This window comes from Kribbella sp. NPDC059898 (genome assembly GCF_042730855.1).
Lineage (GTDB): Bacteria > Actinomycetota > Actinomycetes > Propionibacteriales > Kribbellaceae > Kribbella.
In genome coordinates, this window is record NZ_JBHWKR010000003.1 from 1 (window position 1) to 57,671 (window position 57,671).

The following is a 57,671-nucleotide window of genomic DNA, read 5'->3' on the forward strand; positions in this document are numbered from 1 at the left end:
GGCGAAGCTGATCTTCAGGCAGCGCATCCCCTCCTGGCTGGCCTCGAGCGCGGAGTCGACCTTGTCCGCGCTGTCGTGCGAGTGCGGGACAAAGACCTCCTTCGCCTTGCTCAGGAAACCGTGGCTGTGCCCATGACCGTGACCATGCCCATGGCCGTGTCCCGCGGCGCTCATCGGCTCTCCCCGGTGTCCACGTGGGCCACCGCACCCGCGGCACGGTGATGCTCCGGAAAGCGCCCGCTGGAGTGCTCGGCGTGGTAGATGGCGTCCTCGACCAGCTGGCTGGCGTGCGAGTTCTCGATCCGGTAGAAGACCTGGTTCGCCTGCTTCCGGGTCCGCACCAGCCGCGCCATCCGCAGCTTCGCCAGATGCTGCGACACCCCGGCCGGCGACTTGCCGACCGCGTCGGCCAGCTCATTGACCGGCTTCTCGCCGTCGAGCAGGGCCCAGAGCAGCCGCACCCGAGTGGCATCCGACAGCATCCGGAACACCTCGACCGCGAGCGCCACGTGCTCTTCGTCCGGATCTCTTCGCGGTTGCTTAGTATCTGCGCGCATACGCAGATACTAACCGCTGACGGTCAGCTTCGCGTCAGCGCGAGCACCGGGATGGTGCGGATGCCGGCGGTCTTGACCTCGTACTCGGCGAAGCCCGGGTAGCGCTTGGCCTGTTCGGCGTAGATGCGGTCGCGGTCCGCGCCCTTCACCTCGTGCACCGTGACACCGTGCGTCTCGGTGCCGACCTCCACCGTCGCACTGCCGCCGTCGGCGAGGTTGGTGTACCAGTCCGGGTTGGTCGGCGCACCACCCTTGCTGGCGAAGACGTAGACGGTCTTCGGGTCGGTCTCGTCCGCGAGATACATCATCGGGGCCACATACTCCTTGCCGCTCTTCCGCCCGTGGTGGTGCAGAAGGAGCAGCGGCGCACCCTCGAACGGGCCGCCTACCTGGCCCTCGTTGGCGCGAAACTCGTCGATGGTCTGCTGGTTCCAGTCGCTCATAGTCGGTCCAACGCGGGCGTCCGGTGCGATATTTCATCCGCTGGTCCGAACCGCGGCAGCCGATTTGGGGTACGACGACAAGACGGCGGCGCGGTCGCCGCTGGATGCTGGTGCGGACGTAGTCGACGGGGAGGTACTGGTGCTGGTTGCGGACATCGAGCGGCTGGTGCGGTGTGAGTCGCCGTCCGCGGACCTGGCGGCGGTCGCGCGGAGTGCCGCGGTGGTCGCCGAGCTCGGCGCGGAGCGGCTGGGCGCGAAGGCGGAGACGATCGAGCTGGACGGGCGGACGCACGTCCGGTGGCGGTTCGGGGAACGGCCGCGGGTGTTGCTGCTCGGGCATCACGACACCGTGTGGCCGCTCCGGTCGCTGGAGACGCATCCGTTCGCGGTGCGGAACGGCGTACTGACCGGGCCCGGGTGTTACGACATGAAGGCCGGGGTCGCGATGATCTTCCACGCGCTGGCGGCGCTGGACGATCTGGACGGCGTCACCGTGCTGATCACCGGCGACGAGGAGCTCGGGTCGCCGTCGTCGCGGGCGTTGATCGAGGACGAGGCCCGCGGGTGTGCGGCGGCGCTGGTCCTGGAGGCGTCCGGCCCGGGCGGCGCGCTGAAGACCGCGCGGAAAGGCGTCTCCCGGTACGACGTACAGATCCGCGGCCGGGCCGCCCACGCCGGGCTCGAGCCGGAGCGCGGGGTGAACGCCACGATCGAGGCCGCCCACCAGGTGCGGGCCGTCGCGGCGCTCGCTGCCGGCGGTACGACGGTGACGCCGACCCGGCTCGAATCCGGGACAACTGTCAACACCGTCCCCGCGGCAGCACACTTCGAGGTCGACGTACGCGTGTGGGACGCCGCCGAGCAGGACCGCATCGACCGCGCGATGCGGTCGTTGCCACCGCACCTACAGGGCGCCGAGGTCACGGTAGCGGGCGGCCCGAACCGGCCGCCCCTCCCGCACACCGCCTCGAAGGTCCTGTACGAACGTGCCTGCCGCCTCGCCGAGCACCTCGGCCTGACTCCACCCGGTGAGCTGGCGGTCGGCGGTGCCTCGGACGGAAACTTCACGGCCGGCGTCGGTACGCCGACCCTCGACGGGCTCGGCGCCGTCGGCGGTGGTGCGCACGCCGACGACGAGCACGTGCTCGTGTCCGAGCTGCCCGGGCGTACTCGGTTGCTCACGGCACTCATCTCGGACCTGCGGGCATCGACGTGACGGACCTGCTGCGTGATCCGGCGATTGCCGCGGGCGTGACGGTTCGCAGCCTGGACACGTTGCCGGAGTTGGACGCCGCGTGTGCGCTGTTCGGGCGGATCTGGCGGACCGGAGAGTTCAGCCCGCCGGTACCGGCCGATCTGTTGCGGGCGTTGAGCAAGGCGGGCGGCTATGTGCACGGCGCGTTCGCGGGCGATGTGATGGTCGGGGCGTGTGTCGGGTTCTTCGGTGCGCCGGGGCGCGGGTCGTTGCACAGCCACATCACCGGCGTGCTGCCGCAGCGGCGTGGAGTCGGGTACGCGTTGAAGCTGCACCAGCGCGAGTGGGCGCTGGCGCAGGGTGCGCGGGAGATCTCGTGGACGTTCGATCCGCTGATCCGGCGGAACGCGTACTTCAACCTGGGCAAGCTGGCGGCGGACGCGGTCGAGTACCTGCCGAACTTCTACGGTCGGATCGACGACGCGATCAACGCGTCCGACGACACGGATCGGCTGCTCGCGCGGTGGCGGCTGACCGATCCGGCGGTTGTTGCTGCGTGCAACGGGCAGCCCCGGGTGCTGGACGCCGGTCCGAGCGTTGCGCTGGGGATCACCGCATTGGGCAGACCCGCCGCCGGACGGGTGGACGGCCGCGTGGTGCGGGTCGCCGTACCGCCGGACATCGAGGCGCTCCGGAGCACCGATCCGGAGGCGGCCGCGGAGTGGCGGGCCGCGGTGCGGGACGTGCTCGGCGGGCTGCTCGCCGACGGGGCGCGGATCCGCGGGTTCGATCGCAGTGGCTGGTACGTCGTCGACAGGGAGGCCGTGTTGTGAAGCTCGTCGGGGTTGAGCTCCGGACCATCGAGATGCCGTTGGTGACGCCGTTCCGGACCTCGTTCGGGACCGAGACCGTGCGGGAGGCCCTGCTCGTCCGCGCGGTCACCGACGAGGGCGAGGGCTGGGGCGAGTCGGGGACCAGCAAGGAGCCGTTCTACTCCTCGGAGTACACGCAGGGCGCGGCCGACGTACTGCGGAGCTACCTGATCCCGGCGGTGGCCGGCGTGACCAGCGCGCAGCAGGTCGCGCCCGCGACGGCCCAGGTCAAGGGGCACCGGATGGCGAAGGCTGCGTTGGAGACTGCGGTGCTGGACGCGGAACTGCGGGCCGGCGGGATGTCGTTCGGGCAGTACCTCGGCGCGGTCCGGGACGAGGTGGAGTGCGGGGTGTCGGTCGGGATCACCGAGTCGATCCCGGCGCTGCTCGACGCGGTGGCGGCGTACCTGGACCAGGGGTATCTGCGGATCAAGCTGAAGATCGAGCCGGGCTGGGACGTCGAACCGGTGCGCGCGGTCCGGGAACGGTTCGGCGACGTCCCGTTGCAGGTCGACGCGAACACGGCGTACCGGCTGAGCGACGCCCGCCTGCTCGCGCGGCTGGACGAGTTCGACTTGCTGCTGCTCGAACAGCCGCTGCCCGAGGACGACCTGCGCGGTCATGCCGAGCTGGCGCGGCTGATCCGGACGCCGATCTGCCTGGACGAGTCGATCGTCTCGGCGCGGGCCGCGGCCGACGCGATCGCGCTCGGTGCGTGCCGGATCGTGAACATCAAGCCCGGGCGGGTCGGCGGGTACCTGGAGGCGCGTCGGATCCACGACGTCTGTACGGCGAACGGCGTACCGGTGTGGTGTGGCGGGATGCTCGAGACCGGCCTCGGCCGGGCCGCCAACCTGGCGCTGGCGGCGCTGCCCGGGTTCGCGTTCCCGGGCGACACGTCGGCGTCGGCGCGGTACTACCGGACCGACATCACGCCGCCGTTCGAGCTCGTCGACGGGCGCCTCGCGGTGCCGACCGGCCCGGGGCTCGGGGTCGCGCCGATTCCGGACGTGCTGGCCGCGGTGACCGTGCGTACCGAGTGGATCGATCTTGTTGAATCGGACGGATCGTCGGCATAATTTCGTCCTGTGCGACAACCTCCGGCCGGGTACGGCGGGACTAGCGTCGAGGACATGCTCGTCCCGACCGCCGGCCCCGTGCGGGCCGGCCTGGAAGGTGTCCTCGACGACATCGGTACGACGCTGCTCGACGTGGTGTGCGGCGATCCGGCCCGCGCCGACGATCTCGGCGGCGTGGTCATTCACGACCCGCTCGACGACCAGGTGCTGCCGCGGCAGGCGTTGGTCCTCGGCGTCGGGCTGCACGACCCCGGGGATCTGGTCCGGGTGGTGACCGAGGTCGGTCGGCACGGGGCGGCGGCGCTGGTCGTGCGGGCGCCCGTCGTACCTGACGAGGAGTTGGCGGCGGCGGCCGAGGCGACCGGGGTCGTCGTACTGGCGCTGGCGCGCGGGGCGTCGTGGACGCAGTTGACGTCGATGGTGCGATCGCTGATCGCCGGGGGAGACGCGGGTGCCGTGGAGGCGCTCGGGGGGATCCCGGCCGGCGACCTGTTCGCGCTGGCGAACGCGATCGCGGCGCTCCTGGACGCGCCGATCACGATCGAGGATCCGAGTACGCGCGTGCTCGCGTTCTCCGGGCGGCAGGAGTCGGCGGATCCGTCGCGGGTGCAGACGATCCTGTCCCGGCAAGTGCCGCGGGAGTACACGCGGATCCTTCGTGAGCGTGGTGTCTTCCAGGAGATCTTCCGGACGGATCAGCCGGTGTTCGTGGCGCCGCTGCCGGAGTCGGGGGAGCTGCCGCGGGTGGCGATCGCGGTGCGGGCGGGCGACGAGATCCTCGGTACGATCTGGGCCGCGGTGACCGAGCCGCTGCCGCCGGACCGCGGCCAGGCGCTGTGCGACGCCGCGAAGCAGGTCGCCCTCTACATGATCCGCCAACGCGCGGGCGCCGACGTCGAACGGCGCCTGCGCGCCGACCTGCTCCGGACGGCATTGGAGAGCGGCCCCGGCGCAGGCGAGGCAATCCGCCGCCTGGGCCTCGCCGACGAGCCGGCCGTGGTCCTCGCCGTCAGCCTGCTGGAGAGTGCCTCGAATGGGAGCGCTGCTGAGGTTGTTGCTGAGCGGAAGCGGTTGGCGGATGCGTTTGCGATGCATCTGGCTGCGGTGCATCCGCGGTCCGCGGCCGGGCTGATCGGGGACATTGCCTACGGTGTGGTCCCGTTGCCGCGTGGCCGGGAGCACGACGGTGAGGATCGGGCCGTGCGGATCGCGACCGACTTCCTCGGGCGGATCGGGCTTCGGGTGCGTCCGCTGGTCGGGATCGGATCGCCGGCGGCCGACGGCTCGGCGCTGTCGCGCTCTCGCACCGGCGCCGACCGCGCGCTGCGTGTCCTCAAGTCCCGCGGCTCCACCCAGCAGGTCGCCCGAGTAGCAGACGTGTACGTCGAGGCGCTCCTCCTCGAGCTGGCCGACCTCGTCCCGCGCGACGAGCTGTCGTCCGGCCCAGTCGCCCGGCTCGCGGCGTACGACGTGAAGCACCGCAGCCTGCTGGTCGACACCTTGAGGGCCTGGCTCGACGCCTTCGGCGACATCGCGGTCGCGTCCGCGGCGATGTACGTGCACACGAACACCTTCCGCTACCGCCTCCGCCGCGTCGCCGAGGTCGGCGGGATCGACCTCGAAGACCCCGACGTACGTTTCGCGATGATGCTCCAGCTCCGCCTGATGACGCTGACCTCACGCTAGCCCGAGGCTCCCGAGCAGGAACGCGAGCCATTCCGCGTCCTGCGTCAACGCAACCTCCTCGCTGGTCGCCGCCCCATGCCCCGCGTCGTCGTACACATGCACCAGGATCGGCAACTCACCCCGCTGCGCCGCCTGCAACCGCGCCGCGAACTTCCGCGCATGCCACGGCCGGCACCGCGGATCGGCCGCCCCCGCCTGCAGATAGACCGCAGGGAAGACGTCCGGCGCGATCAGCTGGTACGGCGACAACCCGAGCAGCCGGCGGATCTCCGCGGGGTCATCGGGATCGCCCCACGCCTTACGGATCACGAAGTCGAGGTACGGGTCACGAAGGCCGCCGATCAGATCCAGCAACGGCGCTCGCGGCAGCACCGCCCGCCAAAGGTCCGGCCGCTTCGTCACAGCGACCCCACACATCAGCCCACCGTCCGAACCACCGGTCAGCGCGAGCCGCTCCGGCGTCGTCACCCCGGTGGCTATCAAATGCTCGGCGACCGCCACCAGATCCGAGTCCCGCACCTGCCGCCGCTCCCGATGCGCCGCCAGGTACCAGTCCCGCCCGTACTCCCCACCACCCCGCAGATGCGCCTGCACGAACACCCCACCCGCCGACAGGAACGCGGCCATATCGCTTTGATACGAAGGCAAGTACGGCACATTCGCCGCCCCGTACGCCGAGATCAGTACCGGTCCACCCGCCGTACGCCGTACCAGCCGGAACGGGATCCGCACACCGTCCGGTGCGGCCGCGAAGTGGTCCTCGATCACCGCGTCCAGCCGCACCGCCGGCGCGACCAGCTCCTCGATCTCGTCCGCACCGGGCCGATGCCGGTAGACACCCCACGAACTGGTCAACGTCGAGAACGCGAACACGAACTCGTCCGGCCGGTTCCCTGCGGCCAAGCTCATCAACGGGAAGAACGGCACCGCCACGGCTCCACGCCCCGGCAGCGGTACGTCACCGACAAACCCACCGGCGTGGTCGACCACCCGGACCCGCGCATAGGTATCGGAGAACTCACTGAGATAGAGGTACGACCCGACCGGCTGCACCGATCGGATCACTGTGGGCCCCTCCGGCACCAACTCGATCCACTGGCCCGGATCGTCCGGTGCAGCAGCATCCAGCGGGATCGCCACCAGCCGTCCTCGCGCCGCCCCGACGTCTGTCACCGCGACGTACCGATCACCGACCACATGCCCCGCGACCATCCCGTCGCACGAAGTCATGAACGGCCGCCACCCGTCGTCCGAGGTCAGGTCGCGGACGGCGATCGGGACGGGACTGCCCAGCCGGTGACTGGCGACCGCCCACCGCCCGTCCGGCGAGAACTGGATCACCGTGTGCTCGCGCGACCCCGCCCAGATCGGCACCGGCTCCACCGACGTCTCGCCGCCCAGCAGGTGCCGGAACACCGCCCGTTCAAAGGACTGCACGCTGCCCGTCAACGCCGAGAAGAAGAACCCGGTGCTGTCCGGAAACCACGCCGCACCACCGGTCCACGCATCGTGCAGCAGTTGCGTCGGCGCCCCGCTCAGCAACTCCCCGGAGGCGGCAGACATCAATCGGATCGTGTTGTTCTCGCTGCCGTCGGTGCACACCCCGATCGCCAGCACCCGCCCGTCCGGTGACGGCGACAGCCACGACAGTACGGCGCCTTCCTCGAGCCGGTGCAGCACCCGCCCCTCGCCGTACGGCGTGTCGGCAACGACGAGCTCCGTCGTACCGCGGAACCACCGGCCGGCGGCGTACTTCGGCATCGGCGGCCGGGCGCCGGCGTCGTACGTCTCGATCAGCTTCCGCGCCACCGCGGGGTCCTGCCCTTGATAGCAGACAGTCGTCGCCAATGTCGCCTGCGCACGTTGCCATGAACGGACCTCCTCGGTGTCGTCCTCGAGCCAGCGGTACGGATCCGGACTGCCGGCCACCTCCTCGACGGCATCGACGGTGCGGCTCGGGGGATAGCTGATCATGCCGGCTCCGGTGCGAACTCGGCCCGGAGCCGCTCGAAGGCGCCGGGGATGCGATGGACCTCGCGGAAGTGGATCAGCGCGTCGTACGCCGCCGCGCAGTCGGTCGGCACGAACTCGCCGTTCGACAGCATGCCCTCGGCAACCATGTCGTCAGGCTCCACGAGCGCGATCGGATGCCCGAGCCGATCGAGCTGCGCCTCGATGCTGTTCGCCGCCGGCACCCGTTGCTCGAGCGTCACGTCGCAGTCGAACGGTCGCGCGCTCCGTTCGGTGAACCGGACCTCCGGACCGGTGCCGTAGGTCGTACCAATGACCACCAGGTTCTCCTCGGCGAGCATGCCGCCGACCGTGGTCCGCCCGAGGAACGGCGTGCGCTGGACGTGGGCGTTGTGCGCGCTGACCACGATGCGCTGCTCGCGCTCCGCGATCCACCGCACGGTGCCGGCCATGAAGACGACCCGGGGATACGGACCGCTCACCGGCCCGGCCAGCTCCTCGACGAACGCGTGCAACGAGGCGGCGCACCTGATCGCGATCTCGTCGCCCAGCACGGTGGCGCGATCCTCCAGCCGCGCGAGCCCGTCGAGCAGTTGGAACCGTTCGGCCGCCGGCATCCGGTCCAGCCGGATTGCGGCCTCGGTCCGCCCGCCGAGCTCGCTCAACCGCAGCAGTTCCTCGTCACCGGGGTGCCGCGGCATCCGCGCCAGACACGCCCGTACGGCGGGCCCGGGCGAGGTGGACGAACCGGGCAGGTCCATCCCGTAGAACCGGACCCGGCCGTTCTGCCGGCGCATCCACTCCAGCTGCCGGTGCATCGGCGCGCACTCCCCGAACCGGTAGGTGATGCCGTCGCGTGCGATCGCGTCGACCGGCCCGCTGCCGCCGCGGACCCAGTCCGCCACCGTCAGCCCCTCGGCGTACCCGGACTCCATCACGAATGCGGTGAACCCCAGCTCCTGGACCAGGAACCGGAAGATCCGGTCCTTGATCCGGTAGAACTCGGTGACGTTGTGGGCACCTTCGCCCAGGGCGACGATCCTGGCGTCGCCGATCAGTTCCCGGAGCCGGCCGAGGTCGTCGAAGCCGGCCTCGGGATCGACCGTGGCGAGTGGGACGGTCACGCATCCTCCTCAGTCGTGGAAGTACCAGAGCTCGGGCGAGTACAGGAAGCTCAGCAGCGACCGGAACGACGACGGCGGCCCGGAGAGCGTGTCCTTCCACACGACGAGCGTGTCCGGCGTCGGCAGGTACAGCACCGGCAGGTCCTTGCCGAGCAGGCTCACCTCGGCGCTGAGCGCCTTCGGGTCGGCGCCGAACGTCGACGCCTCGATCAGCTTGTCCGCCTCGGGGTTGCTGTAGCTGCCCAGGTTGAAGCTGCCGGTGGTATTGAAGAGCGTGTTGCTGCTCGGGTACCCGACGGCCTGGTACAGCGACCCGGAGTCGACCATCGCCCACTCGTTCTTCTTCGCCGGCGCGAACGTGTTGCCGTAGTTCTCGTAGATGTAGTTCACGGCCTTGGTCTCGGACCTCACCGTGATCCCGAGCTTCTTCGCCGCGGACACGAACGCGACGTCGCGGGCGCCGACGTACGACGGGCTGTTGGCCGCGATCAGGTTGAAGCTGAGGGTCTGCCCGGCGGGGATCCCCGCGCCGCACTGGTCCGGCCCGCTGCCGGGACGTTCGCAGGTGGTGGTGCCGTCCGGGACGACCTTCCAGCCGTGGTCGGTGAGCAGTTTCTGCGCGGCCGCGGTGTCGTGCGGGTACGGCGGCGTCGTACCGAAATCGGGCGGGTACGGCGACCCGACGCCGGCGGTGCTGTAGTTCTCCGTGGCGGCGCCGTTGTAGACGCCTCGGCTCTTGATGTACCCGGGCTGGTCGATCAGCTGCTGCAGGGCCTGCCGCACGTACAACTGGGCGATCACCTTGTCGAAGTTGTTCGTGGTGTTCTTGAAGTTGATCGTCAGGTAGTCGAGCCGCGCCGGTGCGGGCGCGCCGTACACGTTGTAGCCCTGCGCCTTGAGCGCGTCGACCTGGGCGATGTACCCGGAGTCGAGCATCCCGACCGTCAGCGTGCCGGCCTTGAACTGGTTGAACGTGGCAACGGCCGACGTGAACGTCTTGAAGTCGATCTGGTCGATCCGGGACTCGCCCGGCCCGCCGTACGCCTTGTTCGGCACCAGCGAGTACGACCCGGTCGCCGGGTCGAACGTCTTCAGCTTGTACGGCCCGTTCACCATCTGCCAGAGCGGATTGCTGGTGAACGTCGCCTGCGACTCGGACGACTTGGTCAGGTACGTGTAGATCGCCTGTGCGTTCTTCGGCTGGTGGTAGTCGAGGTGCGGCCCGGCGTCCTTGGCGATGTTCCACGCCTTCGACGGCAGTACGTAGATCAGCTCGAGCATCGAGAGCAGGTACGACGGGTTGTACGCCTTCGTGAGCTTCATCGTCACGGTTCGCGGATCACTCGCGAGGACCGTGAAGCCGTCCGGGAACTGCCCCGGCGTGTAGAAGCTCCAGTTCGCCGGGTCCTCCGCGATCGCGGCCTTCAGCAGCGCGATCGAGAACACGACATCGTCCGCGGTGACCGGCGTACCGTCGGACCACTTGTAGTCCTTCAGCTTGATCGTCACGGTCTTCCGGTCCGCGCTGTACGTCGGCTGCTCGGCCATGCTGAGCTCGGGGTCGACCGGTTTGTCGCCCTCGCTGCTCGCCCGGTACAGCGCGCGCCAGAGCAGCCCGCGGGCGATCACGCCGCCGTTCTGCGAGGCAGGTTCGTAGGGGTAGATGTAGTTCGGGTTCAGACCGGGGCTGAGGGCAACGGTCACGGTGCCGCCGGCCTTCGGTTTGCCGGCTTCGGCGGGCAGCTTGTCGTAGCTGCCGGCATCCGCCTTCTGCGTGGCGCCGCCGCCTGAGCAGGCGGCGGTCAGCATCGCGATCGCGACCGCGGCCGTCAGCACCCGGCCGGACAGGTTCTTCATGTGTCGCTCCTAGGGTTCACTGGGCGCCCTGGCCGACGGCCTCGCGGAGGGCCTCGGCGAGCAGGTTGAGTGCCAGCACGGTGAGGATGATGCAGGCGCCGACCGGTACGACGAGCCACCAGTAGCCCGAGGTGATCGAGGTGACGCCGCCGGCCAGCTGGCCGCCCCAGTCGGTGGCGGGGTAGCGGAGGCCGAAGCCCAGGAAGCCGAGCGTGGCGACGATCAGCACCGCGTCGGCGACCTGGAAGGTGATGTTGACGATGATCACGCCGAGGGCGTTCGGGATCAGGTGGGTGAGGATCAGCCGCGGCCGGGACGCGCCCATCGTCCTCGCGGCCAGCACGAACTCGCGGACGCGCAGGACGAGCACCTCGCCGCGGACCAGGCGGGCCGCGACCAGCCACGAGAACCCGCCGATCACCAGGCTCAACGACCACACACTGGCGTTGAACCGGGCGGACAGGATCAGTACGACGAACAGGAACGGCACCGACAGCCCGACGTCGACGAGCCGCATCAGCGCGCCGTCGAGTACGCCGCCCGCGAGCCCGGCGACCGCGCCGTACAGCGTGCCGATCGTCGTCGCGGTGACGGCGGCGAGCAGGCCGATCTGCAGCGAGACCTGGCCGCCGCGCATCAGCCGGCCGAGAACGTCGAACCCGTTCGTGTCGGTGCCGAGCGGATAGCCGCCGCCCGGCGGGAGCGCCGCGTCGAGGATGTCGACGTCGGTCTGGTTCGTGTGGTGGAAGAGCGGGCCGAGGAAGCAGAACCCGACCAGCAGGATCAGGATCAGCAGACCGGCCAGCCCGAGCGGATGGTCCTGCGGCCGGAGTCTGGGCCGGGTCCGGGTGACGGCTTCGGCGTCGAGGTTCGTCACGGTGGCTCCTAGGCGTTCAGCGTGATGCGACGGTCGGCGGCCGCGAGGGCGACGTCCGCGAGGAGGTTGCCGAGGACGGTCAGTACGGCGCCCATCAGCGTGTAGGCGAGCAGGACCGGGTAGTCCTCGCGCTGCAGGCTGTTCAGGAACAGCAGGCCGAGACCGGGGTAGTTGAACAGCGACTCGGCGATCAGGTTGCCGGCCAGCAGGCTCGGGATCGACAGGCCGAGCAGCGTGATCAGCGGCAGGCACGCGTTCCGCAGCAGGTGGCGGGTGATGATCAGCCGGTCGGGCAGACCCTTCGCCCGGGCGACACGGATGTAGTCCTGCCCGAGCTGCTCCAGCGCCGCGGATCGCTGGTACTGCGAGAAGATCGCGACGTTCGTGACGGCCAGCGTGATGACCGGCAGCGCCATCGCGTGCGGGTCGGTGATGACGACCCAGGGGGAGTGAGACTGCGATGCCTCGGCCGGGAACAGGTGGACGGCCTGGCTGAGCCCCGCGATCAGCAGTAGCCCGAGCAGGAAGACGGGTGTCGCGTAGAGGGTGTACGCGAGCGCCGTACCGAGGCGGTCGAGCACGCTGTTGCGCTTGACCGCCTGGAGGATGCCGAGCGGTACGGCGATCACCAGTGAGAGGACGAGTCCCGCGAGCGAGAGCATGGCGCTGCGCGGGGCGTTCTGGACGAGCAGGGTCGCCACGCCCTGGTTGAGCTTGTACGAGCGACCGAGGTCGCCGTGCAGGAGCTGGCCGAGGTAGCTCACGTACTGGACCACGAACGGCCGGTCGAACCCGTGGTCATGGTTGAACCTGGCAACGGCTTCGGGCGACGCCTTCGGCCCGAGGACGACCCGGCCCGGGCTCCCGGACACCACGTGCAGCAGGAAGAACATCACCGCGGAGATCCCGAGCAGCACGAGCACCGAGATGAGCAGCCGGCGGACGACGTACCGGATCATCGTGCTGCCTCCAACGGGAAGTGACACGCGACCTGATGGTCCCCGGACACAGTGGTCAGTGCCGGCTCGGCCTCCGCGCACAGATCGGTCGCCAGCGGGCAGCGCGTCCGGAACCGGCAACCGCTCGGCGGATCGAACACGCTCGGCAGTTCTCCACGCACCCGTACGTCGGCGTCCGGCCGCGCGGCCGACGGGTCCGGATCGGGGACCGCGGCGAGCAGGCCCGCCGTGTACGGATGGGCGGTCGCCGTGTAGACGTCGTCCGTCGTACCGGTCTCGACGAGCTTGCCGAGGTACATCACGCCGACCCGGTCGGCCAGGTAGCGGACGACGGCGAGGTCGTGGGAGATGACGACGCTGCTCAGGCCGAGGTCGCGCTGGGTACGGCGCATCAGGTTCAGGACCTGCGAGCGGACCGAGACGTCGAGCGCGCTGACCGGTTCGTCCGCGACCAGCACCTTCGGGTTCAGCGCGAGCGCCCGGGCCAGGCCGATGCGTTGCCGTTGACCACCGGACAGCTCGTGCGGGTAGCGCTCCAGGATCGCCGGCGGCAGGCCGACCTCGCGCAGCAGCTCACCGGCCCGGGCGGCCCGCTGCGAACGGTTGCCGACGCCCTGGATCGCGAGCGGTTCGCGGAGGATCGTGCCGATCCGCATCCGCGGGTCCAGCGACGCGCTCGGGTCCTGGAACATCATCTGCAACTGCGCCCGGCGGTCCCCGAGCGCGCGCGAGCTGAGCCCGGCGACCGACGTACCGTCGTACACCACGTCGCCGCCGGTCGGGCGGTCCAGCGCGACGATCATCCGGCCGAGCGTGGACTTCCCGCAGCCCGATTCCCCGACCAGTCCGAACGTCTCCCCGGCGCGTACGTCGAAGCTCACGCCGGACACCGCCTTCACCGTCCGCCGCGGGCCGAACACGCCGGTGCGACCGGCGCCGTACTCGCGGACCAGACCGTCCACGCGCAGTCTGACCTGCTCGTCGGGCGACGACTCGGTGCCCTTCGTACGGGGCGTGATCGTCAGCGTTTCCTCGACCGGATGCCAGCACGCGTACGTCGTGTCGCCGTCGACGGTCTGCTCCGGTGCTTGCTCGCGGCAACGATCCGTGGCGGCACCGCAGCGTGGCGCGAACGCACAGGCCGAGCTCGGGGCAGTGAGGTCCGGCGGGGCGCCCGGGATGCTGTGGAGTTCCTGGCGGCGGTCGTGCGCGAGGGTCGGGATCGACGACAGCAGGGCGTGGGTGTAGCGGTGCCTCGTCGTACCGAACAGGGCCTTGGTCGGACCGGTCTCGGCGACCTGGCCGGCGTACATCACCGCGACCCGGTCCGCGTGGCCGGCGATCACGCCCAGGTCGTGGGTGATCAGGATCATCGCCATCCCGAGCCGCGCCTTCAGGTCGGCGAGCAGGTCGAGGATCTCGGCCTGGACGGTGACGTCGAGCGCGGTCGTCGGTTCGTCGGCGATGACGACCCGTGGCTCGCAGGCCAGCGCCATCGCGATCAGCACGCGTTGCCGCAGGCCGCCGGACAGTTCGTGCGGGAACGCGTCCATCCGCTCGGTCGGTGACGGGATGCCGACCAGGTGCAGCACTTCGGCGGCACGGTCGCGGGCCGCACGCCTGGAGGCGCCGCGGTGCAGCCGGAGCGGCTCGGCCACCTGCTCGCCGATCCGCTTCGTCGGGTTCAGCGCGGTCATCGAGTCCTGGAAGACCATCGCGATGTCGTTGCCGCGCAGCGTCCGGTACTCGGCCGGTGCCAGCCCGGTCAGCTCCCGCCCGTCGAACCGGATCGACCCGCCGGTGACGGTGCCACCGGCCGGCAGCATGCCCATGATCGCCAGCCCGGTCATCGACTTGCCGGAGCCGGTCTCGCCGACGATGCCGAGCGTCTCGCCGGCCCGCAACATCAGGTCCGCCCGCGTCACCGGCCGAACGATCCGGGACCCCCGCCGGATCTCGACCGACAGGTCGCGAACGGTCAGCAGCCCTTCGCCCTGGGAGTCGTTCATCGGACGATCGTCCTGCCGGAGCCTCAGCTCATGTTGGTCCGGCCGGACAGATCACCCGCGCCCGGTTCATCCGATCGCACCAGTTCAGGCGCGGCGGTCCGCCCGGCCGGTGTGCAGGTACTCCGCTCGTCCTTCGTTGTCACGGCCGACGAACGCGACCGGCCAGTGCACGCCACCGGACGGCTCGACCGGCAGCAGGCTGTCGCCGCGCCAGGCGACCAGTTCGGTCCGGTGCGGCTGGTCGCCGATCTCCGCGCTCACCCCGATCGGCGTCTGCTCGAGCCACAGCCGCCCGTCCGCGTCCCGTCGTACGTCGGTGATCGACTCGCGCGACGTGTACCGGCCGACGTACCGCTCGGGATGCTCCGGGCGAGCGCCCGGATCCGGCACCGGCAGCTCCGGGAACGTGACGCCGGCGAGGTCCTGCAGCAGCCGGCCCATCAGCTCGCGGTCAACCGGCCGCGCCGACCCGCCGTTCGTGAGGATCGCGATCGCGACGTCCCGTTCGGGTACGACGCGGAGGAACGCGGCCTGGCCGACCGTCGAGCCGTCGTGCCCGATCACCGTTCCGCCGGGCAGCTCGCTCAGCTCCCAGCCGAGACCCCAGGCGTCCGCCCAGCCGATGTCGGGGAGCGTGATCTGCGGTTCCTGCATCGCGGCGGCGCTCTCGGCGCTCAGCACCTGCCCCTGGAGCCGGGCGAACCGGACGAGGTCCCGCGCGCGCATCGCCAGCATCGACCCGGCGGGCGCGTTCGAGCGCGCCATCGCCCACGTCTGCACCGGCTCGCCGTCCAGATGCCCGACCGCGACCCGGTGCAGGATCGCCTCGTACGGGTTGTTCGCGGCATGCGTCATCCCGAGCGGCTCGAACAGGTGGTCGCGCATGCACGCGTCGAACTGCTTGCCGCGGACGACCTCGATCACCCGGCCGAGCACGCAGAACGCCGCGTTGTTGTACGAGAACATCGACCCCGGCGCGAAGAGTTGCGGCACGTCGTCGAGCAGGTCGACGTACCGCTCTATGCAGTCGTCGCCGGGGCCCGTGTCGGTGAAGATGTCGCCCTCGAACCCGGCTACGTGGCACATCAGCTGCCGCACGGTCACGTCCCGGCCGAACGTCGGCAGGTACCGCAGCACCGAGGCGTCGAGCTCGACCTTCCGCTCGTCCACCAACTGCATCGCGAGCGTGGCCGTGAGCACCTTCGTCACGGACCCGATCTGGAAGATCGAATCGGTGGTCGCCTCGACGCCGGTCGCCGTGTTCAGCACGCCGGCCGCGGCGTCGTACACCTCGCCGCCGGCCCACACCCCGACCGCGATCCCCGGCACCGCGTGCTCCGCGATCAGCTCGGGCAGCCGCTCCTGCAACCAGTCCAGCACTTTTCAGCCTCCTGACACGATTTCCCGCACGGTACGCCGTCGGGATGGTTTCATGGAGTACCCCACCGCCCCGAGGGAGTTGTTCCGATGCGCCGATTTCTGATCGTGGTGCTGAGCCTGTTGATGATCGCTCCGGCCGCCCAGGCGGCGCCGAGCGGGGACCGGGACGTGATCGTCCAGCTGTTCGAATGGAACTGGAACTCGGTCGCCCGCGAGTGCGACCAGGTGCTCGGCCCGAAGGGGTACGGCGCGGTGCAGGTGTCGCCGCCGCAGGAGCACGTCGTACTGCCCGGGTCCGGGTACCCGTGGTGGCAGGACTACCAGCCGGTCAGCTACAAGCTCGACAGCACCCGGCGCGAGACCCGCGGCCAGTTCGTTGCCATGGTCAACAGTTGCCACGCGGCCGGGGTCAAGGTGTACGTCGATGCCGTGATCAACCACATGACCGGCGGCTCGGCGGGCGGCACCGGCAGCGCGGGGTCGACGTACAGCCACTACGACTATCCGGGCACGTACCAGACCCAGGACTTCCACCACTGCGGGCGGAACGGGAACGACGACATCGTCAACTACAACGACCGGTGGGAGGTGCAGAACTGCGAGCTCGTCGACCTCGCGGACCTGGCGACCGAGTCGGACTACGTGCGCGGGCGGATCGCGGCGTACCTGAACGACCTGCTGTCGGTCGGCGTCGACGGTTTCCGGCTGGACGCGGCGAAGCACATCCCGGCGACCGACATCGCGGCGATCATCGCGCGGCTGTCGCGGTCGGCGTACATCTATCAGGAGGTGATCTACGGCGCGGGCGAGCCGATCACCCCGGACGAGTACGTCGGGAACGGGGATGTGCTGGAGTTCCGGTACGGGAAGGACCTGGCGAAGATCTTCAACACCGAGAAGCTCGCGTACCTGCGGACGTTCGCGGAGCCGTTGGCGTCGGACCATGCGGTGGTGTTCACGGACAACCACGACACGCAGCGGGGGAGCGGCGTCCTGACGTTCCGGGACAACGGACGGTACGCGATGGCGAACGCGTTCATGCTCGCCTGGACGTACGGTACGCCGAAGGTGATGTCGAGCTACGAGTACACCTCGAACGACGAGGGGCCGCCCTCGACGAGCACCGGGCAGACCGTCGACACGACGTGCTTCACGAACCGCTGGCGGTGCGAGCACGAGTGGCGGGTGATCGCGAACATGGTCGGCTTCCACAACGCCACCCGCGGCACTGCCGTCACCGAGTGGTGGGACAACGGGAACGACGCGATCGCGTTCGGCCGTGGCTCGAAGGGCTACCTGATCCTGAACGACGAGAGTACGGCGCTGACCGGGCGGAGCTTCCACACGGACCTGCCGGCCGGGACGTACTGCGACGTCTTCCACGGCGACTACACACCAGGGAATTGCAGCGGGCCGACGTACGTCGTGGACTCGTCGGGCTGGTTCCGCGCCGACGTCGCCGCCACCGACGGGTTGGCGCTGTACGCGGGCGCGAAGGTGTCTTAATCGGTTGACGGTGCGCCGGGCGGACTGATCTGCTGGGTGGACGTGCGCCGGGGTGGCCGGTGCGGACCGGAAGGAGGGAAGCCGATGTCTGTCCTGTCCTGCAGCTTCGCTCTGAAAGGTTCATCGGTTTGGCTTTCGCACGTTCGTTCAGTTGTGAACACTGCGGCGTAGAGGTCTCCCTCGACGCCCCCGGCACCACCCATCGCAATCACTGCCCGAGCTGTCTGTGGTCACGGCACCTCGACCGCAACGTCCCGGGCGACCGCAAGGCGGACTGCTCCGGCGGCATGGAGCCGATCGCGGTCACCGTCCGCGGTGAGGGCCGTTGGGTCCTCATCCACCGCTGCACCAACTGCGGCCGTCTCCGCCTGAACAAGACGGCCGGCGACGACAACGCGCTGCTGCTGATGCGGCTGGCCGCGCTGCCGTTGAGTATGCCGTTCATCCCGTTCGCCCCGGATCCGGAGGCGCCGCCTCCGCGCAAACCGAGGGCGCGCAAGGCCGCTCAGCCGGTCAACGGCAGGCCGGCTCAGTCGGCGGGTGGTACGACGGTGTAGCCCTGGTCCCGGATCGCCTCGAACGCCTGCTCGCGCACCTCCGCGGACGGGAACGCAGCGACGACCTGCTTCGAGTCGAGGTCGATCCGGTCCACGGTCGCGCCGTGCGACTCGAGCACACTGCTGACGGTGTTCGTGCAGTGCGAACACGTCATGTCGGGTACTTCGAACACCTCGGACATGGTGGTCTCCTCTCCAGCGATGCGTACGACATCGAGCATCCGAACGAAGGTGCTGACGAACAGGCCAACCGCTGCCGGCAGCAACGTCTGCCGTTGACCGTTCAGGGTGACCGGCATGTTCGCCAGACACCGGGGGACCTCGGCGTACGCCAGTGGTCCGTACTGCTTGGCGAGCCCAGGATCTTCCGGGTGGGCGATCTGTGCGTCCTTCATCGTGCGCAGCAGCGTTCGTGAGGCGGCTGTGTACGCGACCCCGCCGTCCGCGCGCGTTTCGAACGCGACGGGGATCATGCCGCGCCGGTAAGTGTCCGATTGCAACCCCCAGTACCAGGTATTCGCCACCACCCCGAAGATGCCTGACTCCTGCAACCCGAGCGCAAGCCCGCGGGGCGTCCGATACCCACCAAGCCACGAGTGCTGCACCAACGCCCGCGCCACGGTCTCGAACCCGACAGCCAAGACCTCGACCACGTCCCCTTCGGTCGTCGTCCCGCCGAGCACCCCCCGCTCACTCCCGGACAACCCGTCAGCCCGCCGCCGAACACCGCCATCCCCGCGAAGCGCCCCGCGCAACAACACCACTACCTCACGAGCCACAACCGAGACACGCGCGTCCGCACCACCCGCACCACCCGCGCCCGCCGTGGGGCCGGAGGTGGTCGGGGTGCAGTGGGAGATGTTGGGGGTCCCGGTGCTGTCGTGCCAGCTGAGGCGATGGGTGGCGGTGGTGATGTCGGCGGGGGTGCAGGGCTGGAGAGCCGTCTGCACGTACCTGAGTTGGGCCGGCGTGAGGTGGCTGTCGGGGGAGGGGGTGAGCGGGGTGAGGTCGACGGAGACCTCGAAGGGCGGCGGGAGGTGCTCGATCGCCGGGAGTTCGCCTGCCACCCGGGCGAGGACCTGTGCTGCCGCCAGGCGGTCGTAGCCGCCGTCCGGTTGACCCACGCCGTACCTCCCGCTCGCACGAGAACAACTCCGAGGCCGCGCCACACCGGCACGGACAATTGTTCCCGGGATCGAGCCACGGCGCCGCCCCAGCCGCGTGTCCGACCGCGTCAGGCGTCGGGGTCGCCGAAGTTGCGCAGCCGGAGGCTGTTATAGGTGACGAACAACGAGGACAACGACATAGCTGCCGAAGCAACAGGCGGGTTGAGCAAGCCGGCGGCAGCGATCGGTACGGCGGCCACGTTGTAGGCGAACGCCCAGACCAGGTTGCGATGGATCGTCCGCCGGGTCTGCCGCGCGAGCCCGATCGCGTCCGGGATCACCCGCAGGTCCTCCCGCACCAGCACGATGTCCGCGGACTTCAACGCGATATCGGTCCCCGTCACGACGGCGAGCCCGAGATCGGCGGTCGCCAGCGCGGCCGCGTCGTTGATCCCGTCCCCGACCATCGCCACCCGATGCCCAGCAGCCTGCAGCTCCGCGATCACCCCCGCCTTGTCCGCCGGCAGCACCCCCGCCCATACGTCGTCAATCCCCAACTCCCCGGCGACGTCCCGCGCCGCCGCCTCCGAGTCCCCGGTCAGCAACACCGTCCGAAGCCCCGCCCGGTGCAGCTCCCGCACCGCGTCCCCCGCAGTACTCCGAAGCCGATCGGCAATCCCCAACCGCCCGACCAGAACCCCATCCACCACCACCAGAACAGTCGCCCCCTCAAGCGCTGCCCCGCCCCCGCCCGCTGCACCCAAGGACGCCCCGGTGGTGCCCGCCCCGGCGGGGGTGTTGATGGCGTCAGCCGTGTGCGGGCTGGTGGGGTGGGTGTCCGTGGTGCCGGTCGTGCGGAGGAGGCTGTGGTTGCCTACGGCCACCTGTCTGCCCGCAACTGTGGCGGTCGCACCTTCGCCCGGATGGGTGACGAAGTTCGTGATCGGGTGGGTGGGGACGGCTTCGGCGGTCGCCAGGCGTTCCACGGCGCGGGCGATCGGGTGTTCGGATCCTTGCTCGACCGATGCGGCGTACGCGAGCACCTCCTCGCGGGTGAGGTCCGCGGTCAGCTCGACGTCGGTGATGGTGAGGTCCCCGGTGGTGAGCGTGCCGGTCTTGTCGAGGACGATCGTGTCGATCACGCCGCTGGCCTCCAGCGCGTCCTGCCCCTTGATCAGGATGCCGAGCGTCGCGCCCCGTCCGATACCGACCATCAGTGCGGTCGGTGTCGCAAGGCCCAGCGCACACGGGCAAGCGATCACGAGTACGGCGATCCCGGTCCCAACCGCCTGCGCCACCGCAGCCCCGGACACCATCCACCCGGCAGCCACCGCCACGGCCAGCAGGATCACCGACGGGACGAACCACACGATGATCCGGTCGACCGTGTGCTGGATGCGCGCCTTCCGCTCCTGGGCCTGCTCCGCGATCGCCGCCATCTGCGCGAGCTGCGTGTGCACCCCGACCGCCGTCGCGGTCAGCACCAGTCGCCCGTCCGTACTGATGGTCCCGCCAACAACCTGACCGCCGGCCCCGACCGCCCGCGGCACCGGCTCCCCGGTGACCACGCTGGTGTCGACCGCGGCCGTCCCCTCGACCACCGTCCCATCCACCGGAATGATCTCGCCGGCCCGGACGACCACCGTGTCGCCCTTCACCACCTCGCCGGTGGGTACGTCGACCTCGGCCCCGTCCCGCAGCACCCGCGCGACGGGAGTCGCCAGCCGCCCGATCGCCCCGAACACATCGGCAGCACGCCGCCGCGACCGTGTCTCGAAGTACCGCCCGGCCAACTGGAACACGGTCATTCCGGCGGCAACGTCGAGATACAAACTCCCGGTGTCGAGCGAAAGCCACCGCGACGTCCCGGCCGCTCCGGGCCACACCACCGACACCGCCGCCCAGCCGAACGACACCACGATCCCGAGCGACACCAGCGTGTCCATACTGACCGCCCGATGCCGCAAGTTCCGCACGGTCGCGCGATGGAACGGGTACGCCGCCCACGTCACGATCGGCAGCGCCAGCAGCAAGCACGCGACGTCCCACCCCGGGAAGCGCAACGACGGCACGGCGCCCAGCACGATCGTTGCATCCATCAACGGAATCGCGAGCAGCGTCGCCAGCACCAGCCGCCGCCGCAGCGAACTGATCCGCCGAGCCGTCAACTGCTCCGCAAGCTCGTCCCCGGACTCGGGATGCCGCAGCGTCGCCTGGTACCCCGCACGATCCACGGCACTCGTCGCCCGCGAGGTGAGATCGGCGCCGCTCCCCGTGACGATCGCTCGTTCCGTCGCGTAGTTGACCGTCGCGGTCACCCCGTCGAGCTTGTTCAGCGCCCGCTCGACCCGGTTGGCGCAGGCGGCACACGTCATCCCGCCGACGAGCAGCTCGACGGTCGCGGTCCGCGGTTCCTGATCGGTCAGCGTCACCGGCGCTCCTGGGTGGATTCGGTACGCCGCGCGAGCCGCTGCAGCATCGCGTTGTAGGCGTCGTACGAGTCGTCGAGGCCGCTGTCCAGGTGCCGGTCGATCCGGCGCGCGGCCCGGCCGTCCTGGATCGCCCATTGCAGGGCCAGGACGACGACCACGATCAGCAACGGGATCTCGCTGCCGGCCCAGGCGATCCCGCCCGCGACATGTTGCGTCGCGGCGAGGTCACGCGTCCAGGGCACCTCGAGGTGGTCGTAGAACGACCTGCCGATGACCGCGCCGTCCGACATCAGGATCACGCCGAAGAACGCGTGGAACGGCATCGCCCCGAGCAGTACGGCGAGTTTCGCCAGCGACGGGAGCTGGTGCGGTGTCCGGTCGACCCCGATCACGAGACCGAAGTACAGACAGCCGACGACCAGGAAGTGCAGGTTCATCAATTGGTGAGCCCAATGGAACTTCATCAAGGTCCCGAAGGCGTTGGTGAGGTACAACGCGTAGTACGAACCGATGTAGACGACGAAGACGAACAACGGGTGGTACAACGCCTTGAGCGGCCGTGAGTGCAACGCGGCGAGAATCCACTCGTGCGGCCCGCCCTTGGCCGGCAGCGCCCGCAACGCCAGCGTGATCGGCCCGCCGAGCACCAGCGGGATCGGCGCCAGCATGCTCAACGCCATGTGCACAGCCATGTGTACGGCGAAGTCGGCGCCCGAGTACTTCCCGAGGCCGGAGCTGGTCACCACGATGATGAGCACCCAGCCGAGCGTCCAGGCGATCGTCCGCGCGACGGGCCACCGCTCACCCTGCCGCGCGAGCCGCCGGACACCGAGCAGGTACGCCGCGATCGCAACGACCGAGGCTGTCACGAACAGCAGGTTCGGCCGCCACTGCCCGGCCAGCGAGCCCAACCCGGGCGGCACCTTCAGGTCGAACCCGAAGAAGATCTGACTGATCGACGTCGGCACGAAGAATTGTGGCGGTGGGATCCGCAGCATCGCCGACCCGGCCGCGACGAACCCCGCCACACCACCGGCCAGCAACACGGCCCCACGACCTCGGTGCGCAAGTGCCAAGCCGCAACCGACGACCCCGAGCGCCACGAACTGCGCCAGGCTCAACCACCCGGTAGCGCTCCCGAACGGCGACGACCCGGCCAGCTTGAACCAGAGCAGGATCCCCTCGGTCACCACGAGCACGCCGAGCAGCACCCACGCCGTACTGCGCCAATGAACCCGCTCCAGCGCCCGCACCCGACGCCCGGTCGCGACCCGCAGCACCTGAACGACCAGCAGACCGAGCAACACCTGACCGGCGAGCGTCTGCACAATGCCCGCGTCGCTCCCGAAGTCGTGCCGCGGGCCGACGAGGATCTGCCCGACGACGACCGGCGCCAGCGAGCCCGCCAACGCGGCCCACAGTGCCACGGCGTACCCAACCCACCGCGCGCTCAGCACACACGTGACCAGCACCACGACCGCGGCGGCGAACGTCACCATCCACGACCGCCCGGCATCACCCGAGAACAACGCGAACCACAACGCCTGCGGGTCCGCGAGCTTCCCCAGCGAGTACCCGTTCGAGTCGGCCGAGTCCAGCGCGATCAGCAGTCCCGAGCTGATCACCCAGACAGTCGCGGACCGCCGTACGACGACCGGCTCGAACCACTCCGCGATCTCGAGCTGCCGCCGCGCGGACCTGTCCTGGACCGGCCGCAGCTTGCCCGCGAACAGCGCCGACGCCAGCGCGCCGACCGTGACCAGCGACGCGAGATCGGCCACCGCCCGGACGAAGGTCGCGATCAGTCCGGTCGCCCGGCCGGGGTCGTCGCGGGCGATCGGCAGGTAGCTCGCCGGACCCATCACGCCGGTCGTGACGAGCGGTACGACGACCGCCAGCCCGCCCAGCAGAACGACGTACCGGATCAGCCACGGCCGGTGGCGTGTCGGTGCCACGTCTCTCCTGATCTGCTGCAATTGCCTTGAGCCCCCAACACATGAGTACGAAGGACGGTGCCGAACAGTTCCCGGAACTTCGGTCCGCTCGCCGGAGTTGGACCTACGGTCGCCCCTCGCGAGAAAGGTCCCGCCTCGATGTCGCACGGAATGCTTCCGGCCGGTCCGGCGATCGCGCTCACGGTTGTGTTCGCGGTCTCCGGCCTGTACTGCCTGTGGCGCGTCGCCGCCGGCCGCGGCCAAGGGATCGAGACGGTCGTGGACGTCAACCATGTCCTGATGAGCCCGGCGATGCTCCTGATGCTGTGGCTGCCGGCGCCGCCAGGCATCACCTGGGTGCAGATCGCGCTGTTCTCCGGGCTGGCACTGGTCTTCTTCCGGCACCTCTCCACCTCGGACGGCGTCACAGCCCGCACCGGCGCCCTGCTCCACGGCGGCATGAACCTGGGCATGGTGTGGATGCTGGCCGTCAGCATGCTGGGCATGTCGGGCATGGCGGGCATGGGTCATGCAGGGGGCGGGACCTGGACAGGCTTGCTGAGCTGGTCGGTGGCCGGCCTGCTGCTCCTCTCGGCAGCCTGGTGGTTCGGCCGCGTGATCCGAGCCCCCGGTCACCGCCTGCTGTGCTGCTGCCACGGCCTGTCGACCGGCGGCATGGCCGCAATGCTCGCCCTGATGACCCCGGCGCTGTAGACGCGACTTGGTTGCATCTGGGGTGGGAAAGGCGTTAACTGGCGGTTCGTGAGGCGAATGGGTGTGACGGGGCGCGAGTGGACCTCGGTCGGGGGTATGGCGGGGTTCGTGGTGCTGCTGCACCTGATCGGCTGGGGTGTGCTGGCGTTGGTGGTGGCGCCGCGGCACTACGCGCTCGGGTCGGCGGGAGTGTTCGGGGTCGGGCTCGGGGTGACGGCGTACACGCTGGGCATGCGGCACGCGTTCGACGCGGATCACATCGCCGCGATCGACAACACCACCCGGAAGCTGATGGCGGACGGGCGGCGGCCGTTGTCGGTCGGGTTCTGGTTCTCGCTGGGCCACTCGACCGTGGTGTTCACGTTGTGCTTCCTGCTCGGCATCGGCGTACGGGCGCTCGCCGGTCAGGTCGCGGACGGATCGTCGCGTCTGCAGCAGGTCACGGGTGTCGTCGGTACGGCGGTGTCCGGCGTCTTCCTGTACCTGATCGCCGCGCTCAACCTCGCCGTACTCGTCGGGGTGATCAAGGTGTTCCGCCGGATGCGGACCGGCGCGTACGACGAGGCGACGCTCGAGCATCATCTGAACAACCGCGGGTTCATGAACAGGATCCTGTCCGGCGTCACCAAGGCGGTCACCCGGTCGTGGCAGATGTACCCGATCGGCTTCCTGTTCGGCCTCGGGTTCGACACCGCGACCGAGGTCAGCTTGCTGGTGCTCGCCGGTGGTGCCGCGGCGTTCAGTCTTCCCTGGTACGCCGTACTCACCCTGCCGATCCTGTTCGCGGCGGGGATGAGCCTGCTCGACACCATCGACGGCTGCCTGATGAACTTCGCCTACGGGTGGGCGTTCGCGAAGCCGGTGCGCAAGGTCTACTACAACATCACGATCACCGGCCTCTCGGTCGCGGTCGCGCTGGTGATCGGCAGCATCGAGCTGATCTCGATCCTGACCGCCAGGTTCCACATCGACCACGGCCCGCTGGCGGCGATCGCCGGCGTCGACCTGAACAACGTCGGCTACGCGATCGTCGCGCTGTTCGTCCTCACCTGGCTGGGGGCGCACGCCGTCTGGAAGTACGCCCGCATCGAGGAGAAGTGGTCAGGCGGTACTCAGTAGGTTCGCCAGCTCCGTTCTGGCCCGGGCCACCCGGGAGCGGACCGTGCCGATCGGGCACCCGAGCCGCGAAGCGGTCTGGGCGTACGGCAGCCCCGCCAGCTGGGTGAGGACGAAGACCTCCCGGCGGTCGCCGGGCAGCGTGTCGAGCAGCTCGGCCAGCGCGAGACGGTCCTCGAAGCCGGGCAGGTCCCGCGGCTGCGACTGTTCGGCCGCGAACTGCCAGTCCTGCTGGGCGATCCGCGGCCGGGCGGCCTTCCGGCGCAGGTCGTCGGCGACGGTACGGCGGGCGATCGACAGCAGCCAGGTCCGCGCCGACGAGCGGCCCTCGAACCGGTGCAGGCCCTTCAGCGCCCGCAGGAACGTCTCCTGGGTGAGGTCGTCGGCGGCCTGCGGATCCGCCGACAGGTGCGCGACGTAGCGGCGTACGTCGCGATGCAAGGCGCGGACGAAGGTGTCGAGGGCATCGTGGTCGCCGGAACGGGCGGCCAGTGCGAGCCGGGTCGACGTCTCGTCCGGATCATGGAACAGGGCAGTAGCCATGTCTGAGAGTCCTTCGGAAAGTCCAAGAACGGTGGGTCTATACAGCGACCCCGCGCGGCGGACCTCTCGAAGTGATGGCGTGCACGAGCAGCAGCTCCCGCAGCGGTCTGGGGGAGTGCGCGGACGTGATCCGCGGCGGCGGCGAGACGTGCCGGAAGGTGACCAGCCGCAGCGTCAGCAGCACCCGGACGGCGAGTGATCGCAGTACCGAGAAGGCCGCCCGCTCGCCGTACGCGAGCCACAAACCACACAGCACCGCGGCCGCGACGTGCGCCCCGAACATGCCGTACGACGTCCCGCCGTGCATGTGGCCCATCGGCGTCATCGTCTGCGCGAGCGTGAACACGATGTGCAACGAGGCCTGCGCCATCAGCGTGCTGACGACGACGAACGGTACGCCGCGTTCGCGGTCGGCGAGGATCCACGCGGTCACGCCGATCCAGCCGAACGCCATCGGCAGCGTCCACCACGGGAGCATCGCGCCGGACATCAGCACGTGCCCGAGGCCGGCGAGCAGTACGCACGTGGCCGCGAACATCGCGGCGCGTGCGGCGCGGAACCCCCGGCTCTGGTGCATGGCCGGACCATCCTCGCATTCGCCGTCCTGTGGGCCACACCACACCTGCCGCCCGGAACCACGAGCGCCCCCGATCCGACTCCTACAACGGAAAGGAGCGGACGTGAGCGCTGTACTGGAGGCACCGCCTGCCGTCGAACAGGAGACGCGCAAGCGCGGCACCGGCCTGTTCCGGGCGTTCTGGCGGTGGCACTTCTACGCGAGCTTCCTGGTCGTCCCGGTGGTGCTGATCCTGGCGACGACCGGGTTGATCTACCTGTTCCGGTTCCAGCTCGAGCCGGTGCTGCACGCCGACCTGATGAAGGTCGACCAGCCGGCCGGCCTGGTGGCGCAGCCGTACGAGTCGCAGCTCGAGGAGGTACGGGCGGCGTACCCCGGCGACCGGGTGGTGTCGATGACCGAGCCGTCGGCGCCCAACCGGTCGACGGTGTTCTCGGTCGACACGGCCGGCGGCGCGCGGGACGTGTTCGTGGACCCGTACGAGGGCAAGGTGCTCGGCGCGCTGGACCCGGACCGGACGCTGTCCGGCGTCGCGATCCTGCTGCACGGCGAACTGATGGCCGGCCGCTGGGGCGACGCCGTGATCGAGATCGCCGCCTGCTGGGCGATCGTGATGGCGCTGACCGGGTACTACCTGTTCCTCCGCGGCCGGGTCGCGCGAGCGCGGCGTCGCGCCGCGGGTGCGGCCGGCGCCGTACTCCGTTCGCGGCACGGCCGGACCGGTGCCGTGCTCGGCGTCGGGCTGTTGTTCCTGGTGGTGTCGGGGCTGCCGTGGACCGGGGTGTGGGGTGCGAAGACGCAGGAGCTCGCGACCAGCAACGGTACGTCGTTCTGGGGCGAGGATCCCGGCGCGTTGTCGAACCCGACCTCGAAGCTCGACGAGTCGCTGCCCCACAGCCACACGGTGCCGTGGGCGCTGGGTAAGACCGAAGTACCGCGGTCCGACCCGTCCAACCGGACCGGCTCGGTCGCGACTGTCGACACTGCGATCGAGGTCGGCCGCCGCAACGGGTTGCGCAGCCCGATGACGATCGCGCTACCGGCCGACGGCACGGGTGTGTTCTCGGCGATCGGGTACGCGTTCCACGACCCGGGGCAGGAGCGCACGCTGCACGTCGACCAGTACGGCGGGCGCGTGGTGTCGACGTACGGGTATCGCGACTATCCGGTGCTGGCGAAGGTGGTGGCGCAGGGGATCGCGCTGCACGAGGGGCGTCGGGTGAGCGTCGTGAACTTCTGGGCGACGACGGCGTTCTGCGTGGGCGTGATCTTCCTGTGCGTGACCGGGCCGTTGATGTGGTGGCGTCGGCGTCCGAAGGGCACGGCCCTTGGTGCTCCGCGGGGGAGGCTGCCGCTGCGGGCGACGCCTGGGCTGGCGGTGCTGGTCGTTGCCCTGGGCGTCTTCTTGCCGTTGTTCGGGTTGACGTTGGTCGCCGTGCTGTTGCTCGACCAGCTCGTCCTGACAAGGGTTTCGGGGTTGCGGGCATGGTTCAACGTCAGCTTGCCGAGAGGATGAACCGGGACGACCGGCCGGCCTGGTTGACGTACCCGCGGCGCTGGTAGAACTTGTGCGCCTCGGCGCGGTAGTCGGAGCTGGTGACCTCGAACCGGACGCAACCATGCCGGACCGCGAACGACTCCGCCGCGGTCATCAGCTCGCCCGCGACGCCCTGGCGGCGAGCGTGCTCGGAGACGACCAGGGCGACGATCCGCCCGGAGAAGCCGGGCAGCTGGATGAACGGCTCGACGTGTACGGCGACCAGTCCGAGAAGGTTGCCTCCTGCATCGGCCACGTAGACGGCACTGGCCGGATCATCGGCCCAGAACCGGATCCGGACGGCGGTCTCGGCGAGATCGTCCTGGGGATAGCCGAGCTGCTCCAGCAGTTCGTTGACGGCGGCGCTGTCGGTGGGACGGGCCGGGCGGATCACGCGATCGGGCAATCGAAGTAGGTGTTCGGGTACGGCTCGTCCCGAAGCGTGTAGTGCCACCACTCGAAGGCGTACCGCTCGAACCCGGCGGCCTCCATCACCGACGCGAGGGTCTCCCGGTTCCGCGCCTCGACCTCGGTGATGCCGGCCGCGCCGTGGTGCGAGATCGAGTCCATCAGATCGTGGTCGCCGCCCATCCGGGCCAGCTCGCCGGTGTCGAGGTGGTAGAGCGTGAGGTCGACCGTGCTGCCGCGGCTGTGGCCCGACCGGGTGGCGACGTACCCGCGGGTGAACATGTCGGAGCGCTCGATGTTCGGGTAGTGCCGCGGCTTGGTGCGGCCGTCCTCGGGCAGCTCGGACCAGCGCAGGAAGTTGTCGACGGCCCGCTGCGGGCGGTACCCGTCCCAGAGCAGCAGGCCGAACCCGCGCGGCTCGGCCTTGCCCTGCGCACGTTCCAGCGCGGCACACAGTGCGCGGGTACCGACGATCCGGTTCGCCTGGTAGCCGTCCACCGGTTTGCCGGTGAAGTTGTCCCAGGTCGCGTACTTCGCGTCCCACCGGATCCCGGCGGCGAACTCGTCCACGTAGACCAGGTCGGCCTTCACCTCGGACTCCCCGACAACGTCGCCGACACGAGCCGGTCGATCACCTCACCGAGCGGCAGCCCGGCTGCGGTCATCATCCGCGGATACCGGCTGTACGACGTGAGCCCCGGGAAGGTGTTGACCTCGTTCAGGACCACCGAGCCGTCCTCCTTGAGGAACAGGTCGACGCGCGCCAGCCCGGTACAACCGAGCGCACGGTAGATCGCCTTCGCGGTCTCCTGGACGAGCGACCGGGCCTCCGCCGAGATGTTGGCCGGCACGATCGGCGTCGAGTTCTCCGAGCCGCTCTCCGGCGTGCTCTCCTGGTGGATCTTGAAGAAGCCGTGCGACAGCGCGATGTGGTCGACCTCGCCGACGGTCAGCTCCGGGTCGTTCCCGAGGATCGCGCAGCCGACCTCGCTCGCGACGACGGCCTCCTCGATCAGGATCTTCCCGTCGTACTGCGCGGCCGTCTCGATCGCGCCCGCCAGCTCGTCCTTGCTGTTCACCTTGCTGACGCCGAACGACGAGCCCGAGCGGGCCGGTTTCACGAAGACCGGGTAGTCGAACTGGTCCGGGTCGACGGTCTCCTTCGCGCCGACGATCCAGAAGTTCGGTGTCGGGATGCCCGCGCTCTGGACGACGAGGTACGTGAGGGTCTTGTCCATGCACAGGACCGAGCTTTGGATGCCGCACCCGGCGTACGGGATGCCGGAGAGTTCGAGCAGGCCCTGGATCGCGCCGTCCTCGCCGCGCTTGCCGTGCAGGACCGGGAGGATCACGTCCAGGTTGACGGTGCGGTACTGACCCTGGCGGATCCGCGAGCCGAGGCGGTCGGAGTCCAGCACGAGCAGGCCGCGCACGCTGCTGTCCGGGGAAAGGACGACGGGGCTGGACTTGCCGTTCTCCCAGTCGGGGTCCGGGCCGTCGCAGAGCTTCCAGGCGCCGCTCTGCGAGATGCCGATGTAGTACGGCTCGTACTTGTCGGTGTCGAGGTGCTCCGCGACCTGGCGGGCGGACTTGACCGAGACGCCGTGTTCCTCGGACACGCCGCCGAACAGGATTCCGACCTTCAACTTACCCATGGTGCTTCCCGCTTTCGAAGTTCAGGCAATTGACAAGGGAGTTCTCGACCATGTCCTGGAGGGCGCGGTCGGTGTAATACGCGGTGTGCGGGCTGATCAGGACCGTTGGCAGGACCTGCAGTCTCAGCAGCAGTGAGCTTCTGATCGGGCGATTGCTGTGATCGGCGTAGAAGATTCCTTCCTCGCCTTCGAGAACATCCAGTGCGGCGCCGCCCAGCCGGCCTTCCTCCAAGGCCGTGGCGAGTGCTTCGGTGTCGATCAGCGCGCCGCGACCGGTGTTCACCACAAAGGCCCCAGCTGGCAATTGCCCGAGGCGTTCTTTGTCCAGGAGATGATGCGTTTCTGGGGTCAGCGGCGTGTGCAGCGTGACGATGTCGCTCTGCTCGAGCAACTGGTCGAGGAGCACGTAGTCGGCAGACGTCTTCGGGCGTGTGTCGAAGGCCAGTACGCGGCAGCCGAAACCACGCAGCCGGTCCAGGACCGCGGCGCCGATCCGGCCGGTGCCGACGACGCCGACGGTCAGATCGCGCAGCTCCCGCCCGCGGACGGGGTACAGCCGGTAGTCGTGGAGGTCGGCGCGGCGGACGACGGACTTCGCGTTCCGGATCGCCATCAGGATCAGCATCAGCGTGTAGTCGGCGACGCTGTCGGGGGAGTAGGAGACGTTTCCCACCGTGATTCCGACGCTTTCGGCGTACTGCACGTCGAGATGGTTGTAGCCGATGCTCCGGGTCGACACGTATTCGACGCCGGCGATGCTCAGCGCGCGCAATGCCTCGTTGGACACCCGGGTCTTGTGGCCGATGCTGATGCAGCGATTCCCGTGCGCGAGTTCGGCGGTTTCCTCAGTGACCGCGGCCGCGGTGACGGTCGGCTGCAGGCCGATCCGGGGCGCGAGTTCGCGGACCAGGGTCGCCTCGTCCGGTTCGCAGCCGAAGACGGTGATTCCCGGTTTCATGCCTCCCAGTCAAGAACGGACGGCGTTGCCGGCGCGTATCCGGTTTTTCATATGCGCACGACATGTCCACCACCGGTACGACGCGAGCGCGGCGAGGCCGGCGCCGACGGTGTTCAGCAGTACGTCGTCCACCGACGACACGCGGTCGAGGCGGAACACGTACTGGGACACCTCGATCGCCACCGAGCAGCCGGCCGCGATCGCCAGTGCCCGCGGGAGGCGTACGTCGTACCGGATCGGGAGGAAGAAGCCGAGGACCGCGAACAGCAGCAGATTGCCGACGATCTGGGGTGGGGAGTCGCTGAGCAGGTCGCGGAACGGGACCAGGCTGACCCGGCCGGGCGCTCCGAAGGCGTGACTGCCCGGGAGCATGGTCATCCAGACCAGCGGCAGCGTCCAGTAGACGATCGCGACCTCGGCGAACGCGTTTCGCAGTCCGTGCCGCCGGGCTCGTCTCCACACGACAAGCGCGGCGACAGGGAGCAGGAGCACGGTCAGCAGGACGACGCCGGTGAACGTACCTGACCAGAAGCGCAGGCTGCTCGGAGACATCCGGTCAGTAAACCAGAGCACGGTGGGTCAGCGGCGCCGGCGCATGTACAGGTCGAATCCCCGGTAGATCACCGGCCGCAGCGGCAGGTCCCACTCGCCGACGTACCGGACGGCTTGTCCGCCGGTGCCGACCTTGAACTGGATCAGCCCGACGTGCGGGTCGTAGGCGTCGAGCGTCGGGGTGATGCCTCGGAGGCTGTACACGTCGCACCCGGCCGCCAGCGCGTCCCGGATCATCGCCCACTGGCAGGCGTTCGACCCACGGACGTCGCGCTTCTCGGTCGCGGACGCGCCGTACGAGTACCACGCCTGGGCGCCGACCCGGATCATGATCGCGGCCGCGACCAGGTCGCCCTCGTGGTGCGCGAGGTACAGCCGGATCCGGTCCGGGTCCTCGGCGCGGAGCGCGGCGAACATCGTCTCGAAGTACCGCAGCGGCCGCGGCGTGAAGTGGTCGCGCTCGGCGGTGTGCACGTACAGGTCGTGGAACGCCTTCAGGTCGTCGCCGACCGTGACCTCGACGCCGGCCTTCAGCGCCTTCTTGATGTTGCGCCGCCACTGCTGGTTCATACCGCGCAGTAGATCGTCCTCGGTGCCGCCGAGTGGGAGCTCGAACGTGTACTGCGGATGTCCGGTGCCGAAGCCGTCGACCGGGTTCTGCGAGAGCCAGCCGGCCGCTTCGAGCTGTTTGGTCACCTGGCGCCCGGGCGCCTCGACGCTGGGCAGATCGGTGAGCCGCCGGATCCCGGCGTCCGCGATGCCTTCCTTCACCTGAGCGGCGGTCCAGGTGTCGGTACGGACCGGCGGGCCGAGCCGGATCGCGAACGCGCCGTTTGCCTTGAGGTACGCCGCCAGTGGGAGCAGCCACTCGTCGAGCGGGCCGGTCCAGTCGACGACCGGCCCTTCGGCGAGATAGGCGAGCGTGTAGCGGTCCAGCCGGGGGACCGGGCGGTGCAGGACGAGCCCGGCGCCGACGAGCCGCTCGCCGTCGTACCAACCGAGAGACTCGCTGCGCCACTCCGTCTTCACGTGCGCCCAGGCCGGCGTCTGCAGGAAGCTGACCGAGCGCTGCGCCTGGACGAATGCGAGGTGTTCGGCGGCGCTGATCGGCGCGACGGTGAGCGTCACCCCTGCATCCTCGGGTCGTGCGTCGGGTCGGCGTACCGCGGCGGGCAGCCGTGCTGGACCGCCTCCGGACGCAGCTCGTAGTGCCACGGCTCGTTGTCGTAGATCTGGCACAGCCCGTACCCGGCCCCGTGCTCGGCCAGCCACGCCGTCGCGTCCGAGCGCCCGATGTCGATCGCCCGGCCCTGCACGTGCGGCGAGTTCTGCGGCGTCGCGACCCAGCGCGCCGCCTCCTCCTTCGAGCCGTACCGCTCGATCGCGTCCTGGAGCAGCTTCTCCTGGTACGCCGGCGAACGCCAGCCGCTGTTGACGTAGAAGGCGACGCCGTCCCGGGCGGCGACCGTCGCGGCCCGGCGGAGCGCGCCGAGCAGGTCGGGATCGAGGTTGACGACCCCGGGCACCTTGTCGTCGAACACCGTGGCACCGTCCGGTACGGCGCCGTCCGCCTCGCCGAGCCCGCCGGATCCGGCCTGGCCGACGGTCGGCAGCGAGGTCGCGAGCGACTGGTGGACGAAGACGCTGATGATCGCCACGTTGGCGAGCAGGAAGGCGGCCCGGATCGTCGATCGGGCGCGCCGGGTCGGTTGGCTGACGGTCATAGCACCCAGTGAAGGCGCGGGCGTGTTGCCGGCCGGTATCGGGTTTTGGATACGCGGACGATATGGCCCGACCCGTAGCATCGGCAGTGTGCGGGTGCTGATCGTGGAGGACGAGCCGGAGATGGCGGGTGCCATCCGCGACGGCCTGCGCCTGGAGGCGATCGCTGCGGACATCGCCGGCGACGGCCACGCGGCGCTCGAACTGCTCGGCATCAACACCTACGACATCGCGGTCCTGGACCGGGACATCCCGGGCCCGTCCGGTGACGAGATCGCCAAGCGGATCGTTGCCTCCGGCGCCGGTACGCCGATCCTGATGCTGACCGCCGCGTCCCGGCTGGACGACAAGGCCTCCGGGTTCGAGCTCGGCGCCGACGACTACCTGACCAAGCCGTTCGAGTTCCAGGAGCTGGTGCTGCGGCTGCGCGCGCTCGACCGGCGGCGCGCGTACAACCGGCCGCCGGTGCGGGAGATCGCCGGCCTGCGGCTCGACCCGTTCCGCCGCGAGGTGTACCGGGACGGGCGGTACGTCGCGCTGACCCGCAAGCAGTTCGCCGTCCTCGAGGTGCTGGTCGCGGCCGAGGGCGGGATCGTCAGCGCGGAGGACCTGCTCGCGCGGGCCTGGGACGAGAACGCCGACCCGTTCACGAACGCCGTACGGATCACGGTGTCGGCGCTGCGGAAACGGCTGGGCGAGCCCTGGGTGATCGCGACCGTCGCGGGCGCCGGGTACCGGATCGACGCCGGGGACACTGGGGACAACGGGCGTGGATAGGGAGCCCGGGCTGAGCGTCCGGCTCAAGCTCACACTCAGCTACGCGGGGTTCGTCATGGCGGCGGGCGTGCTGCTGCTGATCGCGGGCTGGTTCGGGCTGATGCAGTTCAAGTCCGGCGGCGTGGTGATCATGACCACGACGTACACGTTCCCGCAGCTGCTGTGGCGGTCGTTCGCGCCGGTGGCGGCGGTCGTGATGACGTTCCTGCTGATCTTCGGGCTCATCGGCGGGTGGGTGCTGGCCGGGAAGATGCTCGCCCCGCTGACCAAGATCACCGAGGCGACGCGGGTCGCGGCGACCGGGTCGCTGTCGCACCGGATCCGGCTGCCGGGCTCGAGCGACGAGTTCCGGGAGCTGGCCGACGCGTTCGACACGATGCTCGCGCAGCTCGAGGCCCACGTCGCCGAGCAGCAGCGGTTCGCCGCGAACGCGTCGCACGAGCTGCGGACGCCGCTGGCGATCACGCAGACGCTGCTCGACGTGGCGCGCAACGACCTGACGCACGACAACGGCGTACTCGTGGATCGTCTGCACGCGGTGAACGCGCGGGCGATCGACCTGACCGAGGCGCTGCTCGTACTCAGCCGCGCGAACCAGCGATCGTTCAGCCGGGAGCGCGTCGATCTGTCGCTGATCGCCGAAGAGGCGACCGAGACGCTGCTGCCGCTGGCGGAGAAGAACGGGATCACGATCGAGACCGGCGGGGACCAGGCGCCGACGGTCGGGTCGCCGGCGCTGCTGCTGCAGCTGACGACGAACCTCGTCCACAACGCGATCGTCCACAATCTTCCGGACAACGGCTCGGTCTGGATCACCACCCGCGTCGACACGCCGACCGTCGTACTCACCGTCGAGAACACCGGTGAGCAGCTGGCGCCGCACCTGATCGCCACCCTCGTCGAGCCGTTCCAGCGCGGCAGCGAACGCATCCGCACCGACCAGCACTCCGGCGTCGGCCTGGGCCTCGCGATCGTCAAAAGCATCACCCGCGCCCACGACGGCACCCTCACCGTCACCCCACGCCCAGAAGGCGGCCTCCGCGTAACGGTCGAACTCCCCACGTAGAACACCCCCAAAGGTCGCCGCTGCGCGGCGGCTGTTGTGTTGCCGCCTTCGGCGGGGTGCGGGGTTGGTGGTGGGGCGCGGAGGCGCTGGCGTCGGGGGAGGGCGCCGCCTTGGCGTCGAGTCGTGGATTGTGGCGGAAGATCCCGACCACGATCCACGACTCGATGAAGTCAGAGGGTGATGGTGATGGACGTGCCGGTGGGGGAGCCGGGGTGGGTCAGGTGGAGGAGGTGGGTGTCGGGGTCGTAGGTGGAGGTGACGTTGACGGTTGTGGGTGGGGTGGGGAGGCGGAGGGCGGTGGTGACTGGTACGCCGCGGGGGGCTTCGCAGGTGAAGGTGATGGTGCCGGCGGTTTCGTGCCAGTCGACGATTCGGCCGGCGGAGGCGAGGAGTGGGGTGTCGTCGTAGGTGAGGTCGCGGAGCCAGGTGAGGTCGCCGGGGCCGAGTTCGCGGCGGCGGACGACGCCGAGGTGCGGGTCGAGCAGGTCGAGATAGGTGCCTTCGACAACGTGTGTGCCGTCGAGGACCGCGCCGATGAGGTACGGGCCGCGCTGGACGGCGAGCCAGTTCGTGGGCTGCCAGGTGTGACCGCCGGCCTCGGCGAGTTCGCGGAGTGCGCTGACGAGTTCGGCCGGCTTCTCGGTGAAGTCGGCGGGGCGCGCGGGGAGGAAGCGGACCCGGCCCTGGCCGATCGGCTGGATGTCGTCGCGGGTGGGGTCCGCGCCGAGGGCCTCGGCCAGGTGGTCGGCGCAGGTGCCGTAGCGGCCGGTCCACCAGGAGCGGATCTCGTGGTACGGGTCCGCGCCGTTCCCGACGTACAGCAGGCTGCCGCCGCGGTTCACCCAGCCCGCCAGCGCGTAGTGGATGCTCGGCGCGAGCGGTTTCTGGAACTCGTAGCTGAGCACGAGTACGTCGACGTCGTCCAGGGCGTCGGGGGAGTCGATGACGCTCTCGAGCTGTACCGGGGCGACGCGCTGGCCTTCGTACAGTGGGGGCAGGGCGAGGCCGTAGAAGTCGGAGAAATGTAGTTGCTCACGGCCCTCGAGTGCGAGGGCGTCCTGCAAGCCGTCGTAATGACCGCTCTCGCCGCCGGGTGACCAGCGCTGGAACATCGCGGTGTCGGACAACGCGATGCCGACCCGCGGGCCTTCGTGCGCCCACCGTACGTCGGGCTGGTCGAGATCGCGGAGGCTGTTCATCGCGATCAGGTAGCTGGTGGCGGTGTCCGGCGGGATCAGCTCGCGTTCGGTACTGCCTTCGCGGAGGTACGGGCGGTTGAAGATGCGGTGCGGCCAGGGCGCGACCTCGTACCGGCTGACGCCCGGGTGCAGCAGCGACGCGACCAGGGTGCGCTGGTAGTTGGCCAGGTAGTCCTCCCAGGTCCGGTCCGGGTGGTCCTCGATCGGGTCGTGCAGGAACCACATCCGCCGGTCGGTCCCGCGGGTCAGGTCCTGCGCGATGCCGTACTCGAGGTACGCCGTTTCGAACGTCCGCTCGGCGACCTTCCCGTCGTACACGTTCGGGGTGCGTGACGTACCGGTCCACACCTGGGCGATCGCGCCGTCGATCGAGGGGAGCGTGCGGAGGCGCGATTCCGGGCTGATGATCTGCCATTGCGTGTAGTTGAGGAGGCTGTGCGTCGGGACGTAGAAGTGCACCTCGCGCCCCTGGCTCAGCGCCTCGTCACGCAGTACCGACGTGACTCGGTCGAGGCTGCGGGACAGTAGGTGCTGCTTGAGCTGACCCGAGCGGAAGTGCGCCTCCGGGGTGCTGTGCGGCGGCTGCCAGGGCTCCTTGAAGTACGCCTGCCACTCCCGCTTGAACGACTCCGAGTACCCGGCCCGCGCCCAGAACTCCGGCTCTTCGAGATGGATGCCCTCCACCCCGAGCCCGATGATCGGCCGCAGCTTCTGCACCAGGTACTCGGTGAAGCCGAACGTCGGCACCATGTACGGGATGTCGACGCTCTCGCCGTGCAGGATCGGCTTCCCGTCCGCGGTCGTCTGCGCGTCGTCCCAGTGCTCGGCGCCATCCCAGCGCCCGTCCAGGTAGTCCTGGTACGTCCCCCACGAAACCCCGGTCATCAGGTGCACCCGGTACCCGGCCTCCCGCCAGCGCGCGATCCGCTCCGCCGTCGTGTCGTTCAACCCGTACACCATGACGAAGTCCGTCCGCAGATCGATGGACTCGTCGTACCCCGCCTGCTCCTGGAACCCGGTCGCCTCACGGTCCTTGTCCGTCATACCGACCCACCCTTCCCCGCCCCGCCGCTCCGACACCAGCCCCGCGTCAGGAACTGGACAATGAACCCATGCCAACCGACCTGTCGAGGCGCGCGCTCACCGACACCGCAGCGGGTACGACGCTGACCGGCGACTCGCGGTCGTACGGGCGAACCGTCCGCCTGGGCTCCGGCGAGGACTGCTGGACCTTCGTCCGCACCGAACTCCTCCGCTGGGGCGTCAAGACCCGCAGCGGCTTCTCGATCGAGGGCGATCCCCAGGTCGTGGCCGGCCGGCGCTACTGGATCCTGGCGCGGGTCGGACCGTTCCGGATCCGCGAGCCGGTGCAGGTGCTGGCGGTCGTCGACGAGCCGAGCCGCGCCGGGTTCGCGTACGGCACGCTGGCCGGCCACCCCGTCCGTGGCGAGGAAACCTTCCTCGCGGAACGCCGTACAGACGACTCGGTGTGGCTCACGGTCCGCTCGCAGACACATCCGGCACTGGGTCTCTGGCGCCTCGCCTATCCAGCAGCTCTCCTGGCGCAGCGTGTCTACCGCAGGCGCTACCTCGGCGCGCTACTCGTACAGGGATGACAGCCAGAGGTGGGTGAGCGTTTCGACGAGTACGGTGCGGTTGTCGAACGGGGGGATTCCGCAGGCGGCCAGGTAGTAGAGGCGTTCGCCGCCAGCTCGCCCGCGAGCCTGGCTCGATGACCTGGCCGAAGGCGGGCCCGCGCCGGGTTCAGAGCGCGATCGAGACGCCGGCGGCGATCCGGTAGGGGTGGGTCGACACGAGGGCGCCGGCGACGCGGCGGAGGCGGGAGATCTCCGCGCGGATCGTGACCTCGTGGTGGGCGTCGCCGTACAGCCGGGTGCTGAGTTCGGCGGCGGTCAGGCCCTGGGGGCCGGCGGCGACGAGGGCGGCGAGGATCTCGGCGTGCCGGGGCGTCAGCGACGTACGCCATGGTTCGTCGTCGCGGAGGACTTCGAGGCGCGGCTCCGGCCCGGGGTACAACCGGGCGCGGACCGTGGCGCCGGCCTCGCGCGGGCGGATCAGCCAGCCGTCGCCGAGGCGTTCGGGCAGGCACAGACCGAGCCCCGGTACGGCGACCGCCCGGTCGGCCTGCGGTACGTCGATCCGGTCGCGCGCGGCGATTCCGGCGTGGTGCGCGACCCACCCGTGGTCGTCGACCACCAGGAGCGGTCCGTTGGTGGAGCTCACCACTGCCTCGGTCGACCGGCGGAGGCTCTCGAGCCGCTCCTGGTGGTGCCGCCACAGCGCCGCCTCGGACAGCCTGACCGCACTCTCCACGAGCGCGGCGATCGCCGGATGCAGCGTCAGTGCCGGGCCGCTCACGTCGACGACTCCGAGCAGTGCGCCGTCCCGCGGATCGTGGATCGGCCAGGCGGTGCAGTACCAGGGGTGCTGGTGGCTCTCGTAGTGCTCGGCCGAGAACAGCTGCACCGGCGCAGCCTCGGCCAGCGCCGTACCGATCGCGTTGGTGCCGACGACCTGCTCGGTCCACAGCATCCCCTCGAGGAACCCGAGCCGGTCCGCGGTCAGCTGCACCCGGGGCGCACCCTCCCGCCACAGCACGACACCGTCCGCGTCGCACACCACCATCAGGAACAGCGAGGCGTCCGCGACGCTCGTCAGCACCCGGCGCAGCTCGTCGATCACGAGCGAGAGCCGTGACGTACTGCGACGCCGTACCAGCTCCTCCTGGCTCATCGGGCGGCGCGCGTTGACGTGATCCGCCGCCAGCCCGAGGTTCATCACCCGCGACCAGGACCGCGCGACCAGCGCCCGCGGTCGTTGCGGCGGCCGTACGCCGCTCAGCACCGCGTCGTGGATCCGGACCAGCTCCCGGGCACGCAGCGTGAGGTCCGTGCCCGGCGGGATCGCGCCGTACGCCGTACTCGCTGTCATGGGCACCTCCCGCCTTGCGGCTCATCGTAGGCCGGGACTGTGACCGTCGCCACGGTGCAACGTGGTGCAACTCTGGCCGGGACAAGGCGGCGGGCGGTGTCCTGACCTCATGACTCAGACCGAGGAGAAGCCGACCAGTCAGCTGTCGGCAGACGACCGGGCCACGAACTGGTTGACCGCGTTCGAGGACGCGCTGCGGGCGCGCGACGTACCTCGGGCGGCGGGCCTGTTCGCGACCACCAGCTTCTGGCGCGACCTGGTCGCGTTCACGTGGAACCTGAAGACCGTCGAGAACCCGGACGGTGTCGCGGACCTGTTGACCAACACCCTGGAGAACGCCGATCCGGGCGGGTTCCGGCTGACGGAGCCGGCCACGGCGGCGGACGGGGTGATCACCGCGTGGTTCGAGTTCGAGACCGGCGTCGGGCGCGGCGGCGGGCTGGTCCGGCTCGTGGAGGAGGACGGGCAGGACAAGGCCTGGACCATGCTCACCACGCTGCGGGAGCTCAAGGGGTACGAGGAGCCGCGCGGCGTACGGCGGCCGATGGGTGCGCAGCACGGCGCTGACAAGAACCGGCAGACGTGGAAGGAGAAGCGTCAGGCCGAGGCGGAGACGCTCGGGTCGGCCGAGCAGCCGTACGTGCTGGTGGTCGGCGGCGGGCAGGGCGGGATCGCGCTCGGTGCGCGGCTGCGGCAACTCGGCGTACCGGCGCTGGTGATCGACAAGCAGCCGCGGCCGGGGGACCAGTGGCGGAACCGGTACAAGTCGCTGTGTCTGCACGATCCGGTCTGGTATGACCACCTGCCGTACCTGAAGTTCCCGGACAACTGGCCCGTGTTCGCGCCGAAGGACAAGATCGGCGACTGGCTCGAGTCGTACGTGCAGACGATGGAGGTCCCGTACTGGTCGAGCACGGTCGCGAAGTCCGCGTCGTACGCCGACGGCGAATGGACCGTGGTGATCGAACGCGACGGCCGGGAGCTGACGCTGCGCCCGAAGCAGCTGGTGCTCGCGACCGGCATGTCCGGGAAGCCGAATGTCCCGAAACTGCCCGGCCAGGACGTGTTCCGCGGCGACCAGCACCACTCGTCGGCACACCCCGGCCCGGACGCGTACGCCGGGAAGCGCTGTGTGGTGATCGGGTCGAACAACAGCAGCTTCGACATCTGCGGCGCACTGTGGGAACACGACGCGGACGTCACGATGGTGCAGCGGTCCAGCACGCACATCGTGAAGAGCGACTCGCTGATGGAGTACGGCCTTGGTGACCTGTACTCCGAGCGTGCGCTCGCGGCCGGCGTGACGACCGAGAAGGCGGACCTGATCTTCGCGTCGATCCCGTACCGGATCCTGCACGAGTTCCAGATCCCGGCGTACCAGGCGATGGCCGAGAAGGACAAGGACTTCTACGCGCGGCTGGAGGCGTCCGGCTTCGAGCACGACTGGGGCGACGACGGATCGGGCCTGTTCATGAAGTACCTGCGCCGCGGCTCGGGCTACTACATCGACGTCGGCGCCGCGGACCTGGTGGCGAACGGCGACGTGAAGCTCGCCCACGGCCAGGTCTCACACCTCACCGAGGACGCCGTCGTGCTGGCGGACGGTACGACGCTGCCGGCCGACCTCGTCGTCTACGCGACCGGCTACGGCTCGATGAACGGCTGGGCCGCGGACCTCATCTCGCCGGAGGTGGCCGATGCCGTCGGCAAGTGCTGGGGCCTCGGCTCCGACACCACCAAGGACCCCGGCCCGTGGGAGGGCGAGCAGCGCAACATGTGGAAACCGACCCAGCAGGAGGCTCTCTGGTTCCACGGCGGCAACCTGAACCAGTCGCGCCACTACTCCCTCTACCTCTCCCTTCAACTCAAGGCCCGCTACGAGAACCTCCCCACGCCTGTCTACGCCCTCCAGGAGGTTCACCACCTCACATGACAGAGCCGTCAACGGGGCGTCAAGATCGGTGCGGTAGGCGTCAAGAGCGCGTCAAGATCCGGGTCTGACGGATCGCTCCGCAGTTGGCTGGTGGCGTGAAGGTGCTCGAGATCCCGAAGCGCTTGCTCGTCGGCCGGCCGCTGCGGAGCGAGTGGCTGGGCGACACGCTGCTGCCGAAGAAGCTGGCGCTGCCGGTGTTCTGCAGCGACGCGTTGTCCTCGAACGCCTACGCCACCGAGGAGATCCTGCTGATGCTCAGCCTGGGCGGGCTGGCATCGCTGTACGTCGCGCCGTGGGTCGCGGCGGCAGTCATCGCGTTGCTGATCGTGGTCGTCGCGTCGTACCGGCAGACCTGCCACGCGTACCCGAGCGGCGGCGGCGCGTACGCCGTGAGCCGGGCGAACCTCGGCCGGAACGCGTCGCTGGTCGCGGCCAGCGCGCTGCTCGTCGACTACGTGCTGACGGTCGCGGTGTCGGTCGCGGCCGGCGTACAGAACATCGTCTCGGCGATCCCGGTCCTGGCGCCGCACGCGGTGGCGGTGTCGATCGGGATGATCGCGGTGCTCGCGCTGATGAACCTGCGGGGCGTGAAGGAGTCCGGTACGGCGTTCGCGGTCCCGACGTACGGGTTCATCGCGGTCGTCCTGGTGATGATCGTGGTCGGCCTCGTCCGCATCCTCGCCGGGGACGCCCCGCGGGCCGAGTCCGCGTCGTACGGCATCGTCCCGGCGAGCCACGTGACCGGCCTGGCCTTCCTGCTGCTCGCGCTGCGGGCGTTCGCCTCGGGATGTACGGCGTTGACCGGGGTGGAGGCGGTCAGCAACGGCGTGCCGAACTTCAAGCCGCCGAAGAGCAACAACGCGGCGGCGACGCTCGCGATGATGGGCGGGCTGACGGTCGCGATGTTCGCCGGCCTGACGGTGCTGGCGCTCAGCTCGCACGTTCACGTGAGCGACAACCCCGCGCGGCTGATCGGGGCTCCGGACGGTTACCAGCAACGCACCGTGATCGCGCAGGTGGCCGGCGCGGTGTTCGGCGGGTACCACTCGATCGGGTTCTTCGCGGCGCAGGCGTTCACCGCGGCGATCCTGGTGCTGGCCGCGAACACGGCGTTCAACGGGTTCCCGATCCTGGCGTCGCTGCTCGGGCACGACGGGTTCCTGCCGCGGCAGTTCTCCCGGCGCGGGGACCGGCTGGTCTACAGCAACGGCATCGTCATCCTGTCGGCGCTGGCCGGCTTGCTGATCTGGGTGTTCCAGGCGAGTACGACGCGGCTCATCCAGCTGTACATCATCGGCGTCTTCGTGTCGTTCACGCTCAGCCAGGCCGGGATGGTCGTGCACTGGACCCGGCTGCTGCGCGAGACACCCTCGGCGGCGATGCACCGGTCGCGGGCGATCAACGCGCTCGGCGCGGTCTTCACCGCGGTCGTGCTGGTGATCGTGCTGATCACCAAGTTCACGCACGGCGCGTGGATCGTGGTGATCGCGATGCCGGCGGTCTTCGCGCTGATGAAGGGCATCCGGCGGTACTACGAACGCGTCGAGGTCGAGCTGACCCCGGGCCCGGGCGGCGTCACGCTGCCGCCGCGGGTGTTCGCGATCGTCCTCGTTTCGAGGCTGCACACCCCGACCCTGCGGGCGCTCGCCTACGCGCGGGCGACCCGTCCGACCTCGCTGACCGCGGTGACGGTCGCGACCGACCCGGAGGCCTCCGACGCGTTGCTGCTGGAGTGGACCGAGCGGGACATCCCGGTGCCGTTGAAGGTGCTGCATTCGCCGTACCGCGATGTCACCGGACCGGTGCTCGAGTACGTGAAGGACATCCGCCGGACCGGTCCGCGGGACCTCGTCGCGGTGTTCATCCCGGAGTACGTCGTGGGGCACTGGTGGGAGGCGCTGCTGCACAACCAGAGCGCGCTGCGGTTGAAGGCCCGGCTGCTGTTCCAGCCGGGGGTGATGGTGATCAACGTGCCGTGGCAGCTCGGCTCCGCGGAAGGCCTCGAGGCGCGGCGTGCCGTGCCGCCGGCGGCGGTCCCGGTGAGCAGGCCGCGGCGAGGGGCTCCCGTGTGATGGCTGGGCGTGCCACAGTGGCATCGTGGAGCAGGACCGCGGGCCGGATGCTGCCGGCCGGTCAGCCGGCAGGACGATGCCGACCCGGCACGGTCGACGGACCCGCCTGTGGACGGGCCTCGGCCTGGTCGTCGGCAGTCTGCCGGTCCTGACGATCGTCCTGGTGCCGGTCCGGGACAGTCTCGCGCTGGAAAGCATCCTGTTGCTGTACCTGCTGCTCGTCGTACTGATCGCGGCCACCGGCGGCGTCCTGCCCGGCGTCGTGGCCGCCCTCGGATCGGTGCTGCTGGCAAACTTCTTCTTCACCACGCCGTACCACACGTTCGCCGTCGAGCAGCGCGACAGCATCATCGCGCTGTTGGTGTTCGTGATCGTCGCGGTGACGGTCAGCGTCACGGTGGATCTCGCGGCCAGCCGCCGGATCGCGGCCGCGCGCAGCCGCAGCGAGGCGGAGGTGCTGTCCCGGCTCACCGCCGAGCCGGTGACCGGCGACTCGCTGAACGCCGTTCTGGAGGAGGTCCGGGAGACCTTCGGCATGGTCTCGGTCGCCCTGCTGCGCGGTGACGACCAGGTCGCGCTCGCCGGTCCGCCGTTGCACGGCAGCCCGGTCATCTCGGTCCCGGCCCGCGACGGCCTGCTGATGGTTGCCGAAGGCCCCGAACTGTTCGCTGAGGACCGGAAGCTGCTGACCCGGCTGGCCGCCGCGGCGGCGCGGGCCTGGGAGGACCGGGTGCTGGCGGGTGAGGCGGCCCAGCTCGCCGAGGTCGATAAGCTCCGCGCCGCCCTGCTAGCTGCCGTCGGGCACGACCTCCGAACGCCGCTGTCCGGTATCAAGGCGGCTGTTTCGAGCCTGCGGCAGAGCGACGTCGCGTGGAGCCCGGACGAGCAGGGCGAGCTGCTGGAGACGATCGAGGACAGCGCGGACCGTCTCGACGACCTGATCTCCAACCTGCTCGCGATGAGCCGCCTGCAGGCCGGCGCGCTCAGCGTCGACCTGCGTCCGCTGGTCCTCGACGAGATCGTCGGCAAGGCCCTGGTCGGCGTACCGCGGGAGGCTGTCGTGGTCGACGTACCGGATGATCTGCCGCTCGTGCTCGCGGACGCGGGTCTGCTCGAACGGGTGATCGCGAACCTGGTCGACAACGCCCGCCGCTACGGTACGGCGGCCGTCCGGGTCGGCGCGTCGCACGACGGTGACGCCGTACGCGTGACCGTGGTCGACGCCGGTCCCGGCGTACCGGAGGAGGACTTCGCGCGGATGTTCACGCCGTTCCAGCGGCTCGGGGACAATCCCGCCGACGGCGGTGTCGGGCTGGGCCTCGCGATCGCCCGTGGATTCACCGAGGCGATGGCCGGATCGCTCACCCCGGGGCCGACGCCGGGCGGCGGCCTGACCATGACCGTGACGTTGCCGGTGGCACCATGAGTCGGGTCCTGATCGTCGACGACGACCGCCGCCTGCTCCGCGCGCTGGCGATCAACCTGCGCGCCCGGCACTACGAGGTCGACACCGCCGCCGACGGGACCTCCGCGCTCGCGACCGCCGGCAAGCGGCCGCCCGACCTCGTCATCCTCGACCTCGGACTGCCCGACATCAACGGTGTCGAGGTCGTCCACGGGCTGCGCGGCTGGTGCACCGCGCCGATCGTCGTACTGTCCGCCCGCGACGCCCAGGCGGACAAAGTCGCCGCCCTCGATGCGGGCGCCGACGACTACGTCACCAAGCCGTTCGGGATGGATGAACTGCTGGCCCGGATCCGCGCCGCGCTCCGCCGTACGACGGCCGACCCGGGCGCGGCCACCGTCCGTACGGCGGCCTTCATGATCGACCTCGCCGCGAAACGCGCCACCACCGCGGAAGGCGACGTACGGCTGACGCCCACCGAGTGGAACCTGCTGGAGATCCTGGTCCGGAACCCGGGCAAGCTGATCGGCCAGAAACAGCTCCTGCACGACGTCTGGGGCCCCGGCTACGAGGCCGAGACGAACTACCTGCGCGTGTACATGGCGCAGCTCCGCCGCAAACTCGAACTCGACCCCGCCCGCCCCGACCACCTGATCACCGAACCCGGCATGGGCTACCGCTTCGAGCCGTAGTGGCGCTGCCGACATACCTGTTAGAGACGCGTTAGAAACCGCGGAGGGTCCCTGACCTGCTGGTTAGGCTCCCAGCGGTGACAGAAACGCGTGAGAACGAGACGGTCGGTGTGCCGCCGCCTACCCACGGCAAGGTCCTCGCGTGGTTGCTGCACGACCGGCCCGTCGGGCACCAGGGCCCGCACCGCCCGGCGCCGCATCCGACGCACCGGTGGTGGAAGGTGATGTGCCTGACCGGTGTCGACTACTTCTCGACGCTCGGTTACCAGCCGGCGATCGCCGCGGCGGCCGTCGGCCTGCTCGCGCCGGTGGCGACGTTGATCCTCGTGCTGCTGACGCTGCTCGGCGCGCTGCCGGTGTACCGGCGGGTGGCGGCGGAGAGCCCGCACGGCGAGGGCTCGATCGCGATGCTCGACCGGCTGCTCGGCCGCTGGAAGGGCAAGTTCACGATCCTCGTACTGCTCGGCTTCATGGCGACCGACTTCATCATCACGATGACCCTGTCCGCGGCGGACGCCACCGCGCACGTGGTCGAGAACCCGTACGTCCCGCAGTGGCTGCACGGCAAGGAAGTGATCATCACCCTGCTGTTGCTGGCGTTGCTCGCCGGGGTGTTCCTGCGCGGGTTCGGCGAGGCGATCGGGATCGCGGTCGCATTGGTCGGGATCTACCTGGGCCTGAACCTGATCGTGGTCGGGAACGCGCTCTGGCACGTGATCACCGCCCCCGAAGTGGTCACCAACTGGCGCGGGATGCTGACGACCCAGCACTCGAACATCTGGGTGATGATCGGCATCTCGCTGGTGGTGTTCCCGAAGCTCGCCCTCGGCCTGTCCGGGTTCGAGACCGGGGTCGCGGTGATGCCGCAGGTCGACGGCGCGGCCGACGACGACCCGGCGCACCCCGCGACCCGGATCCGCAACACCCGCAAGCTGCTCACCACCGCGGCGCTGATCATGAGCGGGTTCCTGATCACCAGCAGTTTCACGACGATCGTGCTGATCCCCGCGGACGAGTTCAAGGCCGGCGGCTCCGCGTCCGGGCGAGCGCTGGCCTACCTCGCGCACGAGCACCTCGGCAACGTCTTCGGGACGGTGTACGACGTGAGCACGATCCTGATCCTGTGGTTCGCCGGCGCGTCCGCGATGGCCGGGCTGCTGAACATCGTGCCGCGGTACCTCCCGCGGTACGGCATGGTGCCGGACTGGGCGCGGGCGACCCGGCCGCTGGTCCTGGTGTTCGCGGTGATCGGGTTCGTGATCACGCTGCTGTTCAAGGCGAACGTCGACGCACAGGGCGGCGCGTACGCGACCGGCGTACTGGTGCTGATCATGTCCGCGTCGATCGCGGTGACGTTGTCGGCGCGGCGGAACCGCGAGCGGTTCAAGACCGTCGGGTTCGCCGTGATCAGCCTGGTGCTGCTCTACACCACGATCGCGAACATCATCGAGCGGCCGGACGGCGTCCAGATCGCGTCGTTCTTCATCGTCGCGATCGTCCTCACCTCGCTGATCTCGCGCGCCACCCGGTCGCTGGAGCTGCGCGCGACCGAGGTCCGCTTCGACGAGGAGGCGTGCCGGCTGATCTCGGCCGGCGCCGAGCACGGCGACCCGCGGATCATCGCGAACGAGCCGGACGACCGCGACGAGGCGGAGTACCAGGAGAAGGAGGCCGAGCAGCGCGAGGTGCGGAACCTGCCGGAGGGGCCGCCGATCCTGTTCCTCGAGGTGACGCTGACCGACGCGTCGCAGTTCGAGACCGAGCTGGACGTCCGCGGCGAGGAGCGGTTCGGTTACAAGATCCTGCGCGTCGACAGCCCGAGCGTCCCGAACGCGATCGCCGCACTGCTGCTGAAGATCCGCGACGACTGGCAGGTGATGCCGCACATCTACTTCGCCTGGGCCGAGGGCAACCCGTTCCACTTCCTGTTCCGGTACCTGATCTCCGGCGAGGGCGACGTACCACCTGTCACTCGCGAGGTCCTCCGCCGGGCCGAGCCGAACCGCCCGAACCGGCCGTGGGTACACGTCGGCTGAGCCCGCGCCGGATCAGCGTGTCGAGCCGCTCCCAGGCCGGCGAGCCGGCGTTGACCGAGGCCTGGACGAACTGGGGGAGCGCCGCGTCGGCGAGCTGTTCACGCAGCTCCTCGGCGGGGTAGCGGGCGAGCGACGCGTCGACGATCCGTACGGCGAGGTCGTCGAGCGCGGGGTCGTCGGGCGACAGGTCGTGGGCGCGGTCGCACTCCAGATACAGCTGCCCCAGAACGGGATCCGCCTGCGCGTCGGCCTGGTCGACGAAGTAGCGGTGCGCGGTCGCCGGATCGGTGGCGAACGTGAGGATCCACAGGTCCCGCTCCAGCGCGATCCAGCGGTCCGAGAACCCGAGCTCGTGCAGCCGCCGCAGGTGCTGCTCGACGTCGCCGGGCAGGAACGGGCTGTTGCCGGTAGCAAGCTCATGGAGTCGGCCGCGGGTCTCGAGCAGGCGGTCGATGCGGGCCGACAGCTCCGCCTCCGCGGCGGCGGCCGCCGACCGGAGGTCGTCCGCCGAGCCGGCGGTGAGCCGCGCGATCCGGGCGAGCGGCAGGCCGGACTCGGCGAGCGTGCGGATCTTGATCAGCTCGACGAGGTCCTGCGCGGTGTACCGGCGGTACCCGGACGCGTCCCGCGGCGGCTCCGCGAGCAGGCCCTTCGCGTGGTAGACCCGGATCGTCTTGGTCGAGACACCGACGTACTGCGCCAGCTGGCCGATCGTGATCACAGGACCAGCTTGACCTTTCCCCAGGGGCAAGGCCACAGGCTCGCCGTATGACGACGTTCGACCGTGAAACCCTCCGCGCCCTCGCCGACGACGGCAACGAGCGCGCACTGGACCGGCTCGCCGACCTGGCCGACGCGCGTGACGACGTACCGGAGCTGAGCGACCTCCTGGACGAGGGATGCCTGCACGCCGGAGAGCTGCTGACCAGGCGCGCGGCGGCCGCTCGCGATCTGCCTGAGCTGCAACGGATCGCCGACGCCGGGTACGACGAGGCGGGTGAGGTGCTCGATCGGTTGCTGTCCTCGGCTGACTGAGGCACCCGTATCGTTGCGCGTATGAGTGTGCAGCGGCGGCCGACGATGTACGACGTGGCCGCGCTGGCGGGCGTTTCGCATCAGACGGTGTCGCGGTACCTGCGGGCCGATCCGACAGTCGGGGTGGACCCGTCGGCGCGGATCAAGGCGGCGGTGGAGGAACTCGGGTACCGGCCGAACCTGACGGCGCGGGCGATGCGGACCCGGAGTACCGGGGTGGTGGCGATCATCCTGCCGGGGTGGACCGGTCCGGAGCGGACCGTCGAGGCGGCGTGTGCGGAGGCGCAGCGGCTCGGGTACCAGGTGGAGATCGTGATCGGGGTGGACGAGGACCCGGCCGCGCTGAGCCGGTTGGCGGAGGACATCCTCGGGCGCGGGCAGGTGGACGGCGTGCTGTCGGTGACGCCGTTGACCGTGAAGGCGGGCGGGGTCGTCGTACAGACCGACGAGTTCGACGATCGGTTGCGGGCGGTCGAGGCGGTGGCGACGGACGAGGCGACGATGGAGGAGCTGGTCGAGCGGTTGGCGGCGCTCGGGCACCGGGAGTTCTTCCATGTGGCGGGTCCGCAGGACTGGAAGTCGGCGCAGCTGCGGCGGTCGGGGTATGTGAAGGCATGTGAGCGGCTGGGGTTGCGGTCGCATGGTGTGTACGACGGTCCGTGGCATCCGGAGACCGGCATGGCCGCGGTGCGGTCGTTGGCGGACGACACGCCGGTGACGGCGATCGTTGCGGCGAGTGACCACATCGGGGCCGGGGTACTGCGGGGCGCGCTGGAGCGCGGGTGGCGCGTGCCGGACGACGTCAGCGTCACGGGATGGGACGATCTCACGCTGGTCCGCTACGGTACGCCGGCCCTCTCGACCGTCCGCGTCGACCGCGAGTCCTCCGGCCGCCACGGCATGCGCCGCCTGATCGCCGCCCTCCGCAACGAACCAGAACCGGAACCGTTGCCCGCGGCCCCCACCGAGATAGTCTTCCGGGAGACCACAGGCCCGGCGGACTCCGCCGGCCGCCGCCGCTGATCCTCGCCACCGGCGGGGTGTCGGGTGAGGTGAGGACCGGCGGAGTGTCGGGTGAGGTGAGGACCGGCGCGGTGAGGTGCCGGGCGAGGTCGTCGCTGTCGGGCAGGCGACGATAGCGAAGCCAGAGGTCGTACCCGTCCTCGTCGGCCGGCGCCGCGAACGCCGGAAGCCCCGGCAACAACCCCGCGGCGAACACCCCGGCCGCTCCGCTCGCGAGCAGCGTACGGCGTGTGAGCGTCATGAAGCCGCCCCGTACGTCCGCACGTAGTCGAAGTGCGCGGTCGACCCGGCGCCGCCCATCGAGATCAGCCCGAACTTCAACGGCCCGGCCGGCAGGTACCAGTAGCTGCCCCACTGCCAGTGCTTCCCGTCCAGACTGGTCGCCGCCTGGAAGAGGTGCTGCCCGTCCCGCGTGGTGTGCCGCAACCGCAGCCACATCGTGTCCGCGCTCGGCCCGAGCTGGATCGCCTCCGGCCACGGGCTCGGGTCGGCCCCCGGCCACAGGAACGTCTGCTGTACGGCGTTCGTCCGGGTAGGTGCCAGCTGCAACGAACTGGTCCGCGAGGTCCACGCGATCAGTCCGGCGCGGCCGTTGCCCGTCGTACTGGCGAACGGCAGCGTCAGCTTGGTCTCCACCGTGAAGTCGCCCTCCGGCGCGTCCCGCAGCGCGACGGTAGCGTCGGTGCTGAGGTTCGTCGCCTGCGTGTCCCAGTTGAGCCGGCCGTCCGCGACCTGGCCCTGGTTCACGCCCGTCCACTGCCAGTTGGCGTCCGTCCCGGTGAACTCATCGCTGTACGCCGGGAGCAGCGGACCGACCTTGGGATCGGCGATCTTGTGCGTCACCGGCTGGTACAGCTTGGTCATCGCGAGGTTGTCACCCTCCGCCGTACCGGTCAGTCCGAACTGCGCCGGACCGCTCAGCCCGGGCGCGAGCTGCACGTCGATCTCGCCGAGCGGGTTGTCGCCGATCGACGGTGCGACCTGGACCGCGGCGCGGCCGTTGCGCACCTCGACGGTGACCGAGTGCCAGGTGTCGTACCGGAATCCCTGGTACAGCGGGCGTTCCGTCGTACCGACGAGCTTGCCGCCGACGCGCTGCTCGACGCGGAGCACGCCGCGCTGCGGGTCGAGCCAGGCAACGGCGTAGTTGCGGGGCGAGCGATACCCGAACACGACACCGGCCGGACCGGACGACGTTCGTAGATCGGCCTCGATGCGGTAGTCCGCCGTTCCGCTCTTCTGACTGACGAGCAGCCCGGACGGCGACGTGGAGGCCGCGTACCCGTCGTTGCTGGTCCAGTCACCGGACAACGAACGCCAGCAGGCCATGTCGGACGAGTCGGACGAGTCGAACGAGCTGCCGACCGTCCACGCCGCATCGGGCGCTGCCTGCGGTGTGTCGGACGTCCACTGCCCGGCGCGGACCGTCGGCCACCCGCCGACCCAGTCCAGGCGGTCCATCGACTGCGGACGGCCGCCCCAGGTACGGTCCGCGCGGATGTCGGAGTTCACGATGTTCCACTCCTGGCCGGAGCGGTCCACGGTGATCGCGTTGTGGCCGGTCGCGTTCAGCGAGTTGCCGTTGAACGAGTTGACGATGGAGCCGCCCGGCTGGGTGGACGTCAGCGATCGGCCGTTCTCGTCGACGAACGGTCCGGTGGGGGAGGTGGACCGCCCGGCGAGCACCGGGTAGCCGCCACCGCCGTCGGTGCCCATGCAGCAGCCGTAGCCGGAGTAGAAGAGGTAGTACCAAGGCCCACGCTTCTGGACCCAGGTGCCTTCACCGCGTTCGCCGGAGACGACCTGCGTGGACTCGCCGACCGTGTTGCGACCGTCGGCGGTGAGCTTGACGACGTGGATGCCGCCCTTGCGGAACGAGCCGTAGTACAGGTACTTCGTGCCGTCGGAGTCGATGAACATCATCGGGTCGATCTCCATCACCTCGCTGTCCTTCACGAAGTTCACGACCGGGTGACCGATGTCGGTCCACGGTCCGGCCGGGGTCGGCGCGGTGGCCAGGCCGATCGCGGCGTCGAGCGAGGTGGAGCCGGGAGCGGAGTAGTACATGTAGTACTCGCCGTCGACGTACCGGACGTCGGGCGCCCAGTACCCCTTCTGCGGCCAGCCGGCCCACTGCGGATGGTTCGCCTGGCTGAACGCGTCGCCGAGGAACGTCCAGTGCACGAGGTCGGTGGAGCGGACCATCGGGATCAGGTGCTGCGGTCCGCCGTTCTGGGCGTTCTCGCGGGTCAGGCTGGTGTTGGTCGCGTACGCGTACCAGGCGCCGTCCTTGGCGCGGATCAGCCCGGCGTCGGAGAACGCCTGGGCAATGTCGCTCATCAAGGGATTCGAGTACGTCGGTGTGCTGGGCGGGGCGCCGACGGACGGCAGTCCCGCGACGGTCGCGGTCGCCGCCACCAGGCCGGCGAGCAAGGGTCGGAAGAAGCGATGTCTGGGCATGACGGTTGGTCCTCACATGGGCGGGGAGGTCGCGCGACGTGCAGCTCCGGAGAAAAGTTATCGATCACATTTCGGCCGCTGGGCCAGACTGTAAGTGATCGATAATTCGACCGCAAGACCTCGGCCGTCCCGCTCCTGGCAGCAGTTACGGAAGGTGCCGGTTGAGCCGTCGCAGGAGGGCGCCGACAACGGGCAGCCGGTGCCAGCCGTGCCGCATCACCAGCTCACGCGACCGCCGTACGCCGGTCCGCACGTTCGTCAGCGGGCCCGGCCGGAGCAGGTCCTCGCGTTCGCGGCCGCGCTGCCAGAGCGCGACCGTGCACCGCAGGCAGATCTGGACTTCCGGGTGCAGCCCGAGGCCGACCAGTTCGCGCTCGTCGCGTTCGTTGCCGCAACACCAGCAGGTGTTCACGTCACCATCATGCGCCGCGCAGATCGCCGCAGAAAGACCGGCTCACGCTCGTTGGCCGCTCCCTCTGGTTCGGCACGACGACTGCGCCGCGCCGCCCGGCGGAATCCAGGGGTTGGTGGCAAACTGCGAAGTGGGGGTCGCGACCGAAGGAGAGCTATGGGTCTCGCGTATGAAGTCGGTCTTCCGCTGGTGGCAGAGGCGGACGTGCACGCGCCGTGGAACGGGCACGACACCCGGGTGCTGATCATGGCGGTGCTCGGCATCGCGATCATCGTCGTACTGATCGTCGCGCTCAAGGTGCACGCGTTCCTCTCGCTGACGATCGGCGCGCTGTTCGTCGGCGTCGCGTCCGGGATCGCGGCCGGCGACGTCACGAAGTCCTACGAGAACGGCGTCGGCAGTGTCCTCGGGTACGTCGGCGTACTGATCGCGCTCGGTGCGATGGTCGGGAAGCTGCTCGCCGACTCCGGCGGCGCGGACCAGGTCGTCGACACGTTGCTGCGCGGCAAGCCCGGTGGCCTGCCGTGGAAGATGGCGCTGATCGCGTTCATCATCGGCATCCCGATGTTCTTCGAGATCGGCCTGGTGCTGCTGATCCCGGTGGTGGTGCTCGCGGTCCGCCGGACCGGCGCCCGCGCGATGCTGCTCGGCATCCCGGCCCTGGCCGGCCTCTCGGTGCTGCACGGCTTCGTGCCGCCGCACCCCGGTCCGCTGGCCGCGATCGGCGTACTGAAGGGCAACGTCGGCATCACGCTCGCGCTCGGCCTGCTGGTGGCGATCCCGACCGTGATCGTGGCCGGCCCGCTGTTCGGTCGGCTGGCCGCGAAGTGGGTGCCGATCGGCGCCGCCGGTGCCGCGCTCGAGGTCGGCTCCGGTCACCACGACTCCGAGCCGGCGCCGCACGCGGCCGCGCACGACGCGCCGGAGCAGACGACCCATGGCCCGCAGCACGCCGCACCGCAGCCCGCGGCCGGTACGACGCGGACCCGGACGCCGAGCTTCGCCGCGACGCTGGCCACCGTCCTGCTGCCGGTCGCGCTGATGCTGATCAAGGCCGCGTCGGACGTGTGGATGAGCAAGGACAACGCGATCTACCCGGTGCTGCAGTTCATCGGCGACCCGGTGGTCGCGCTGCTGATCGCCGTACTGCTGGCGATGTACACGTTCGGCACCGCGGTCGGCTTCGGCGTTCCCGAGCTGAGCCGCAAGATCGGCGAGAGCCTGCTGCCGATTTCCGGCGTGATGCTGATCGTCGGCGCCGGCGGCGGCTTCAAGCAGGTCCTGGTGGACGGCGGCACCGGCACCGCGATCGCGAAGATCGCCATCGCCGCGAACCTGTCGGCGTTGCTGCTCGGCTGGATCGTCGCCGTACTGATCCGGCTCGCCACCGGTTCCGCGACCGTCGCGACCGTGACCGCGGCCGGCATCGTCGCCCCGTTGGCGACCGGCCTCAGCACCACACACATCGCCTTGGTCGTGCTCGCGATCGGTGCCGGCTCGCTGTTCTTCTCGCATGTCAACGACGCCGGCTTCTGGCTGGTGAAGGAGTACTTCGGCATGACCGTGGGCGAGACCATCAAGACCTGGTCGGTGATGGAGACGGTGATCTCGGTAATGGGCCTCGGCATGACCCTGCTCCTGTCGACGTTCTTGTAGCTTCCCGTGCGGGGAGAGGGATCTGCGGTGTCCTTCCGAGCTCAAACGCTGGTTTGGCACGGCGCGAAGGGCACGGCAAGTGATGTTCAGGGTTGCAGGGTGTGACTGTGCCCGATGGGGCAGTCCAAGGTGCTCTGGTGTTGCTCCTGGACGAGTTGGCGGGCGATCGAGCCCGGGCCCTCGAGTTGCAGGGTCTGTGGGTCGTCGGGCAGGCGGAAGCCGAGGGTGGTGACGGTGTCGAGGCAGCGGGCGGTGCCCAGGACCGCCCAGCCGGTGCGTGCTGCGGGCGAGAGGTCGAGGTCCTCGGCGAGGAGCGGTTCGCCGGCTAGCCACGCGCGGGTGGACGTGTGCAGCGCGCCGCCGAGTTCGCCCTGCCGCCCGAGTACGAGGGACTCGCGGAGTTGGGCGGTGCAGCCCGCCGCGAGCCGTACGGTCGTCGTACGGGTCACGTCGGCGTCGGCGGCGACGACGAACGGTTCGCCGTACCACTGGAGGCTTGCGCCGTCGGTCAGCGTGATGTCGACGTCCCAGCGGGCCGAGCCGCCACGCATGCCGTAGGCAACGGTTCCGGCGGTCTCGACGATCTCAAGCCGGACGGCGCCCGCGACGACGACCTCCATCCGTACTTCGTCACCCGCGAGCAGGAGGGCCCCGGCCTGTACCAGCGCGACGCGGACGACGCCTGCGCGCCCAGGCAGTTGGCGCGGGGAGAGGTGGCCGGTCGTCAGCAGGCACCGATCGCGGACCGGGTCGGCGACGACGTCAATGCGTGTGGACAACGACCTCGCCGTTCTCGCCGGTGTGGGAGTGCGGCGCCATCGGGCCGGGGTCCACGGGGGTGTGATCTCCGGTGCGTACGGCGGACCGCATCGAGCGGACCCAGTCCGTGAGGCGGGCGACCGAGGCGGGGTCCGTGCGGGACAGCGCGATGACCGGTTTGCCGTCGCGGGCGGCTTCGGCGTCGCGGACCATCTGCTCGACGTCGACCTCGACGTACGGCGCGAGGTCGGTCTTGTTGACGATCAGCAGGTCGGCTCGCGCGATCCCCGGTCCGCCCTTGCGGGCGACGTCGCCGCCGCCGGCCACGTCGAGTACGAAGATCTGCGCATCGACGAGGGCGGGGGAGAAGGTCGCGGTCAGGTTGTCGCCGCCGGACTCGACCAGGACCACGTCGAGCGGGGCGAAGTCGCGTTCGAGGTCCTCGACCGCGATCAGGTTCGGGGTGACGTCGTCGCGGATCGCGGTGTGCGGGCAGGCGCCGGTCTCGACCGCGCGGATGCGGTCGGGGTCGAGGACGCCGGCGGCCTTCAGCAGGCGGGCGTCCTCGTCGGTGTAGATGTCGTTGGTGATCACGCCGAGCCGGAGTTCGGCGGACAGTTCGCGGCAGACGGTCGCGATCAGCGAGCTCTTGCCGGTGCCGACCGGCCCGGCGACGCCGAGGCGGAAGGAGCGGGTGTCAGGCATGGAACAGCCTCATTCTCTCGGTCGCGTGCTGGTGGGCGAACAGGTCGATCAGCGGGGCGCCGCCGGCCGGGATCGCGTCCGGTTCGGTGAGCGGCGCGACGTCCTTGACGAGCCGCTCGATGTCGTCGTCAAGCCCGGCGAGCCAGGTCGCCGCCTCCGCCGGATCCACCGGAAGCAACTTGAGCGAGGCGGAGATCACGGTCTGCGCATCCTCGTACGCGACCACCCGCGCCAACTGCTCCGCCGACAACCCGTTGACCGCAGCAACCACCCCGAGCACGATCGGCCGCGGCACCTCCGCATCGTCCGGCAGATACTCGGCCACCGCGGGCCAAACCCGCCGAGCCACCCGAAGCAACAACCGCCCCTGCCGCCGCGACACCCCGCGCACCACCTGACTGCTCGTCCGAGCCCCCCAAGCCCCCTCAACCACCTCCCACCCCGCCGCGTCCGTCGTTCGCGAAACCCCCCGCGCCACCTGACTCCCCGCCCAAGCCGCCCGAGTCCGCCCAACCACCTCCCACCCGGCCGCGTCCGTCGTTCGCGAAACCCCCCGCGCCACCTGACTCCCCGCCCAATCCGCCCGGGCCTGCCCAACCACCTCCCACCCGGCCGCGTCCGTCGGTCGCGACACCCCCCGCGCCACCTGACTCCCCGCCCAATCCGCCCGGGCCTGCCCAACCACCTCCCACCCGGCCGCACCCCCTTCGGCGAGTCGTGGATCGGGGTCGTGAATCCCCGCATTTCCCGACCCGAATCCACGACTCGGCGGATCGGGTCGCAGCCGTTCCACACGAGTCGGTGGTGTGAGGACGAGGTGGCGGGTGACGACGGCGGTGGCGGCCTCGACCCGGGTGACTGTGCGGAGGCGGTCGCGGGCGTAGTCCGCGACGTCGGCGAGTCGCTTGCCGTCGGCACCTAGTCCGGCGCGGACCGCGGGTTCCAGGCCGGCGGACTGGGTGTGGCCGCCGGTCGGCAGGCGGCCGTCGGCCAGCATCAGGGCGACCAGTTCGGGGGCGCTCATCAGAACATCGAATACAACTGAGCGAGCGGCAGCACCGCCGCCGGTGCCGGTTCGATCAGCTCGCCGTCGACCTCGATCGCGAACGTCTCCGGATCGATGTCGATCCGCGGCAACGCGTCGTTGTTCTTCAGGTCCGCCTTCGTGACCCCACGCGTCGGCCGTACGCCGAGCAGCTGCCGCCGCAACCCGAGCCGCCCCGCCAGCCCGTCGTCCAGCGCCGCCGGCGACACGAACGTGTACGACAGCTCCGCCCCGATCGCGTCCCCGAACGCGGGCCGCATCAGCACCGGCTGCGGCGTCGGGATCGACGCGTTCGGGTCGCCGAGCGCCGCCCACGCGATCGCGCCGCCCTTGATCACCAGGTTCGGGCGGACACCGAAGTACCGCGGATCCCAGAGCGTCAGGTCCGCGAGCTTCCCTTCCTCGACGGATCCGACGACATGGTCGATACCGTGCGCGATCGCCGGGTTGATCGTGTACTTCGCGACGTACCGCCGTACCCGCTCGTTGTCCGCGACCGAGCCGAGCGGCCCGCGCCGGTGCTTCATCACGTGCGCGACCTGCCAGGTCCGGGTGATCACCTCGCCGATCCGGCCCATCGCCTGCGCGTCCGACGACGTGACGGACAGCGCGCCGAGGTCGTGCAGGATATCCTCGGCCGCGATCGTGGTGGCGCGGATCCGGGACTCCGCGAACGCCAGGTCCTCCGGCACGTCCGGGCTGAGGTGGTGGCAGACCATCAGCATGTCCAGATGCTCGGCGACCGTGTTGACAGTGTGCGGCAACGTCGGGTTGGTCGAGCCCGGGATGACATGCGGGTACGACGCGATCGACAGGATGTCCGGCGCATGCCCGCCACCCGCGCCCTCGACGTGGAACGCGTGGATGCCGCGCCCCGCGATCGCGTTCAGCGTGGACTCGACATACCCGGCCTCGTTCAGGCTGTCCGCGTGCAGCGCGACCTGGAGACCCCACTCGTCCGCGGCCCGCAGCGCGGAGTCGATCGCCGTCGGCGTCGAGCCCCAGTCCTCGTGCACCTTGTACCCGGCCGCGCCCGCGAGCGCCTGCTCGGCGAGCGCTTCGGCACTGACGGTGTTGCCCTTGCCAAGCAGCAGCACGTTCAGCGGTACGGCGTCCAG

Annotated in this window: 50 protein-coding genes (1 of these 50 running past the window's edge); 20 read left to right on the forward strand and 30 right to left on the reverse strand. The window is 70.0% G+C overall.

The annotated features are described in order from the left end of the window. Window positions 1-170: 170 nt before the first annotated feature. Together ACFV9C_RS10100 and ACFV9C_RS10105 are read right to left on the reverse strand one after the other, a co-directional pair. Window positions 171-557 (reverse strand): ArsR/SmtB family transcription factor, encoded by a 387-nt coding sequence (locus tag ACFV9C_RS10100; protein WP_380192318.1) that lies wholly within the window; start codon window positions 555-557, stop codon window positions 171-173. 23 nt (window positions 558-580) lie between these two features. Further along, the gene (locus tag ACFV9C_RS10105) at window positions 581-1,000 is read right to left on the reverse strand and encodes a nitroreductase/quinone reductase family protein (RefSeq protein ID WP_380192320.1); all 420 of its coding nucleotides are present in this window, start codon (window positions 998-1,000) and stop codon (window positions 581-583) included. Between the two features lie 64 nt (window positions 1,001-1,064). Here ACFV9C_RS10105 and ACFV9C_RS10110 point away from each other — a divergent pair, with 64 nt between their 5' ends. Genes ACFV9C_RS10110 through ACFV9C_RS10125 form a run of 4 tightly spaced genes read left to right on the forward strand, consistent with a single transcriptional unit; the run spans window position 1,065 to window position 5,832 of the window. Continuing rightward, window positions 1,065-2,216, forward strand: coding sequence for a M20 family metallopeptidase (locus ACFV9C_RS10110; RefSeq protein WP_380192322.1), 1,152 nt, complete (start codon window positions 1,065-1,067; stop codon window positions 2,214-2,216). Continuing rightward, the gene (locus ACFV9C_RS10115) at window positions 2,213-3,028 is read left to right on the forward strand and encodes a GNAT family N-acetyltransferase (protein ID WP_380192324.1); all 816 of its coding nucleotides are present in this window, start codon (window positions 2,213-2,215) and stop codon (window positions 3,026-3,028) included. The genes ACFV9C_RS10110 and ACFV9C_RS10115 overlap by 4 nt, the downstream gene beginning before the upstream one ends. Further along, a complete protein-coding gene (gene menC / locus ACFV9C_RS10120; RefSeq protein ID WP_380192326.1) occupies window positions 3,025-4,146 on the forward strand; it encodes an o-succinylbenzoate synthase in 1,122 nt (373 codons plus the stop codon). The genes ACFV9C_RS10115 and menC overlap by 4 nt, the downstream gene beginning before the upstream one ends. 9 nt (window positions 4,147-4,155) lie before the next feature. Next, a complete protein-coding gene (locus tag ACFV9C_RS10125) occupies window positions 4,156-5,832 on the forward strand; it encodes a PucR family transcriptional regulator (protein ID WP_380192328.1) in 1,677 nt (558 codons plus the stop codon). On the opposite strand, the gene ACFV9C_RS10130 is transcribed toward ACFV9C_RS10125, so the two are convergent. From ACFV9C_RS10130 to ACFV9C_RS10160, 7 genes are all read right to left on the reverse strand, one after another. Then, window positions 5,824-7,806, reverse strand: a complete 1,983-nt coding sequence (locus ACFV9C_RS10130) for a prolyl oligopeptidase family serine peptidase (RefSeq protein WP_380192330.1) — start codon at window positions 7,804-7,806, stop codon at window positions 5,824-5,826. The genes ACFV9C_RS10125 and ACFV9C_RS10130 overlap by 9 nt on opposite strands. Further along, entirely contained in the window at window positions 7,803-8,927 is a 1,125-nt protein-coding gene (locus ACFV9C_RS10135) for an erythromycin esterase family protein (protein ID WP_380192331.1), read from the reverse strand. Before ACFV9C_RS10135 ends, ACFV9C_RS10130 begins: the two co-directional genes overlap by 4 nt. Window positions 8,928-8,936: 9 nt before the next feature. Further along, window positions 8,937-10,784, reverse strand: coding sequence for an ABC transporter substrate-binding protein (locus ACFV9C_RS10140; protein WP_380192332.1), 1,848 nt, complete (start codon window positions 10,782-10,784; stop codon window positions 8,937-8,939). 16 nt (window positions 10,785-10,800) lie between these two features. After that, window positions 10,801-11,661 (reverse strand): ABC transporter permease, encoded by an 861-nt coding sequence (locus tag ACFV9C_RS10145; protein WP_380192333.1) that lies wholly within the window; start codon window positions 11,659-11,661, stop codon window positions 10,801-10,803. An 8-nt stretch (window positions 11,662-11,669) separates the two neighbouring features. Continuing rightward, entirely contained in the window at window positions 11,670-12,620 is a 951-nt protein-coding gene (locus ACFV9C_RS10150) for an ABC transporter permease (RefSeq protein ID WP_380192335.1), read from the reverse strand. Then, complete coding sequence (locus tag ACFV9C_RS10155; protein WP_380192336.1) at window positions 12,617-14,629, reverse strand: dipeptide ABC transporter ATP-binding protein; 2,013 nt, start codon at window positions 14,627-14,629, stop codon at window positions 12,617-12,619. Before ACFV9C_RS10155 ends, ACFV9C_RS10150 begins: the two co-directional genes overlap by 4 nt. An 84-nt stretch (window positions 14,630-14,713) precedes the next feature. Further along, entirely contained in the window at window positions 14,714-16,009 is a 1,296-nt protein-coding gene (locus ACFV9C_RS10160; RefSeq protein ID WP_380192338.1) for a serine hydrolase domain-containing protein, read from the reverse strand. 87 nt (window positions 16,010-16,096) lie between these two features. On the opposite strand from ACFV9C_RS10160, the gene ACFV9C_RS10165 reads away from it, so the two are divergent. Next, window positions 16,097-17,515 carry an alpha-amylase family protein gene (locus tag ACFV9C_RS10165; RefSeq protein ID WP_380192340.1) on the forward strand — a complete coding sequence of 473 codons (1,419 nt, stop codon included), beginning with the start codon at window positions 16,097-16,099 and terminating at the stop codon, window positions 17,513-17,515. Window positions 17,516-17,643: 128 nt separating this feature from the next. Next, window positions 17,644-18,072, forward strand: coding sequence for an RNHCP domain-containing protein (locus tag ACFV9C_RS10170; protein WP_380192342.1), 429 nt, complete (start codon window positions 17,644-17,646; stop codon window positions 18,070-18,072). Here ACFV9C_RS10170 and ACFV9C_RS10175 read toward each other — a convergent pair. From ACFV9C_RS10175 to ACFV9C_RS10185, 3 genes are all read right to left on the reverse strand, one after another. Beyond that, complete coding sequence (locus tag ACFV9C_RS10175; RefSeq protein WP_380192344.1) at window positions 18,045-19,196, reverse strand: heavy-metal-associated domain-containing protein; 1,152 nt, start codon at window positions 19,194-19,196, stop codon at window positions 18,045-18,047. The two genes, ACFV9C_RS10170 and ACFV9C_RS10175, sit on opposite strands and share 28 nt — an antisense overlap. A 110-nt stretch (window positions 19,197-19,306) precedes the next feature. Beyond that, the gene (locus tag ACFV9C_RS10180) at window positions 19,307-21,553 is read right to left on the reverse strand and encodes a heavy metal translocating P-type ATPase (protein WP_380193534.1); all 2,247 of its coding nucleotides are present in this window, start codon (window positions 21,551-21,553) and stop codon (window positions 19,307-19,309) included. 53 nt (window positions 21,554-21,606) lie between these two features. Continuing rightward, on the reverse strand, window positions 21,607-23,565 hold the full coding sequence (locus tag ACFV9C_RS10185) for a cytochrome c oxidase assembly protein (RefSeq protein ID WP_380192346.1): 1,959 nt from the start codon (window positions 23,563-23,565) through the stop codon (window positions 21,607-21,609). A gap of 138 nt (window positions 23,566-23,703) precedes the next feature. On the opposite strand from ACFV9C_RS10185, the gene ACFV9C_RS10190 reads away from it, so the two are divergent. Next, entirely contained in the window at window positions 23,704-24,258 is a 555-nt protein-coding gene (locus tag ACFV9C_RS10190; protein ID WP_380192348.1) for a DUF5134 domain-containing protein, read from the forward strand. 57 nt (window positions 24,259-24,315) lie between these two features. Then, the gene (locus ACFV9C_RS10195; RefSeq protein WP_380192349.1) at window positions 24,316-25,377 is read left to right on the forward strand and encodes a HoxN/HupN/NixA family nickel/cobalt transporter; all 1,062 of its coding nucleotides are present in this window, start codon (window positions 24,316-24,318) and stop codon (window positions 25,375-25,377) included. Here ACFV9C_RS10195 and ACFV9C_RS10200 read toward each other — a convergent pair. After that, a complete protein-coding gene (locus ACFV9C_RS10200; protein WP_380192351.1) occupies window positions 25,360-25,917 on the reverse strand; it encodes a sigma-70 family RNA polymerase sigma factor in 558 nt (185 codons plus the stop codon). The two genes, ACFV9C_RS10195 and ACFV9C_RS10200, sit on opposite strands and share 18 nt — an antisense overlap. A gap of 37 nt (window positions 25,918-25,954) precedes the next feature. Then, window positions 25,955-26,494 (reverse strand): hypothetical protein, encoded by a 540-nt coding sequence (locus ACFV9C_RS10205; protein WP_380192353.1) that lies wholly within the window; start codon window positions 26,492-26,494, stop codon window positions 25,955-25,957. Between the two features lie 103 nt (window positions 26,495-26,597). Here ACFV9C_RS10205 and ACFV9C_RS10210 point away from each other — a divergent pair, with 103 nt between their 5' ends. After that, window positions 26,598-28,010 carry a PepSY-associated TM helix domain-containing protein gene (locus ACFV9C_RS10210; RefSeq protein ID WP_380192354.1) on the forward strand — a complete coding sequence of 471 codons (1,413 nt, stop codon included), beginning with the start codon at window positions 26,598-26,600 and terminating at the stop codon, window positions 28,008-28,010. On the opposite strand, the gene ACFV9C_RS10215 is transcribed toward ACFV9C_RS10210, so the two are convergent. From ACFV9C_RS10215 to ACFV9C_RS10245, 7 genes are read right to left on the reverse strand one after another with little or no spacing between them, the layout of a single operon-like run. Then, window positions 27,991-28,437, reverse strand: a complete 447-nt coding sequence (locus tag ACFV9C_RS10215; RefSeq protein ID WP_380192356.1) for a GNAT family N-acetyltransferase — start codon at window positions 28,435-28,437, stop codon at window positions 27,991-27,993. The genes ACFV9C_RS10210 and ACFV9C_RS10215 overlap by 20 nt on opposite strands. Further along, on the reverse strand, window positions 28,422-29,030 hold the full coding sequence (gene vanX, locus ACFV9C_RS10220; protein ID WP_380192357.1) for a D-Ala-D-Ala dipeptidase VanX: 609 nt from the start codon (window positions 29,028-29,030) through the stop codon (window positions 28,422-28,424). Before vanX ends, ACFV9C_RS10215 begins: the two co-directional genes overlap by 16 nt. Beyond that, window positions 29,027-30,094: a D-alanine--(R)-lactate ligase gene (vanA, locus tag ACFV9C_RS10225; RefSeq protein ID WP_380192359.1), complete on the reverse strand. Its 1,068-nt coding sequence runs from the start codon at window positions 30,092-30,094 to the stop codon at window positions 29,027-29,029. Before vanA ends, vanX begins: the two co-directional genes overlap by 4 nt. Beyond that, window positions 30,087-31,052 (reverse strand): D-isomer specific 2-hydroxyacid dehydrogenase family protein, encoded by a 966-nt coding sequence (locus ACFV9C_RS10230; protein WP_380192361.1) that lies wholly within the window; start codon window positions 31,050-31,052, stop codon window positions 30,087-30,089. The genes vanA and ACFV9C_RS10230 overlap by 8 nt, the downstream gene beginning before the upstream one ends. 9 nt (window positions 31,053-31,061) lie before the next feature. Then, complete coding sequence (locus ACFV9C_RS10235; protein WP_380192362.1) at window positions 31,062-31,604, reverse strand: VanZ family protein; 543 nt, start codon at window positions 31,602-31,604, stop codon at window positions 31,062-31,064. A 27-nt stretch (window positions 31,605-31,631) separates the two neighbouring features. Then, window positions 31,632-32,732 (reverse strand): lipid II:glycine glycyltransferase FemX, encoded by a 1,101-nt coding sequence (locus ACFV9C_RS10240; RefSeq protein WP_380192364.1) that lies wholly within the window; start codon window positions 32,730-32,732, stop codon window positions 31,632-31,634. Next, window positions 32,729-33,328: a M15 family metallopeptidase gene (locus ACFV9C_RS10245; protein ID WP_380192366.1), complete on the reverse strand. Its 600-nt coding sequence runs from the start codon at window positions 33,326-33,328 to the stop codon at window positions 32,729-32,731. The genes ACFV9C_RS10240 and ACFV9C_RS10245 overlap by 4 nt, the downstream gene beginning before the upstream one ends. Before the next feature lie 88 nt (window positions 33,329-33,416). Between ACFV9C_RS10245 and ACFV9C_RS10250 the strand changes: the two genes are divergently transcribed. Beyond that, on the forward strand, window positions 33,417-34,103 hold the full coding sequence (locus ACFV9C_RS10250) for a response regulator transcription factor (protein WP_380192368.1): 687 nt from the start codon (window positions 33,417-33,419) through the stop codon (window positions 34,101-34,103). Further along, a complete protein-coding gene (locus ACFV9C_RS10255; RefSeq protein ID WP_380192370.1) occupies window positions 34,096-35,169 on the forward strand; it encodes a sensor histidine kinase in 1,074 nt (357 codons plus the stop codon). The genes ACFV9C_RS10250 and ACFV9C_RS10255 overlap by 8 nt, the downstream gene beginning before the upstream one ends. A gap of 170 nt (window positions 35,170-35,339) precedes the next feature. Here the strand turns inward: ACFV9C_RS10255 and ACFV9C_RS10260 are convergent, their stop codons facing one another. Continuing rightward, window positions 35,340-37,412, reverse strand: a complete 2,073-nt coding sequence (locus tag ACFV9C_RS10260) for a hypothetical protein (protein WP_380192371.1) — start codon at window positions 37,410-37,412, stop codon at window positions 35,340-35,342. A 68-nt stretch (window positions 37,413-37,480) separates the two neighbouring features. Between ACFV9C_RS10260 and ACFV9C_RS10265 the strand changes: the two genes are divergently transcribed. Continuing rightward, window positions 37,481-37,984: a DUF1990 family protein gene (locus ACFV9C_RS10265; protein ID WP_380192373.1), complete on the forward strand. Its 504-nt coding sequence runs from the start codon at window positions 37,481-37,483 to the stop codon at window positions 37,982-37,984. A gap of 148 nt (window positions 37,985-38,132) precedes the next feature. Here ACFV9C_RS10265 and ACFV9C_RS10270 read toward each other — a convergent pair whose 3' ends face one another. After that, on the reverse strand, window positions 38,133-39,320 hold the full coding sequence (locus ACFV9C_RS10270; protein WP_380192375.1) for a GAF domain-containing protein: 1,188 nt from the start codon (window positions 39,318-39,320) through the stop codon (window positions 38,133-38,135). A 109-nt stretch (window positions 39,321-39,429) separates the two neighbouring features. Here ACFV9C_RS10270 and ACFV9C_RS10275 point away from each other — a divergent pair, with 109 nt between their 5' ends. The 5 genes from ACFV9C_RS10275 to ACFV9C_RS10295 all read left to right on the forward strand — a co-directional run bounded on the left by ACFV9C_RS10275 (window position 39,430) and on the right by ACFV9C_RS10295 (window position 47,458). Next, window positions 39,430-41,253, forward strand: coding sequence for a flavin-containing monooxygenase (locus ACFV9C_RS10275; protein ID WP_380192376.1), 1,824 nt, complete (start codon window positions 39,430-39,432; stop codon window positions 41,251-41,253). A 95-nt stretch (window positions 41,254-41,348) separates the two neighbouring features. Then, window positions 41,349-43,325 (forward strand): APC family permease, encoded by a 1,977-nt coding sequence (locus ACFV9C_RS10280; RefSeq protein WP_380192378.1) that lies wholly within the window; start codon window positions 41,349-41,351, stop codon window positions 43,323-43,325. A gap of 25 nt (window positions 43,326-43,350) precedes the next feature. After that, the gene (locus ACFV9C_RS10285; RefSeq protein ID WP_380192380.1) at window positions 43,351-44,751 is read left to right on the forward strand and encodes a DUF4118 domain-containing protein; all 1,401 of its coding nucleotides are present in this window, start codon (window positions 43,351-43,353) and stop codon (window positions 44,749-44,751) included. Then, window positions 44,748-45,422: a response regulator gene (locus tag ACFV9C_RS10290; RefSeq protein ID WP_380192381.1), complete on the forward strand. Its 675-nt coding sequence runs from the start codon at window positions 44,748-44,750 to the stop codon at window positions 45,420-45,422. Before ACFV9C_RS10285 ends, ACFV9C_RS10290 begins: the two co-directional genes overlap by 4 nt. A 77-nt stretch (window positions 45,423-45,499) precedes the next feature. Next, the gene (locus ACFV9C_RS10295) at window positions 45,500-47,458 is read left to right on the forward strand and encodes an amino acid transporter (protein WP_380192382.1); all 1,959 of its coding nucleotides are present in this window, start codon (window positions 45,500-45,502) and stop codon (window positions 47,456-47,458) included. Here the strand turns inward: ACFV9C_RS10295 and ACFV9C_RS10300 are convergent. Then, window positions 47,391-48,179: a MerR family transcriptional regulator gene (locus ACFV9C_RS10300; RefSeq protein ID WP_380192384.1), complete on the reverse strand. Its 789-nt coding sequence runs from the start codon at window positions 48,177-48,179 to the stop codon at window positions 47,391-47,393. The two genes, ACFV9C_RS10295 and ACFV9C_RS10300, sit on opposite strands and share 68 nt — an antisense overlap. Window positions 48,180-48,226: 47 nt before the next feature. On the opposite strand from ACFV9C_RS10300, the gene ACFV9C_RS10305 reads away from it, so the two are divergent. Beyond that, window positions 48,227-48,493, forward strand: coding sequence for a hypothetical protein (locus tag ACFV9C_RS10305; protein ID WP_380192386.1), 267 nt, complete (start codon window positions 48,227-48,229; stop codon window positions 48,491-48,493). Between the two features lie 21 nt (window positions 48,494-48,514). Further along, on the forward strand, window positions 48,515-49,516 hold the full coding sequence (locus tag ACFV9C_RS10310; protein WP_380192387.1) for a LacI family DNA-binding transcriptional regulator: 1,002 nt from the start codon (window positions 48,515-48,517) through the stop codon (window positions 49,514-49,516). Window positions 49,517-49,753: 237 nt separating this feature from the next. Here ACFV9C_RS10310 and ACFV9C_RS10315 read toward each other — a convergent pair whose 3' ends face one another. Beyond that, window positions 49,754-51,976 carry a family 43 glycosylhydrolase gene (locus tag ACFV9C_RS10315; RefSeq protein ID WP_380192390.1) on the reverse strand — a complete coding sequence of 741 codons (2,223 nt, stop codon included), beginning with the start codon at window positions 51,974-51,976 and terminating at the stop codon, window positions 49,754-49,756. A gap of 145 nt (window positions 51,977-52,121) precedes the next feature. Then, on the reverse strand, window positions 52,122-52,388 hold the full coding sequence (locus tag ACFV9C_RS10320) for a hypothetical protein (RefSeq protein ID WP_380192391.1): 267 nt from the start codon (window positions 52,386-52,388) through the stop codon (window positions 52,122-52,124). 246 nt (window positions 52,389-52,634) lie between these two features. On the opposite strand from ACFV9C_RS10320, the gene ACFV9C_RS10325 reads away from it, so the two are divergent. Next, complete coding sequence (locus ACFV9C_RS10325; RefSeq protein WP_380193536.1) at window positions 52,635-54,044, forward strand: SLC13 family permease; 1,410 nt, start codon at window positions 52,635-52,637, stop codon at window positions 54,042-54,044. A gap of 86 nt (window positions 54,045-54,130) precedes the next feature. On the opposite strand, the gene ACFV9C_RS10330 is transcribed toward ACFV9C_RS10325, so the two are convergent. The 4 genes in view from ACFV9C_RS10330 to ACFV9C_RS10345 are tightly spaced (each overlapping or abutting the next) and all read right to left on the reverse strand, a layout consistent with a single transcriptional unit that may run on beyond the window. Continuing rightward, the gene (locus ACFV9C_RS10330; protein WP_380192392.1) at window positions 54,131-54,823 is read right to left on the reverse strand and encodes an urease accessory protein UreD; all 693 of its coding nucleotides are present in this window, start codon (window positions 54,821-54,823) and stop codon (window positions 54,131-54,133) included. Continuing rightward, a complete protein-coding gene (gene ureG / locus ACFV9C_RS10335) occupies window positions 54,807-55,508 on the reverse strand; it encodes an urease accessory protein UreG (protein ID WP_380192393.1) in 702 nt (233 codons plus the stop codon). The genes ACFV9C_RS10330 and ureG overlap by 17 nt, the downstream gene beginning before the upstream one ends. Then, entirely contained in the window at window positions 55,501-56,532 is a 1,032-nt protein-coding gene (locus ACFV9C_RS10340) for an urease accessory protein UreF (RefSeq protein WP_380192395.1), read from the reverse strand. Before ACFV9C_RS10340 ends, ureG begins: the two co-directional genes overlap by 8 nt. Then, window positions 56,532-57,671: the 3' portion of an urease subunit alpha gene (locus ACFV9C_RS10345; protein ID WP_380192397.1), read on the reverse strand. The gene runs 558 nt beyond the window's last position; only the last 1,140 of its 1,698 coding nucleotides appear in the window; its start codon lies beyond the right edge, outside the window; its stop codon occupies window positions 56,532-56,534. The genes ACFV9C_RS10340 and ACFV9C_RS10345 overlap by 1 nt, the downstream gene beginning before the upstream one ends.

Excerpts from the sequence above, each read along its gene's own strand:
- ACFV9C_RS10100 (WP_380192318.1), bottom strand. The coding sequence starts at position 557 with ATGCGCGCAGATACTAAGCAACCGCGAAGAGATCCGGACGAAGAGCAC.
- ACFV9C_RS10105 (WP_380192320.1), bottom strand. The coding sequence starts at position 1,000 with ATGAGCGACTGGAACCAGCAGACCATCGACGAGTTTCGCGCCAACGAG.
- ACFV9C_RS10130 (WP_380192330.1), bottom strand. The coding sequence starts at position 7,806 with ATGATCAGCTATCCCCCGAGCCGCACCGTCGATGCCGTCGAGGAGGTG.
- ACFV9C_RS10140 (WP_380192332.1), bottom strand. The coding sequence starts at position 10,784 with ATGAAGAACCTGTCCGGCCGGGTGCTGACGGCCGCGGTCGCGATCGCG.
- ACFV9C_RS10150 (WP_380192335.1), bottom strand. The coding sequence starts at position 12,620 with ATGATCCGGTACGTCGTCCGCCGGCTGCTCATCTCGGTGCTCGTGCTG.
- ACFV9C_RS10155 (WP_380192336.1), bottom strand. The coding sequence starts at position 14,629 with ATGAACGACTCCCAGGGCGAAGGGCTGCTGACCGTTCGCGACCTGTCG.
- ACFV9C_RS10165 (WP_380192340.1), top strand. The coding sequence starts at position 16,097 with ATGCGCCGATTTCTGATCGTGGTGCTGAGCCTGTTGATGATCGCTCCG.
- ACFV9C_RS10180 (WP_380193534.1), bottom strand. The coding sequence starts at position 21,553 with ATGACGTGTGCCGCCTGCGCCAACCGGGTCGAGCGGGCGCTGAACAAG.
- ACFV9C_RS10190 (WP_380192348.1), top strand. The coding sequence starts at position 23,704 with ATGTCGCACGGAATGCTTCCGGCCGGTCCGGCGATCGCGCTCACGGTT.
- ACFV9C_RS10195 (WP_380192349.1), top strand. The coding sequence starts at position 24,316 with ATGGGTGTGACGGGGCGCGAGTGGACCTCGGTCGGGGGTATGGCGGGG.
- ACFV9C_RS10200 (WP_380192351.1), bottom strand. The coding sequence starts at position 25,917 with ATGGCTACTGCCCTGTTCCATGATCCGGACGAGACGTCGACCCGGCTC.
- ACFV9C_RS10205 (WP_380192353.1), bottom strand. The coding sequence starts at position 26,494 with ATGCACCAGAGCCGGGGGTTCCGCGCCGCACGCGCCGCGATGTTCGCG.
- vanA (WP_380192359.1), bottom strand. The coding sequence starts at position 30,094 with ATGGGTAAGTTGAAGGTCGGAATCCTGTTCGGCGGCGTGTCCGAGGAA.
- ACFV9C_RS10230 (WP_380192361.1), bottom strand. The coding sequence starts at position 31,052 with ATGAAACCGGGAATCACCGTCTTCGGCTGCGAACCGGACGAGGCGACC.
- ACFV9C_RS10235 (WP_380192362.1), bottom strand. The coding sequence starts at position 31,604 with ATGTCTCCGAGCAGCCTGCGCTTCTGGTCAGGTACGTTCACCGGCGTC.
- ACFV9C_RS10245 (WP_380192366.1), bottom strand. The coding sequence starts at position 33,328 with ATGACCGTCAGCCAACCGACCCGGCGCGCCCGATCGACGATCCGGGCC.
- ACFV9C_RS10260 (WP_380192371.1), bottom strand. The coding sequence starts at position 37,412 with ATGACGGACAAGGACCGTGAGGCGACCGGGTTCCAGGAGCAGGCGGGG.
- ACFV9C_RS10265 (WP_380192373.1), top strand. The coding sequence starts at position 37,481 with ATGCCAACCGACCTGTCGAGGCGCGCGCTCACCGACACCGCAGCGGGT.
- ACFV9C_RS10270 (WP_380192375.1), bottom strand. The coding sequence starts at position 39,320 with ATGACAGCGAGTACGGCGTACGGCGCGATCCCGCCGGGCACGGACCTC.
- ACFV9C_RS10275 (WP_380192376.1), top strand. The coding sequence starts at position 39,430 with ATGACTCAGACCGAGGAGAAGCCGACCAGTCAGCTGTCGGCAGACGAC.
- ACFV9C_RS10290 (WP_380192381.1), top strand. The coding sequence starts at position 44,748 with ATGAGTCGGGTCCTGATCGTCGACGACGACCGCCGCCTGCTCCGCGCG.
- ACFV9C_RS10305 (WP_380192386.1), top strand. The coding sequence starts at position 48,227 with ATGACGACGTTCGACCGTGAAACCCTCCGCGCCCTCGCCGACGACGGC.
- ACFV9C_RS10310 (WP_380192387.1), top strand. The coding sequence starts at position 48,515 with ATGAGTGTGCAGCGGCGGCCGACGATGTACGACGTGGCCGCGCTGGCG.
- ACFV9C_RS10315 (WP_380192390.1), bottom strand. The coding sequence starts at position 51,976 with ATGCCCAGACATCGCTTCTTCCGACCCTTGCTCGCCGGCCTGGTGGCG.
- ACFV9C_RS10325 (WP_380193536.1), top strand. The coding sequence starts at position 52,635 with ATGGCGGTGCTCGGCATCGCGATCATCGTCGTACTGATCGTCGCGCTC.
- ureG (WP_380192393.1), bottom strand. The coding sequence starts at position 55,508 with ATGCCTGACACCCGCTCCTTCCGCCTCGGCGTCGCCGGGCCGGTCGGC.
- ACFV9C_RS10340 (WP_380192395.1), bottom strand. The coding sequence starts at position 56,532 with ATGAGCGCCCCCGAACTGGTCGCCCTGATGCTGGCCGACGGCCGCCTG.